Source organism: Sphingobium sp. FW305-3-2-15-F-TSA7, from assembly GCF_058787155.1.
The window spans coordinates 57,672-108,970 of record NZ_JBYSZM010000024.1 but is presented as its reverse complement, the minus strand read 5'-3'; the positions used below and the strand labels follow the sequence as shown (position 1 = coordinate 108,970).

The following is a 51,299-nucleotide window of genomic DNA, read 5'->3' as shown; positions in this document are numbered from 1 at the left end:
ATGCGGGGGTGGAGGATGCGGCGGCTGCGGCGGATAGGGCCCTCAGGCGAAGGCCGCCGCGCTCTTGAGCCGCGTATAAGCGGCGATCACCTCACCCAGCGCCTTTTCGTGGCTGCGATCCCCGCCATTGCGATCCGGGTGGTAACGCCGCACCAGATCGGCATAGCGCTGGCGCAATTCCTTGCGCGTCGCATCGGCGGTCAGGCCGAGCAGCTTGAGATCCTGGCGATTCTCGCCCGATAGCGGTCTGCCGTCGGCGCGCTGCGGCGGCGCCGCGTCGCGGAAACGCGCCGAGATCGCATCGAGCGGATCGGAGAACTCGGCCCAGCGGGGCGGCCGATCGGCGCCACTGGTGGCAAAGGCCCGCGTCTCGCGTTCCCAGCCCGCCAGCGGCCGCTGCGCCGCCGCGATCTCGTCGGCATCCATGCCTTCGAAGAAATTATAGCCGGCATTGAAGGCGCGGACATGGTCGAGACAATACCAGCGCCAGTCGCCCGGACCGTCAAATCCCGGACGCCGCGTACCGGGCGCGCGGAACTCGCCCGGCTCGTCGCACCCGGCATGGGCGCACAGCCGGTCGCTACCTTCCACGCGCCCGTGAAAGCGCGGACGGCGCCTGCCCTCTTCTGCTCGTTCGTCGCTCAAAACCGCTCCCGATCCCGATCAAACACCCTATATAGGAGAGATGCAGACCTCGACAAAAGGCCCCGTGGCCACGGAAATCGAAGCACGGCTGACCACCGTCCTCTTGCCCACACGGCTCGCCGTGATCAACGACAGCGCGCAGCATCGCGGCCATATGGGCGACGATGGCAGCGGCGAATCGCACTTCACCGTGGAGATCGAAAGCGCCGCGTTCGCAGGCCAGACCCGTGTCGCACGCCAGCGCATGGTCGATCACGCGCTCGGCGACCTGATGCACGAAACCGTCCATGCGCTCGCGATCAAGGCAAAGGCGCCGGGGGAATAGGCCGCCAGCATGACCGAGACCCTGACCGCCCGCCCCGCATCGCGCATCCTGCTGGTCGACGGCATGGGCCGCGTGCTCCTCTTCCGCTTCGATGTCGATGACCGGCCGCCCTTCTGGTGCACACCCGGCGGCGCGGTCGATCCCGGCGAAAGCTATTACGACGCCGCGCGGCGCGAGCTGCTCGAAGAAACCGGGATCGATGCAGATCCGGGCGAGGAGATCGCACGCCGGCAGGTCGAATTCGTCACGATCGAGGGGGTCCCCGTTTTCGCCGACGAACGCTATTTCTTCATACGGGTGGACGACGACGCGATCGACACTGCCCGCCATACCGAACTCGAACAGCGCGTGATGACCCGATGGCACTGGTTCACGCCGGATGAGATCGCCAATCATCCCGAACGCATCTATCCCGAGGATCTGATCGAACTCCTCCAGGCCACCACCGGAGCCACCGCATGACCGACGATCTCGTGATCCAGACCATCCTGCCGACCACGCACGACCTTGGCGGATTCAAGGTCCATCGCACCCTGCCCTCCAAGCCGCGCACCATGGTCGGCCCTTTCATCTTCTTCGACCAGATGGGTCCGGCGCATCTGGCGGTCGGCACCGGCATCGACGTGCGCCCGCATCCGCACATCAATCTCGCCACCGTCACCTATCTCTTCGCCGGCGCGATCGACCACCGCGATTCGCTTGGCACCGTCAAGACCATCGAACCCGGCGCGGTGAATCTGATGACCGCAGGCCGCGGCATCGTCCATTCGGAGCGCTCGCCGCAGCAGGAGCGCGATGCCGGACCGGCGCTGTCGGGCATCCAGACCTGGCTCGCGCTGCCCGAAAAGGACGAGGAGATCGCGCCAGCCTTCGAACATGTCGCCAAGGCCCAATTGCCCGTCGTCGAGGACGACTGCGTGCAGGCGCGCATCATCATGGGCAGCCTGTGGGGCAAGGCCGCACCGACCACCACCTATGCCGGGACCATCTATGCCGACATCGTGCTGGGCGCGGGCGGCGCCATCCCGATCGACGCCGACGCGGACGAACGCGCGCTTTACGTCGCGATCGGCGAAGCCAGCCTGGACGGCATGACGCTCGAACCGATGACGCTTTACGTGCTCAGGCCCGGCACCGCGGCGACATTGCGCTCCGAACGGGGCGGTCGCGTGATGCTGTGCGGCGGCGAAGCCTTCACGACGCCGCGCCATGTCTGGTGGAATTTCGTCTCTTCGGATCGCGAGCGGATCAACCAGGCCAAGCATGACTGGAAGGACGGGAATTTCCCCAAGGTCCCCGGCGACGACAAGGAATTCATCCCGATTCCCGAAATTCCCAATACCGTCAGCTATCCGTAACGGATTCGCTTCCGCCGCATCGCCATCCTAAGCTCGCCCTTCAATCGGGAGGATCGCATGGCCGAAATCAGGAGCGAACGTTTCGCATTGCCCATGGGCGTCGAGCTGGATGTGGCGCTGGGGGGCGATCCCGCCAACCCGCCGATCATCTTCCTCCACGGCTTTCCCGAATCGCACCGCACCTGGCGCCACCAGCTGCCCGATCTTGCCGAGGATCATTTCGTCGTCGCGCCCGACCAGCGCGGCTTCGCGCGATCGTCCAAGCCGCCCGAAGTCTCGGACTATGCGCCCGACAAGACCGTCGGCGATCTGATCGCGCTGGCCGACGCGCTCGGCATCGGCCGCTTCACCCTGGTCGGCCATGATTGGGGCGGCGCGATCGCCTGGATGGCGGCACTCACTCGCCCCGACCGGGTCGAGCGGCTGATCATCATCAACGCACCGCACCCCTATGTCTTCCAGAAATCGCTGATCGAGGACGCGGACCAGCGCGCAGCGAGCCAGTATATCCGCGCCTTCCGCAACCCGAATCTGGAGCAGCATCTGGAGGCGATCGGGCTGGAGGCGTTCTTCGACGGCACGTTCGCCAAACATACCGACGCCGCAAAGATCGGCGAGGAAAGAGCCATCTATCTCGACCAATGGGGTCAGCCCGGCGCGATGACCGCAATGCTCAACTGGTATCGCGCCTCGTCGATCGTCGTGCCCGAGATCGGCGAGGACGCCGAAGCGCCTGCTTTCCTGTCACACCCCTTCCCGCCGCTGCAAATGCCCGTGCTCGTCATCTGGGGGCTTGGCGACAAGGCGTTGCTGCCCTGCCAGCTCGAAGGGCTGGATGCGCTGGTTCCCGATCTGAGGATCGTGAAGGTCGATGCGGGGCATTTCGTGCCATGGGAGAATCCCGACGCGGTGACGAAAGCGATAAGGGGGTTTCTAGGCTAAGGCCTTCGCGCCTCCGCCAACCCCTCCACCACCGACCTACGGTCGGCGGTCCCCCTCCCCTTCAGGGAGGATCTTTTAGCCCAGCCACTCCACCCAAAAACCGTGCGCGTGCGCGTGGCCGCAAAGCCGTTTCTCGCCATCTCCCGGCCAGCTCCGCACCGTCAGGTCGTGCCGGTTCATCACCCGATCCGCTTCCAGGCTGACCCAGCCCAGCGGCCGATCCTCCGTCGCCCCCGCGCCCGCCGCACGCATCGCCGCCTCGATCCGCGCCTGGCCATCGGCGGGGATATATTGCCAGACGATCGAGTGCATCAGCACGCGGGTGACACCCATCTCCTGCGGTTCGGCCAGTCGCGCCTCCACCCAGTCGGCAGCATCGCCGCGATCCAACCGAACCGGCCTTTCGCGGATCATATCGATCGCTGCCGATACGCGCGGGAAACGGATGGCGTGGTCGGCCCAGATATAAGCGAGCAACCGACGCTCCGCTTCCAGCGAAGTCGGATCGATCGGCTGGATATCGACGCCGCGCACGCTTTCGATCGAAATCCCGGCCGCGGGCGGCGGGGGGCCGCGCCATTCCGGACGGATGGTGACCGGCGATCCCGCCGGCCCCGCAGCCACCCCGCCGAGATCGAAACGATAGCGGTCGATCAACAGATTAAGCCCCGCGCTCGATCCGATCTCGAGCAGTTCGATACGCGGCCCGAATCGTTCGGCAAGCACAAGCAGCCCCGCCATCAACCCGGCCGAGCGCCCCGGTTCGTTGGTTTGCGGCGGTCCGTTCAGCCAGGTCGCAATTTCAGCGTCATTCGCATCGAGCGCCGTCCGCACGGCACTCGCAATCCGCTCCGGATCCGTCTCGTGCCCTTCGAACAGACCGGCCAGCTCGGCCGCCCGCCCGTCGCGCCAGACCGCATGGAAGCCGCCCGCCGAGCGCAACGGCAAGGCATCGGGAATCGGCGCACCCGGCCATGCCAGGATCCGCCGCCCCGTCTCGGTCCTGTCATCGACCGACATCGCGATCGCCCGGCACAGTCGCGCGGTGATCGGCGCGTCATTGGCGTCGCAATATTCCGCCTGAAACGTAAAGGCCTGCAGATTGATCTCAGCGTCGGCCATACCACTCGATCCATCGGCAATGCGGGTGCGAATCGGCGAGATGCAGCGTCTCGCCGCCGGGCCACAAGGTCAGCCGCAGCTCATAGGCGCTGCGATCCTCGTTGATCTCCAGCCCGAGCCAGCCGAGCGGCGTGTCGTCGGTCGCCGCCGCCCCGGCCACCTCCAGCGCGGCGCGGATGCGCGCCTGTCCGTCCTCGTCGAAATATTGCCATGCGATGGTGTGGTAGAGGATGCGCGCGACGCCCGGCACGCGCGGTTCGGCGAGCAGCAGTTCCGCCCAGTCGGCGGCGTCCCCATGGTCGAGCCGCGGCAGATGCGCCGCTGCGATCGCCAGCGCCGCCTCCACCCGCGCGATCCGCTCCGGCTGGTCGATCCACATATAGGCGATCAGCCGCTCGTGATTGGCCGGATCGGCGACGATGATCGGCGCCCTGTCGACACCCCGCGACGCGAGAATACGCACGGGCACGGCCGGTGGCGGCGGACCGCGCCATTCGGGCGCGAAGCCGAGCGGCGAGGCAAGGTCACCCGCCGCGATGCCGCCCAGATCGAAGCGATAATGAGCGAGATTGAGGTTCAGCCCCGCGCTCGCCCCCAGTTCGAGCAGTTCGAAGGGCAGGCCGAATCGGTCGGCCGCGACCAGCAATCCCGCCATCACCGCCGCGCAGCGTGCGGTCTCGTTGGTCTGGGGCGGCAGATCGAGCCAGGTTTCGAGCCATGCGTCGCGCGCGCCGAACGCGGCGGCGACGGCGGCATGCGCGTCGTCGCTGGCCGCCGCATAATAAGCGCTGAGTTCGGGCACCGCGCCGCTGCGCGCCAGCGCATGCAGGCCGCCGGCGAGCCGCAGCCCCGTCGCGCCGCCGAAACGCGACGAATCGCCGGTAAGGCCGAGGATGCGTCCGCCGGTCGATGTGGACGGATCGGCAAGGTCGGCGGCGGCATCGATGATCGCGGCGGTGCGCGGCGCGCCCATCTCGCGGCACACCTGGGCCTGCGCGCGGAATGTGTCGAGCACCATGGAGTCGGATTGGCTGGCCACGGGCTCAGTTGCCCTATTGTGCCCGCCCAAGTAAAGCGCCGCCCATCATGGCCCAGCCGATCATCATCGCCGTGCCCAAGGGGCGCATCCTGGAAGAAGCCTTGCCACTGCTCGCGCACGCCGGAATCGTGCCGGAAGCGGCCTTTTCCGACGAAAGCAGCCGCGCGCTCAGCTTCTCGACCAACCAGCCGGGCATCTCGCTGATCCGCGTGCGCGCGTTCGACGTCGCGACCTTCGTCGCGCATGGCGCGGCGCAGCTCGGCATCGTCGGATCGGACGTGCTGCTGGAATTCGATTATTCGGAGCTCTACGCCCCCGTCGATCTCGGCATCGGCCATTGCCGCCTGTCGATCGCCGAACCGGCCGACCTCGCAGCGCGGGACGATCCGCGCAGCTGGAGCCATGTCCGCGTCGCGACCAAATATCCGAATCTGACGCGCAAGCATTTCGAGGCGCGCGGCGTCCAGGCCGAATGCGTCAAGCTCAACGGCGCGATGGAGCTTGCCCCGCTGCTCGGCCTGTCGAGCCGCATCGTCGATCTCGTCTCCTCGGGCCGGACGCTCAAGGAGAATGGCCTGGTCGAAGTCGAAGTGATCGCGCAGGTCTCCGCCCGGCTGATCGTCAATCGCGCCGCATTCAAGATGCGCGCGGCCGAGATCGTGCCGCTGGTCGACAGGTTCCGCGAGATTGTCGGAAACCGCGATGCCGCCTGAATCCGGCCCCCAGCGTCTCGACGCATCGGCACCGGATTTCACGACGGTCTTTGCCACATTGGTCGATGCCCGACGCGAGAGCGACGCCGACGTCTCACGCGACGTCGCCGCGATCCTGGCGCGCGTCCGTACCGAGGGCGATGCCGCGCTCCACGCATTGACGCTGAAATTCGACGGGCATGATCTGGATGCGACCGGCTGGGAGGTTCCGCGCAACGAGCGCCGCGCGGCCCTGGACGGCCTGGCCCCCGATCTGCGGACCGCGCTCGAACTCGCGGCCGATCGCATCCGCGCCTATCACCTGAAGCAAAAGCCCGAGGACAGCGACACCATCGATGCTGCCGGCGTCCGGCTGGGCGCGCGCTGGCGCGGCGTCGATGCCGCCGGAATCTATGTTCCCGGCGGTCGCGCCGCCTATCCGTCGTCGGTGCTGATGAATGCGATCCCCGCCCGCGTTGCAGGTGTCGACCGGCTTGCCATGGTGACGCCGACCCCGCGCGGCGAAACCAATCCGCTCGTCCTGGCCGCCGCCGAGATCGCCGGGGTCGACGAGGTCTGGCGCGTCGGCGGCGCGCATGCGGTGGCGGCTTTGGCCTATGGCACGGCGCGGATCGGCGCGGTCGACGTGGTGACGGGGCCCGGCAATGCCTGGGTCGCGGAGGCTAAGCGCCAGCTTTACGGCGTCGTCGGCATCGACATGGTCGCCGGGCCGTCGGAGATTGTCGTGGTCGCCGATGCCGGCAATGATCCGGAATGGATCGCCGCCGACCTGCTCAGCCAGGCCGAGCATGACCCGACCAGCCAATCGATCCTGTTCACCGACGATCGAGATTTCGCCGACGCCGTCGCCGACGCCGTCACGCGCCAGCTGACCATGCTCGCGACCGGCGCGACCGCGACCGCAAGCTGGCTGGCCAATGGCGCGATCGTCCTGGTGCCGACGCTCGCTGCGGCACTCCCGCTCGTCGATCGCCTCGCCCCCGAGCATCTCGAACTCGCCGTCGCCGATCCCGAACCGCTGTTCGCCAGGGTCCGTCACGCCGGCTCGGTCTTTCTTGGGCGGCACACGCCCGAGGCGGTGGGCGATTATGTCGCCGGCCCAAACCATGTGCTGCCGACCGGCCGGCGCGCACGCTTCTCGTCGGGGCTTTCGGTGCTCGATTTCATGAAGCGCACCAGCTTCCTCGCCTGCGACGCCGCGGCCCTGCGGCGGATCGGCCCGGCCGCGGTCGCGCTGGCCGAGGCGGAGGGGCTTCCCGCGCACGCAAAGTCGGTCGGACTCCGGCTCGACTCCTGACCGCACGATTTTTGAGATAGAACCCATTTGATGACCAACGCCACAAACCGTGCCCAGTCCCGTTCCGCCGCCCGCCTTGCCGCGGTGCAGGCGCTCTATCAGCTGGAGATGGAAGCCACGCCGCTGCGCGTGCTGCTCCATGAATTCCACCAGCATCGCCTGGGTGCCACGATCGAGGATGTCGAATATGCCGATGCCGAGATCGATTTCTTCGACGATGTCGTCGCCGGCGTCGATGCACGCCGTGCGGAGATCGATGCGCTGATCGCGAGCAAGCTCGCCAGCGGCTGGTCGCTGGAGCGCCTCGACAAGCCGATGCGCCAGATCCTGCGCGCCGGGACATACGAACTGCTCGCCCGCGCCGATGTCCCCACCGGCAGCGTGATCAGCGAATATCTCGATGTCGCCCACGCATTCTACGACAAGCGCGAGGCGGGTTTCGTCAACGGCCTGCTCGACGCGGTGGCGAAAGCGGTGCGCGGCTGAGCCGCGAGGCCGCCTTCATCGCCGCACTTCGCGGATTGGCGCGCCACCCGGGCGCTCGCGACCTTCTCGACGATGCGGCGGTCCTCGACGGACTGGTCCTGACGCACGACATGATCGCCGAAGGCGTGCATTTCCTGTCCGGGGATCCGGCCGGCGACGTCGCGTGGAAACTGATCGCCGTCAACCTGTCCGACCTCGCCGCCAAGGGCGCGACACCGGCGGGCGTGCTGCTGGGCTATGCGCTGGCGGCCGATCCCGAATGGGAAGCGGCATTTCTGGCAGGCTTGGACGCGGCACTGGCCGCCTATGACGTGCCGTTGCTCGGCGGCGACACCATCTCGCTGCCCGCCGGCGCGCCACGCATGCTCGGCCTCACCGCGATCGGCCGGACCGATGGCCCGGCACCGGCCCGGAGCGGCGCGATGGCGGGCGATGCGCTGTTCGTCACCGGGACGATCGGCGACGCCGGCCTCGGGCTCGCCATGGCGCGCGGGGACAGGACCGTGGACCCGACGCTCCTCGCCGCCTATCGCCGGCCGGTTCCGCGCATTGCCGATGGCCGCGCGCTCGCCCCGATCGTCCATGCGATGATGGACGTCTCCGACGGGCTGCTGCTCGATGCCGCGCGGATGGCGGAGGCGAGCGGGCTCGCAATCGCGATCGATCTCGACGCGGTGCCGCTTTCGAAAGGATTCCGCGCAACGCTCGGGTCCGGGCGGGATGCGCGGCTGACCGCCGCCACCGCGGGCGACGATTATCAGCTGCTCTTCGCGGCCCCCGCGGATATCGCCCTGCCTGTCGCCGCGACGCGCATCGGCGGCTTCGCCTCAGGCGGCGGACTGTCGCTTCGCGACGGCGCCGACAGCGTCGCGTTGCCGGCCCGGCTCGGCTATCTCCACGGATAATCGGCCGCCGACCTGCCACCGGCTTGCAAAAGCGCGAAGCCGCCCCCTATACCCCTGCCCTGCCCCGCAAAATCATAACAGGGGGCGAGTGTTCGCGTGCTTCAATATGCCCGGAACAGGGGAAGGAAACCTGATGACCGTCGTCACCCTTTCCATAGTGTGCGGCCTGATCGCCGTGCTTTATGGCTTCATTACCAGCCGACAGGTGCTCGCCGCATCCGCCGGCAATGAGAAAATGCAGGAAATCGCTGGCGCTATCCAGGAAGGCGCCAAGGCCTATCTCGGCCGGCAATATCGCACCATCGCCATTGTCGGCGTCGTCGTCGCGGTCCTGGTCTTCGTCTTTCTCGGCCTGACTTCCGCCATCGGCTTCCTGATCGGGGCCCTGTTGTCGGGCCTGACCGGTTTTATCGGCATGAACATCTCGGTGCGCGCCAATGTCCGCACCGCGGAGGCCGCCCGCAACAGCCTGCAAAGCGGCCTGACCGTCGCATTCCGCGCGGGCGCGATCACCGGCATGCTCGTGGCGGGCCTCGCGCTCCTCGCGATCTCGGTTTTCTTCTGGTATCTGACCGGTCCCGCAGCACTGCTGCCCAATGACCGGGTGGTGATCGACGCGCTCGTCGCGCTCGCCTTCGGCGCATCGCTGATCTCGATCTTCGCGCGTCTCGGCGGCGGCATCTTCACCAAGGCCGCGGACGTCGGCGCCGATCTGGTCGGCAAGGTCGAAGCCGGCATCCCCGAGGACGATCCACGCAACCCCGCCGTGATCGCCGACAATGTCGGCGACAATGTCGGCGACTGCGCCGGCATGGCCGCCGACCTGTTCGAGACCTATGTTGTGACCGTCGGCGCCACCATGGTGCTGACCGCATTGCTCGTGTCCGGCGTCGACGACATCACGCTGCTGGCGTTGATGAGCCTGCCGCTCGGCGTGGGCGGCGTCTGCGTGCTCACTTCGATCATCGGCACCTATTTCGTTCGCCTGGGCTCGAGCAACTCGATCATGGGTGCGCTCTACAAGGGCTTCCTCGCCACCGCGATCCTCTCGATCCCCGCGATCTTCGCGGTGACGCAATGGACGCTCGGCGATCTCAACGCGCCGATCGGCGGCGATCTCAGCGGCAGCGGCGCGTTCACCGGCATGGACCTGTTCTGGTCGATGATGGTCGGCCTGGCCGTCACCGGCCTGATCGTGTGGATCACCGAATATTATACCGGCACCAATTATCGCCCGGTCCGCTCGATCGCCAAGGCGTCCGAGACCGGCCATGGCACCAACGTCATCCAGGGCCTCGCCGTCAGCCTGGAAGCGACCGCACTGCCGACGCTCGTGATCGTGGTCGGCATCGTCATCGCCTACCAGCTCGCCGGACTGATGGGCATCGCCTTCGCTGCCACCTCGATGCTGGCGCTCGCCGGCATGGTGGTCGCGCTCGACGCTTATGGTCCCGTCACCGACAATGCCGGCGGCATTGCCGAAATGGCAGGGCTGGACGACAGCGTCCGTGAAAAGACCGACGCGCTCGACGCGGTGGGCAATACCACCAAGGCCGTCACCAAGGGCTATGCGATCGGTTCGGCCGGCCTGGCCGCGCTGGTGCTGTTCAGCGCCTACACCACCGACCTCAGGGAATTCTTCCCTGATCTCCAGGTCAATTTCAGCCTCGAGAATCCCTATGTGATCGTCGGCCTGCTGCTCGGCGCACTGCTTCCCTATCTGTTCGGCGCGATGGGCATGACTGCGGTCGGCCGTGCGGCGGGCGACGTGGTGAAGGACGTGCGTGAGCAGTTCGCCAGCAACAAGGGCATCATGGATGGCACCAGCCGCCCGGACTATGCCCGCACCGTGGACCTCGTCACCAAGGCGGCAATCAAGGAGATGATCATCCCCTCGCTGCTGCCGGTGCTCGCACCGATCGTGGTCTATTTCGTGATCACCGCGGCGGCGGGTCAGGCGAATGGCTTCGCGGCTCTCGGCGCGCTGCTGCTCGGCGTGATCGTCTCCGGCCTGTTCGTCGCGCTCTCGATGACCTCGGGCGGCGGCGCATGGGACAATGCCAAGAAATATATCGAGGACGGCCATCATGGCGGCAAGGGCAGCGAGGCCCATAAGGCCGCGGTGACCGGCGATACCGTTGGCGATCCCTATAAGGACACTGCCGGCCCGGCGGTGAACCCGATGATCAAGATCACCAACATCGTCGCTTTGCTGCTGCTCGCGGCACTGGCGCACGGCGCGATGTAATTCATCGCGCATCGACGAACTCTGACCCCGTCCGGAGCGATCCGGGCGGGGTTTTTTATTAGGTTCGGAATGGACCGAACCGCTTGAACGCGCCCCTGTGCTTTCATAACCCGATGCTCGGGAAGCAGATGTTTGGGGGGAGCAGGCTTGAGATATCCGGTTTTGGCGCTGGCGCTGGGCACGGCCTTCGCCAGTGCGTGCGGCGCATTTGCTCAAACGCCGGCGGTCACGGCACCGAGACCGCCCGCTCCATCGGCATCCGAGGTCGATCAGCCGAACGCACCAGTCAGGATTCCGAGCGCCACCTTTGCGAAGCAGCCGACCCTGCGCGGTCCCAAGCTCTCACCCGACGGGCTGAAGCTGCTCGCCAGTACGACCAATAGCGCCGGGCGCGAGGGCGTCGCGATCTTCACGCTTGCAACCGGCGCCTATGCTTCCTTTGCCGAGCCGGAGAAGGGCGAGATAGCCTGGTATCGCTGGGCCGGCCCCAACCGCATCCTGATCAGCATCGCCTCCACCGTTCCCTATTTCGACGACGAAGCACGGCTGACCCGCCTCGTCACCTACGACCTGACCAGTCAGAAGATGAGCTTCCTGGGCCGAAAGAGTCAGGGGCTGGAGGGAGACGACGTACTCTATGTCGATCCGCAGGGTGCCTATCTGCTGATGCAGATGCAAAAGACGATCTACGACTGGCCCTCAGTCTATCGCGTCGAACTGGCCACCGGTGCGATGCAGGAAATCGTCAAGCCGGTGGCAACGATCTGGGAATGGTTCGCGGATTCGGCAGGGACGGTGCGCGCAGGCATGGGTTTCAGCGAGCGGGTCTGGTCGCTGATCTATCGCAAGAGCGCGGATGAGAAATTCCGCAAGGTCGGCAAGGCCCGCTACGACGACGAGGAAGCGAGTATCGACCTGCTGCGCTTCGACCGCGAATCGGACGAGGGCTATATTCTGTCCAACAAGGATACCGGCCGTTTCTCGCTCTATCGCTACAATTACGCGACCCGTACACGCGGGGAACTGGTGTATGGCGATCCCAAATATGATCTGGCCGATGTCGATCTGGACAGGGACGGATCCACTGTCGCGGCGATCCGCTTCGTCGACGATCAGGATCGCGTCGTCTGGTTCGACCCCGAGATGAAGAAGCATCAATCCCAGATCGACGCCGCGCTGAAGGGGCGCCATAGCCGGCTGATCAACCGCAGCCTCGACGGAAAGAGGATGCTGTTCTGGATCGGTTCACCCAGCGATCCCGGCTATTATTATCTGTACGATATCGACGACGGCGTGCTGCGGCGCGTCGCTTATGTGAACAAGGATCTGCCTGCCGGCCAGCTGTCGCAGACGCGGGCCGTCGAATATGCGGCACGCGACGGGCTCGGCATCAGCGCCTATCTGACGCTTCCGCGCGGCAAACCGGAAAAGAACCTGCCGCTGATCATAATGCCTCATGGCGGCCCGTATGATGTGCGTGACAAGCTGGCTTTCGATGCCGAAGTGCAGTTCCTCGCCAATCGCGGCTATGCCGTGTTTCAGCCCAATTTCCGCGGCTCTGGCGGTTATGGCAAGCAATTCTACGAGAAGGGTGAGGGACAGATCGGCCGTGCTATGCAGGACGATCTGGACGACGGCATGGACTGGCTGGCGAAGCAGGGGCTGATCGATCCCAAGCGCGTCTGCATCGTCGGCAGTTCCTATGGTGGCTATGCCGCATTGTGGGGCGCGACACGCAATCCCGAACGATATCGCTGTGCAGCCAGTTTCGCTGGAGTCAGCGATTTCAGCCGCCAGCTCAAATACAGCCTCGCCTACGCCATATCCAAACGCTACCGGAAGAACTGGCGCGACACCGTACGTGGCGGCCCGGGCTTCGATCTCGCCACCATCTCTCCGCTCCAGCAGATTGAGCGACTCCGTATTCCCGTGCTGCTTGCGCACGGCAAGGAGGACAAGACCGTTCCCTACAAGCAATCGAGCCTTTATGCTGAAGCGCTGAAACGCGCGGGCAAGGATGTCGAGTTCCGTACCTATGAAACCGAAGGGCACGGCTTCAACGATCCGGCCAATATGAAAGACTGGCTGGACCGGCTCGAGGCATTTCTGGACAAGCATAATCCGGCCTGAGCCTGATAGCCTCATCACCGCTTGCTCCGGGCGCGCTCCCGCACTATATCGCACGTGCTTTCTCGACATCGGTAACAATGGCGAGGCCGGCAACCGCAAGGTTCCGGCGGCAAAGCCGCATATTCATTTCCGGAGACCCGATGGCCGACATCGACGTATTGACCAGCCTGATCGAGCCCGAAGCGCAAGCGCTGGGCTTTGCACTGGTGCGCGTCAAGCTCTTCGGCGGCGAAGGCGATCGCACGCTGCAAGTGATGGCCGAGCGCCCCGATACGCGCCAGCTCCACATCGACGATTGCGCCGCATTGTCGCGACGCATCTCCGACCGGTTCGATGCGCTGGAGGCCGAGGGTCGCGATCCGATCGACGAAGCCTATCGGCTCGAAGTCAGCTCGCCGGGCATCGACCGGCCGCTGACCCGCCTTCAGGATTTCATCGACTGGGCCGGCCACGAAGCGCGAATCAATCTTGCCGAGCCGCAGGACGGTCGCAAGCAGCTGACCGGAAATCTGATCGGACTCGATGGCGAAACCATCGTCATCGACGTCAACAAGGCGGGCGAGATGCGCACGCCCTTCGCCAATGTCGCAGGTGCGAAGCTGGTCATGACCGATCGGCTGATCGCCGCAACCGCGCCCCTTTCGACGGACGGCGCAGACAGCATTCAAGTGGAAGGACAGGACTAAGCCATGGCCACAGCCATTTCCGCCAACAAGGCTGAGCTGATCGCGATCGCGAATGCGGTCGCCAGCGAGAAGATGATCGACAAGGGCATCGTCATCGAGGCGATGGAAGACGCCATCCAGCGCGCCGCACGTGCGCGCTACGGCGCCGAAAACGACATCCGCGCCAAGCTGGACCCCAATAGCGGCGACCTTCGCCTGTGGCGCGTGGTCGAAGTGGTCGAGGCGGTCGACGATTATTTCAAGCAGGTGAACCTGAAGGAAGCGCAGAAGCTGCAGAAGGACGCGGTCGTCGGCGACTTCATCGTCGATCCGCTGCCCCCGATCGAATTCGGCCGCATCGCCGCGCAGGCCGCGAAGCAGGTGATCTTCCAGAAGGTCCGCGACGCCGAGCGCGAGCGCCAATATGAAGAATTCAAGGACCGCGCGAGCGAGATCATCACCGGCGTCGTCAAGCGCGTCGAATTCGGCCATGTCGTCGTCGATCTCGGCCGCGCCGAAGGCGTCATCCGCCGCGACCAGCAGATCCCGCGCGAAGTGGTCCGCGTCGGCGACCGCGTCCGTTCGCTGATCCTGCGCGTCGTCCGCGAGAATCGCGGGCCGCAGATCTTCCTGTCGCGCGCCCATCCCGACTTCATGAAAAAGCTGTTCGCGCAGGAAGTGCCCGAAATCTACGACGGCATCATCGAGATCAAGGCCGCCGCGCGCGATCCGGGCAGCCGCGCCAAGATCGGCGTGATCAGCCATGATTCGAGCATCGATCCGGTCGGTGCGTGCGTCGGCATGAAGGGCAGCCGCGTCCAGGCGGTCGTCCAGGAAATGCAGGGCGAAAAGATCGACATCATTCCCTGGTCGGAAGACATCGCGACCTTCGTCGTGAACGCGCTTCAGCCCGCCAGCGTCAGCCGCGTCGTCCTCGACGAAGAGGAAGACCGGATCGAGGTGGTCGTGCCTGACGATCAGCTGAGCCTCGCCATCGGCCGCCGCGGCCAGAATGTCCGCCTCGCCAGCCAGCTGACGGCCAAGGCGATCGACATCATGACCGAGGCCGATGCGAGCGAGAAGCGCCAGCGCGAATTCATCGAACGGTCCGAGATGTTCCAGAACGAGCTCGACGTCGACGAGACGCTGGCGCAGCTGCTGGTCGCCGAAGGCTTCGGCGCGCTCGAGGAAGTCGCCTATGTCGAGGCTGAAGAGCTTTCGATGATCGAGGGTTTCGACGAGGAACTGGCCTCCGAACTGCAGAATCGCGCGCAGGAAGCGCTCGATCGCCGCGAGGAAGCCAATCGCGAACTGCGCCGTTCGCTGGGCGTCGAGGATGCCGTGGCCGGCATGCCCTATCTGACCGAAGCGATGCTGGTCACGCTGGGCAAGGCCGGGATCAAGACGCTCGACGATCTCGCCGATCTCGCCACCGACGAGCTGATCCAGAAGAAGCGCAGCGATCCGCGTCGTCGCAACGACGCCAATCGCCCCGAGGACAAGGGCGGCGTGCTCGCCGAATACGGCCTCAGCGAAGAACAGGGCAACGAGATCATCATGGCCGCACGCGCCCACTGGTTCGAGGATGAAGGGGAGGACGCGGTTGCGGATACCTCCCAATGAGACGCTAAGGCGTAATCGAGCGACATCGGTGCGTTCCGGCGCCTCCTGCGACAGGGGGCGCCCGTGAACGACCGCAAGTGCATCCTGTCGGGCGAGAGCGAATCGCGCGAGGGGCTGATCCGGCTCGCGCTCGGACCGGACGACATTGTCGCGCCCGATGTCCGTGCCCGCGCGCCGGGTCGCGGCGCATGGATCGGCGTGGATCGCGCCGCGCTCGACGCGGCCAATGCCAAGGGCAAGCTCAAGGGTGCGCTGGCACGGGCCTTCAAATCGGGCGCGGTCTCCGCGCCCGCCGATCTCGGCGCTCGCATCGCCGAGGCGCTGGAACGTGACGCGCTCAACCGGCTCGGCCTCGAATCGCGCTCCGGCGCGGTGCTGATCGGATCGGAGAAGATCCAGGATGCCGCCCGAAAGGGCCAGGTCCGCCTGCTGCTCCATGCCGCCGACGCAAGTGCCGACGGCACCCGCAAGCTCGACCAGGCATGGCGCGTCGGCAGCGATGCGGAAGGAAGCGACCTCAGGGGCATGACTTTGCCTGTCGGTCGGACTATATTGTCATTGGCGCTGGGCCGCGAGAACGCTGTCCATGTCGCGGTGACAGATCGGGCAGCGGCCGAGCGCGTGAAGAGCGCCATCGACCGTTGGCGGGATTTTATCGGAAGTGGGCCTAGTGCGGAGCCTTGCGCAAATGCGGCGCAGGGTTCATGCGCCACGGGCGCATGACGGGCGGACAAGAGAACGAAGGGTTTGAGATCAGTCGATGAGTGATACGGACAACGACAAGCCGAAACTGGGCATGCGCGCACCGCTGGGGCTGAAGCGCACGGTTGAGACCGGCAAGGTGAAGCAGAGCTTCAGCCATGGCCGCTCGAACACCGTGGTCGTGGAGGTCAAGCGCCGCCGCATCCTGGGCAAGCCCGGCGAGGCCGAAGCCGCACCCGTCGAGCAGGCCGAACCCGTCGCGTCGACGCCGGTGCCGGCGGCGCCCGTCGCCAGCCCACCGCCGCCGCCTCCGGCGCCGCGTCCACAGGACAGCCTGTTGTCGCGCCAGGAGATGCAGGCCAAGCTGCTTCGCGAGGCCGAAGAGGCGCGCATGAACGCGCTCGAGGAAGCGCGCCGTCGCGAGGAACAGCAGAAGCTGGCCGCGATCGAGGAAGAAAAGCGTCGCATCGAGCAGAATCGGAAGGCCGAGGAAGAGGCCGCCAATCCGCCGCCCGCGCCCGAACCGGCACCTGCCCCGGCACCCGCAGTTGCGGCGGCCGCTGCAACTGCGCCTGTGGCGGCGACGGCACCGGCAGCGGCGACAGCCGCTCCGGAGGCAGCAGCTGCGACTGCAACCGCACCCGCCGAAACCCCGCGCCAGGAGGACAACCGTCCCGCGCCGCGCAAGTTCACCCCGGTGCCCAGCCCCAAGCGGCCCGAACCGCCGGCACGTCCCGCGCGTCCGCGCGGTGGCGACGACCGTCGTCAATCGGGCAAGCTGACCGTCACCAAGGCGCTCGACGACAGCGAAGGCGCCCGCGCCCGCAGCCTCGCGGCGCTCAAGCGCGCTCGCGAGAAGGAACGCCGCGCGCATTACGCCGGCAGCGGCCAGCCGCAGATCAAGCAGGTCCGCGACGTCGTCGTGCCCGAAGGCATCACCGTCCAGGAACTGGCCAATCGTATGGCCGAGAAGGGCGCCGACCTGGTGAAGGCGCTATTCAAGATGGGCGTGCCGGTCACCGTCACCCAGACGATCGACCAGGACACCGCCGAACTGCTCGTCACCGAGTTCGGCCACAACATCAAGCGCGTGTCCGATTCGGATATCGAGATCGACAGCGCGGCCGATGTGGACGCCATGGAAACGCTTCTGCCACGTCCGCCGGTGGTCACGATCATGGGCCATGTCGATCACGGCAAGACCTCGCTGCTCGATGCGCTGCGCGGCACCGATGTCGTCGCGGGCGAGGCCGGTGGCATCACCCAGCATATCGGCGCCTATCAGGTTCAGGTGAAATCGGGCGACAAGATCACCTTCCTCGACACGCCGGGCCACGAGGCCTTTACCGACATGCGCGCACGCGGCGCGCATGTGACCGATATCGTCGTGCTCGTCGTCGCGGCCGATGACGGGCTGATGCCGCAGACGATCGAGGCGATCAACCACACCAAGGCGGCCGGCGTGCCGATGATCGTGGCGATCAACAAGATCGACAAGGAAGGCGCCAATCCGCAGCGCGTGCGCGAGCGTCTGCTCGAGCATGAGATCGTGGTCGAGGACATGGGCGGCGAAGTCCAGGATGTCGAAGTCTCGGCGCTGAAGAAGCTCAATCTGGATGCGCTGATCGACAAGATCCTGATCCAGGCCGAATTGCTCGAGCTCAAGGCCAATCCCGATCGCGCCGCCGAAGGCACGGTGATCGAGGCCAAGCTCGACAAGGGTCGCGGCCCCGTCGCCACCGTCCTGGTCGGACGCGGCACGCTGCGCGTCGGCGACGTGTTCGTCGTCGGCCAGCAGAGCGGCAAGGTCCGCGCGATGGTCAATGACAAGGGTCAGCAGATCAAGGAAGCCGGCCCGTCAATGCCCGTCGAAGTGCTCGGCCTCTCGGGCACGCCCGGCGCAGGCGATCCGCTTTCGGTGGTCGAGAACGAAGCGCGCGCGCGCGAAGTTGCCGCCTATCGCGAGCAGCTTGCCACGCAGAAGCGCACCGCGACCGCCCCGGCGTCGCTCGACACGATGTTCTCGTCGCTCCAGGCCAACAAGGCGCTGGAATATGCGGTGGTCGTGAAGGCGGACGTGCAGGGTTCGACCGAAGCGATCGTTGCGGCACTCCACAAGATCTCGACCGACGAGATCAAGGTGCGCGTGCTCCATTCGGGCGTGGGCGCCATCACCGAGTCCGACGTGACCCTGGCCAAGGCCTCGAACGCGCCGATCATCGGCTTCAACGTCCGACCCAATGCCAAGGCTCGCGAGATCGGCGCACGCGACAAGGTCCGCTTCAAATATTTCGACGTGATCTACCACCTCACCGACGACATTCGTTCGGAAATGGCGGGCGAGCTCGGACCGGAAGCGATCGAGACGGTGGTCGGCCGCGCCGAGATCCGCGACGTCTTCTCCGCGGGCAAGCATGGCAAGGCGGCAGGTCTGCTCGTCACCGAGGGCGTGATCCGCAAGGCGCTGAAGGCACGCATCACCCGCGAGGACGTCATCATCTACAATGGCGAAATCGCGTCGCTTCGTCGCTTCAAGGACGATGTGGCCGAAGTCCGCGCCGGACTGGAGTGCGGCGTCACCTTCACGCAGAATTTCACCGACATCCGGGCGGGCGACTATCTCGAAACCTTCGAGGTCGAGATGCGCGACCGGACGCTTTGACGCGAACGTGCAAGCATGGGCCGTCGCCCTGGATAACCCGGGCGACGGTCGATTGGTGATTTGAAGATGCGAAATGAAACGACCGAAACCCGCTCCGTCCGCGTCCTGCGCGTGGGCGAGCAGGTGCGCCATATCTTGAGCGAGATCCTGACGCGCGGCGAGGTGCATGACGATGTGCTGGCGAAGCTGCCGGTCTCCGTCACCGAAGTCCGCATGTCGCCCGACCTGCGCCACGCGACCGTCTTCGTGAAGCCGCTGCTCGGCCGCGACGAGGAAGCGGTGCTGAAGGCGCTCAGGACCAACACTGCCTATTTCCAGCGCGAGGTCGCCCGTCGCGTGAAGATGAAATATGCCGCGAAGCTCAAATTCCTTGCGGATGAGAGCTTCGACGAAGGCACACATATCGACAAGCTGCTGCGCGATCCCAAGGTGGCACGCGATCTCGAGGCCGGCGGCAGTTAAACGACAAATTCTGGTGGGGAATTGAACATGCGGTGCCTGATCTTCGCGCTTGCAACCCTGCTGTCGATCGCACCGGCAAATGCGAAGGATGAAATCCATCGCGCGGTGATCGCAGATCCCGTGGCCGATGCGACCGCGCCGGCAGGCATGTCCGCCTTCGTCATTCCGTCGGGCGACGGCGCGATGAATGCGGTGATGTATACGGCGTCGGGCCGGGCGCCCCACCCAACCCTGCTGCTGCTTCACGGGTTCCCGGGCAACGAGCAGAATCTCGACCTCGCCCAGGCCGCGCGCCGTGCCGGCTGGAACGTGCTGACGCTCCATTATCGCGGCTCCTGGGGCAGCCCGGGCCATTTCTCGTTCGGACGTTCGGCCGAGGACGCGCATGTCGCGCTCGCCTTTCTGCGTGCCCCCGAAACCGTCGCGAAATACCGGATCGATCCCAATTATATCGCGGTCGCCGGCCACAGCATGGGCGGCTTCATGGCTGCCGACGCGGCGGCCGACGATACGGGCGTCGCCGGATTGTTCCTGATCGATCCCTGGGACATCGCCGAAACCGCCGCATCGCTCGGCACGCCGGAGGGTATCGCCGGGTGGAATCGGGGCGCCGCGGGCAACCTGCCGCCCCTTGCCGGCACCAGCGCCGATGCATTGGCCAGGGAGATGATGGAGAATCGCGAGCGGTTCGATCTCGGACAGCGCCTGATCGCCTATGGTGATCGGCCACTGACGATCGTCGGCGCCGAGCGCGGCGGCGCCACCACGGCGCGCAAGGTCGGCGGCGATGCCCAGTCGGTCGCGCGCAGGACGCAGATCCAGGTCTGGCCGACCGATCACAGTTTTTCCGATCACCGCGTGGCGCTGGCCGACCTGCTGGTCCGCTGGCTCAACCAGATCGTACCGCCGATCAACTGACCCCATGGCCAAGCTCTATTTCTATTATGCGTCGATGAACGCGGGCAAATCGACGACCTTGCTGCAGGCGAGCTTCAACTATCGCGAGCGCGGCATGGAGACGATGCTGTTCACCGCCGCGCTCGACGATCGTTATGCCCAGGGCATGATCACCTCGCGGATCGGCCTGGAAGCGGAGGCCGATCTGTTCGATCGCACCACCGATCTCCGCAATGCGATCGAGGCCGAGCATGGCCGACGGCCGCTTTCGTGCGTGCTGGTCGACGAGGCGCAATTCCTGACGCGCGATCAGGTGTTCCAGCTTGCCGGCGTGTGCGACGAGATGGGCATTCCCGTGCTCGCCTATGGCCTGCGCACCGATTTCAAGGCCAATCTGTTCGAGGGTGCCGCGCACCTCCTCGCCATCGCCGACACGCTCGTCGAGCTGAAGGCGGTGTGCGAATGCGGTCGCAAGGCGACGATGAATCTGCGTGTCGACGCGTCCGGACGCGCGGTCCGCGAAGGCGAGCAGACCGAAATCGGCGGCAATGACCGCTATGTCGCGCTGTGCCGCCGCCATTTCATGGAGAAGACGCGATGACCGCCGATCCTGCCGCTCTGTCCGTCACCCTGACCGACGGCGACCTGGTGCTCGAGCCGCTGGCCCAGCGCCATCGCACAGCCCTGCGCGCGGCCTGTGCCGAGGATCTGGCGATCTGGCCGATCTACGGCCTGTCCTACGACCCCGATCATTTCGACGCGAATTTCGACATATTGGCGGCCGGTGGCGCGAAGCTGGGTTTCGCGATCATGCATCAGGGCGTGCTGGCGGGGATGAGCGCTTATCTGGCGATCGAGGGGCCGCGCGCGGTGGTCGAGATCGGCAACAGCTATATTGCGCCGGCATTCCGCGGCACCGGGCTCAACGACCGGTTCAAGCGGCTGATGATCGATCACGCCTTTGCCTGCGGTTTCCGCCGGGTCGAGTTCCGTGTCGATGTCCGCAACGGACGGTCGATGGCCGCCGTCGCGAAGATCGGCGGCGTCAAAGAAGGCGTGCTGCGCCAGGAACGCATCACCTGGACCGGCCATGTCCGCGATACGGCGCTGTTCTCGATCCTCGCCGATGAATGGCCTGCCAGAGCCTGAAAGGTGCACTCAGCATTTGTTCAGCGTCGGCGCGCTATGACGCCGCCATGACAATGTTCAGACTCGCACTCGCCGCGCTTGCCGCAGCGTCGGTCGCCACCGGCGCGCAGGCTGCGCCCCAGAAACCCCGCGCAATCGGCGTGGAGGCGCAGATTCCCTTCGCCGATCATCGCGGCATCCGCGATTTCCAGGCCGATGGCGACGATGCCCTGTGGATCCAGGACCAGCGACGCAACTGGTATCACGCAACGCTGTTCGGCCCATGCTTCGGGCTGCCCTATGCGATCGGCATCGGCTTCGTGACCAAGGGCACCAGCACGCTCGACAGGTTCGGTCAGATCGTCGTCGAGGGCCGCACCTGCCAGATCCAGACCTTCGTCACCTCGAACCCGCCGCCGAAGAAAGCCGACCGCAAGAAGAGAAAGGAAAGCTGAGATGAAAGCCCTGCTCATCGCGCCGCTGTTGCTCGTCGCATTTCCAGCCCAGGCCGAAACCACACCGCCATCGATCGGCGAGGAAGCCTCGATCCCCTTCGCCAATCGCGACGGGATCCAGGACTACAAGGCCGATGCCGATCGCGGCCTTTATATCCGCAGCATCACCGGCGAATGGTATTATGCCCGCACCATGGGCAAATGCGCGCGACTGCAATCCGCCAATGCCGTCGGCTTCGTGACCGCGCCCGGCGGCAAGCTCGATCGGACCGGCGCGCTGATCGCCCAGGGCTGGCGCTGCCAGCTCGACAGCCTGACCCGCTCCGAGGCTCCACCCAAAAAGGCGAAGCGCAACAGCTGACTTTTCCCGCGCCTGCAGCTAGGCGCTGCGGATGCATGGCTGGATCATTCTCGACAAACCTCTCGGGCTGGGGTCGACGCAAGGCGTTTCGGCGGTCAAGCGCGCATTACGCGAAGGCGGCTACCCCAAGCTGAAGGTCGGCCATGGCGGCACGCTCGACCCGCTCGCGACCGGTGTCCTGCCGGTGGCGCTGGGCGAAGCGACCAAGCTTGCCGGGCGGATGCTCGACGCATCCAAGATCTACGATTTCACGATCGGTTTCGGGGTGCAGACCGATACGCTCGATGGCGAAGGCAAGGCCATCGCCGAAAGCGAGGTCATGCCGACGCGCGCAACGGTTGAAGCGATATTGCCGGACTTCACCGGCCCGATCGAGCAGATGCCCCCCGCCTATTCGGCGCTCAAGGTCGACGGCAAGCGCGCTTATGATCTCGCCCGCGCCGGCGAGGATGTGGTGCTCGCCGCCCGACATGTGACCATCCATGCATTGACGCTGGTCGGTAGCCAGCCGAGCGATGGACCGATCGCCGCCGTCACGCTGAGCGCCAGCGTCTCCAAAGGCACCTATATCCGCAGTCTGGCGCGCGACATCGCATTGGCGCTCGGCACCGTCGGCCATGTCACGATGCTGCGCCGCGTGAAAGCCGGCCCGTTCACGCTGGATCACGCGATTTCGCTGGACAATTTGGCCGAAGCCGCTAAGGCCCGCCGACTTGAAGACATAACCTTGCCGCTGACGGCGGGGCTGGACGACATCCCGGCTCTACCCGTCACCCCCGATCAGGCAAGGCTGCTCCGCCAGGGGCAGGTCTTGATCGGGATTGCCGCCCAACACGGCCTCCATCTCGCCACCGAAGCGGAAACGCCGGTCGCGCTGGTCGAGGTTTCCGGACATGAAGTCCGGGTGGTGCGCGGCTTCAACCTGTGAAGCGATGTCGAAGGAAGAAATGACATGACGATTACCGCAGAGCGCAAGGATGCGCTGATCAAGGAACATGGCCGCGTGTCGGGCGATACCGGCAGCCCCGAGGTCCAGGTCGCGATCCTCACCGAGCGCATCACCAACCTGACCGAGCACTTCAAGACGCACGCCAAGGACAATCACTCGCGTCGCGGCCTGCTGATGCTGGTCAACAAGCGCCGCAGCCTTCTCGACTATCTGAAGAAGAAGGATAGCGGACGCTACAGCGAGATCATCGCGAAGCTGGGTCTTCGCAAATAATCGGAACGGCCCCGGTAACGGGGCCGTTCGCATATCCGGCCTGGCGCAATTCGGCGCCCTGGCCTGACCGACGGGCAGACTGAAACGTCCCGTCACAAGCGCGCCAAATCCGGCGCGTACACACGATGCACCGGATCGCATCTGGCGGTCCGGACGTAAGGAAAATCAATGTTCAACATGAAAACAGTCGAAATCGAGTGGGGCGGACAAACCCTCAAGCTCGAAACGGGCCGCGTTGCCCGCCAGGCCAATGGCGCGGTGCTCGCGACCTTGGGTGAAACCGTTGTGCTCTGCGCCGTCACGGCCGCGCGCTCGGTGAAGGACGGACAGGACTTCTTCCCGCTCACCGTCCACTATCAGGAAAAATATTCGGCCGCGGGTCGTATCCCGGGCGGCTTCTTCAAGCGTGAGCGTGGCGCCACCGAGAAGGAAACCCTGGTTTCCCGCCTCATCGACCGCCCGATCCGCCCGCTGTTCCCCGAGGGTTTCTACAACGAAATCAACGTCATCTGCCAGGTTCTGAGCTATGACGGCGAGAATGAGCCCGACATCCTCGCGATGGTCGGTGCCTCCGCCGCGCTGACGCTGTCCGGCGTTCCCTTCATGGGCCCGATCGCGGCTGCCCGCGTCGGCTATGTCGATGGCGAGTACATCCTGAACCCGACCGACGATCAGGTCGCCGCCGGTTCCCTCGACCTCGTCGTCGCCGGCACGCACGATGCCGTGATGATGGTCGAATCCGAAGCCAAGGAGCTTTCGGAAGAAGAGATGCTCGGCGCCGTCATGTTCGCGCATCGCGGCATTCAGCCCGTCATCGCCGCGATCATCAAGCTGGCCGAACAGGCCGCCAAGGATCCCTGGCCGATGGCCGCCCAGGCCGATCTGTCCGCCGCCAAGGACAAGCTGAAGAAGCTGATCGGCAAGGACATCACCGCCGCCTACAAGCTGACCGACAAGTCGGCCCGCTCCGATGCGCTCAATCTGGCCCGCGCCAAGGCGAAGGAGGCTTTCTCCGACGCAACGCCGCAGGATCAGATGGCCGCGCTGAAGCTGGTCAAGAAGCTGGAAGCCGAAATCGTCCGCACCGCCATCCTGAAGGACGGCAAGCGCATCGACGGCCGCACGACCACGCAGATCCGTCCGATCGAGGCCATTGTCGGCTTCCTGCCGCGCACGCACGGCTCGGCGCTGTTCACGCGCGGCGAGACCCAGTCGATCTGCACGACCACGCTCGGCACCAAGGACGCCGAGCAGATGATCGACGGCCTGACCGGCCTGCGCTACGAGAATTTCATGCTCCACTACAACTTCCCGCCCTATTCGGTCGGTGAAGTGGGCCGCTTCGGCGCGCCGGGCCGCCGCGAGGTCGGACACGGCAAGCTGGCATGGCGGGCGCTGCATCCGGTGCTGCCCACCAAGGACGAGTTCCCCTACACGATCCGCGTTCTCAGCGACATCACCGAGTCCAACGGCTCGTCCTCGATGGCGACGGTGTGCGGCGGTTCGCTGTCGATGATGGATGCCGGCGTGCCGCTGAAGCGCCCGGTTTCCGGTATCGCCATGGGCCTGATCCTCGAAGGCAAGAATTTCGCGGTGATCAGCGACATTCTGGGCGACGAGGATCACCTGGGTGACATGGACTTCAAGGTCGCCGGCACGTCCGAGGGCATCACGACGATGCAGATGGACATCAAGATCGCCGGCATCACCGAAGAGATCATGCGTCAGGCGCTGGCGCAGGCGAGTGAGGGCCGCGCCCACATTCTCGGCGAGATGGCCAAGGCGCTCGACCACACCCGCGAGGAACTGTCCGCGCACGCACCGCGCATCGAGACGCTGCAGATCGACAAGTCGAAGATCCGCGAAGTCATCGGCACCGGCGGCAAGGTGATCCGCGAGATCGTCGCCGAGACCGGCGCCAAGGTCGACATCGACGACGAGGGCCTGATCAAGATCAGCTCGTCCGACCTGTCGCAGATCGAAGCCGCCCGGAAATGGATCCTCGGCATCGTCGAAGAGCCCGAAGTCGGCAAGGTCTATGCCGGCAAGGTCGTCAACCTCGTCGATTTCGGCGCGTTCGTGAACTTCATGGGCGGCAAGGACGGTCTCGTCCACGTCTCCGAAATCAAGAATGAGCGCGTCGAAAAGGTCGCCGACGTCCTGTCCGAAGGTCAGGAAGTGAAGGTCAAGGTCCTCGAGATCGATCAGCGCGGCAAGGTCCGCCTGTCGATGCGCGTCGTCGACCAGGAAACCGGCGAAGAGCTGGAGGACACCCGTCCCCCGCGCGAAGCTCGCGACGACCGTGGCCCGCGCGGCGATCGCGGTGATCGTGGCGACCGCGGCCCCCGCCGTGACGGCGACCGCGGACGCGGTGGTCCCGGCGGCCGTGATCGCGGCCCGCGCCGTGACGGCGGCGATCGCGGTCCGCGCCGCGAGCGCAGCGAAGGCGGCAAGGACGAGGGCCCCGAGCCCGAGTTCGCGCCCGCTTTCCTGAAGCGCGACGACGACTGATCGCATCGCGACAGGCACAAAAAGGAAAAGGGGGCTTAACGCCCCCTTTTCTTTGCCTTCGGCAGACCTGCGCGTCGCGCGGATGCCTGCATGGAAATCTCAGATGGAAGGGGCCTGAAACGGGAAAGGGCCGGCACCGCAAGCGGTACCGGCCCTTCGAAGCTGAAACGGGGGACCGTTTCGCCTAGCTTGTCTTCAGCTGAGCCGCATTGACGTCGGCATCGTCGATCGCGTCGGCCGCGGCTTCGCCATTCTCGCGCACCGAATCGGCCTGATTCTCCAGCATATCCTCGGTCGCGTCATTGGTGGCGTTGTCCGCCAGGGCATCGAGCGCGTCCGCCTGATTGTCGGCATTCGCCTCGACATTATCGGCCAGCGCGTCGTCGCCCTTGCCGCCGCATGCGGCCAGAGCCACCAGGCTCGCCAGAGCAACCGATTTGAGAACTGTCTTCATTTCCGACCCCTGTACCATTGGGGCCGCGCAAACGTGCGCGGCGGAACAGGCTCAAATCGCGGGATGCCCAAGAGTTCCGATATTTGCGACGAACCGAAACGGAAAAGTGCAACATATCCGTGGCAGAGTGCCGGCGGAGACTGTCGGAAAAGGTCGGGGGGTTCTGTTGCCCGGCCCCCCCGGGGCCGCTGGATTCCGCTTCTGTTGCCCGGTGCGGACCGAACCGCGTTCAAGCCTTGTAATCTAAGCCGTTAGGCCTTGATTACGCGGCAATCGCGAGCGCCTCGTTGTCATTGGCACTTGTCGTTTTGAACGGTTTTACGGCGCATTCAGGCCGGGCAAAAACATCGTCTTTGAACACACGTCGATCCTGGTTCGGCCCCGTCAAAAGCCCGCCGAAACGGGTTTTTGGTGGAGCCGCCGGGTACTGCCCCCGGGTCCGCTGCATCTATTCCACGACATCATTCATCGCCATCTCCGGACAAGTCCGGCACAATCGATATAGGTGCGGATGCGCGAAATTGAAAGGGCGGGATGCCGCGATCGCGACACCCCGCCTCGATTCATTCCCGAAGATCCGCGCCTATTTGCTGCGCAATGCATCCCGGATTTCGGTGAGCAGTTCGACCTCGGTCGGCCCTGCCGGTGCCTCTTCCGCCTTCTGGTGGAAACGATTCGCGGCCTTGACCAGCATGAAGATGGCGAAAGCGACGATCAGGAAATTGATCACCTGGGTCAGGAAGGCGCCGTAGCCGAACAAGGGCACGCCCGCGGCCTTCAGCGCCGCATAGTCGGTCAGAGAACCGGCATAGCCGTCTGGCACGCTGCCGAGGATGACGAACATCGAGGAAAAATCGATATTGCCGAAGATCGCGCCGATGACCGGCATGATCAGATCTTCGGTCAGCGAAGTGACGATCTTGCCGAACGCTGCGCCGATGATGACCGCCACGGCGAGGTCGAGCACATTGCCGCGCGCGATGAACGCCCTGAATTCCTGGAACATCTGTCACTCCCTGTCTGCCTCGCCGCACAGATTCACCCACTATGGGGCCGAACGCAAGACGATTGCCGCATGCCGCGCCGCACTGTATTGCGTAGGCAGGACAGTCTTGAGGGATTCCCATGACCAATGATCGCCTTCGTTTCGCCCTGCTTGCGCCGCTCGCAGCGGTTTCGCTCGCCGGCTGCGGCATCAACAGCGTGCCCACGGCGCAGGAGAACGCCAAAGCGAAATGGGCCGATGTCCAGGCCGCCTATCAGCGGCGCGCGAACCTGATTCCCAATCTCCAGGCAGTGGTGAAGGGGGCCGCGGCCTCCGAAAAGGAAATCCTGACCGACGTGATCGAGGCGCGTTCCAAGGCGACGTCGATCCAGGTCAGCGCCGACGACCTGACCGATCCCGCCAAGGTCGCGCAGTTCCAGCAGGCGCAGACGCAGTTGAGCGGTTCGCTCAGCCGCCTGCTCGCCAATGTCGAGGCCTATCCCGAGCTCAAGAGCCAGGCCAATTTCACGACTTTCATGAGCCAGATCGAAGGCACCGAGAACCGGATCAACATCGCGATCCGCGACTATAATGGCGCAGTACAGAGCTATAACACCACGATCCGCACCTTCCCCGACATGATCGGCGCGAAGATCATCCACGGCGCCAAGCCGATGGTGCCGTTCGAAGCCAAGGCCGGCGCCGATGAACCGCCCCCGGTCGATTTCAGCAAGGGCTGATCGACACACGATGAACCGCCCGCACATCGTGTTGCCAGTCAGGAAGAAAGCCGCATGATGCGCCTGTCCGTCCTGTTCGCGTTCCTGTTCGTATTGCTGATGCCCGCAGCGCACGCGCAGACCGTTCCACCGGATATTTTCCCGAAGCTGGAAGGCCGGGTGGTCGATCAGGCCGGGCTGCTGTCGCCCGATCAGGTGCAGCAGATCAGCGCGCAATCCGATGCCCTCGAAAAAGCAACCGGGCGACAGTTCGTCGTCGCGACGATCACCGATCTCAAGGGTTTTGAGGTCCGCGACTATGGCTATCAGCTTGGCCGCCACTGGGGGATCGGCACCAAGGAGAATGACGGCGTCATCCTGCTGATTGCACCCAATGAGCGCAAAGTGGCGATCGAGGTCGGCTATGGACTGGAACCGATCCTGACCGACGCGCTGTCGAGCCTGATCATCAACCAGCAGATCCTGCCGCGCTTCAAGGGCGGCGACATGCCGGGCGGAATCATCGCCGGCGCCGATGCGGTCATGACGCAGATCGGCCTGCCACCCGAGGAAGCCGCGGCCCGCCAGCAGCAATTGCTGGCCGCAAACAAACAGACGCGCAGCCAGGGCGGCGGATCCCCGTTGATCCTGCTCTTCTGGCTGATCGTGATCGCAATGACCGTATTGCCGACATTGTACAGCGGCCTGCGGGGTCGCCGCTATCGCGGCGGGCGTGGGCCGGTCGTGATCTGGGGCCCCTCCGGCGGATGGGGGTCATCCTCCAGCAGCGATTCCTGGAGCAGCAGCAGCAGTAGCAGCTCGTCATGGGACAGCGGAGGCGGCGGCTTTTCGGGCGGCGGCGGGTCGTTCGGCGGCGGCGGCGCATCGGGGAGCTGGTGATGGCCAAGGTGAACCGACTGAGCGAAGCCGACCATGCGCTGGTCAGCAATGCCGTATCCGAGGCCGAACGCGGCACCGATGGCGAGATCGTGACCATCGTCACCGACCTGTCGGACAAATATCACGATGCCGGGCTGCATTGGGCGATCGGCGTCATGTTCCTGGCGCTCGCGCTGCTCGCGATCTTTCCCGAGAAGATCATCGCCATCCTCAGCTGGATGGCGAATGGCTGGGAACATGAATTCACGCTCGGTGAAATACTGCCCATCGTCTTCGCGGTGCTTACCGTGAAATTCCTCGCGGTCCGCTACATCCTCGCCTGGATGCCGCTGCGGCTGGCGCTGACCCCGCGCAGGACCAAGGCTCGCCGCGTCCACGCCCGCGCGATCCAATATTTCAAGGTCGGCGCAGAAAGCCGGACCGCCAAGAAGACGGGCGTGCTGATCTACCTGTCCATGGGCGAGCATATGGCGGAGATCGTCGCCGACGAAGCGGTGCACCGCGCGGTGCCGTCGGAGGCCTGGGGCGAAGCGATGGCGGCATTGATCGACGAAGTCCGCGCCGGGCGCCCGGGCCAAGGCATGGCGGCGGCCGTGCGGCAAGTGGGTGCGATCCTCGCCGCCCATTTCCCCAAGGATGCGACCGATCCCAATGAAATCCCGGACAGGCTGATAGAATTGTGAACGAACCGATCGAGACCAGATGGGAAGGCCGCTTCATCGCGGTCAAGACGCAGGGCAAGTGGGAATTCGTCTCTCGCGTCCGCGGCATCGAAGCGGCGGTGATCCTGGCCATCGACGACGGTCATGTCCTGCTGGTCGAGCAATATCGCGTGCCGCTCACCGCCAATTGCCTCGAACTGCCCGCCGGATTGGTTGGCGACGAGACCGAGGGCGAAGCGATCGAGATCGCCGCCGGGCGCGAACTGGAGGAAGAGACCGGCTATCGCGCCGCACGGATCGAAACGGTCGGCCGCTTCGCCTCGTCGCCCGGCATGGTTTCCGAAACCTTCACGCTGGTGCGTGCGCACGGTCTGGAAAAGGTCGGCGACGGCGGCGGCGTCGAGGGCGAGAACATCACCGTCCATCGGGTGGAACTGTCGAAGATCGCCGACTTCATCGCCGGGAAGCGCGCCGAGGGATGCATGATGGATGTGAGGATGCTGACCCTGCTTGGGCCGGGGCTTTTGGGGAGCTGAACCGATCCATCACTCCAGCGAAGCCTGAAAACTCAGGTCGAAACAAGCGTCAATCTCGTGCGACACAGCCAACCGTGTCATCCCCGCGAAAGTGGGGATCCAGCTATTCCGTGAAGCATCAGGAAAAAGAAGAAGAAGCTGGATTCCCGCTTTCGCGGGAATGACACCCGAAGGGCGCTACCAACCGAACCCGTTACCGGAAATTGTCCGCATAAGCCTGAAGCTTGAGAGTCCGCCCCGGCGCAGGAACGACGTGGCAGGCGATGCCCTCGCGATCGGCATAGGCCTTGGCGGCTTCCGCGCTCGGGAAGGTCAGCTTCACCTGTTCGCGCGTGTCGCCCGAACCGGCCCAGCCCATCAGCGGATCGGGCCGCTTGCGCTCGGCGGGCTCGAACTCGAGCACCCAGCTTTGCGTGCGTGCCTTGCCCGACTGCATCGCGTTCTTGGGAAGCTGGTAAATCCGTGCGGCCATCTGTCTGCCCTCTTGTCCTTGCCCAGCCCCATACACAGGGCACGGCGCGGCTTCAACGCCGCGCGTCCGCCTTCTTGGTCCTGAGCGTCGCATTGGCGGCGGCGGGATCCTCGGGCCAGGGATGCCGGGGATAGCGGCCACGCATCTCCTTGGCGACCGCATGCCAGCTTCCCGCCCAGAAACCCGGCAAGTCGCGCGTCGTCTGGATCGGCCGGCCGGCGGGGGACGTGAGGCTGAGCACCAGCGGCACACCCGCGGCCATGGGGTGGGTCGCAAGGCCGAACAGCGCCTGGACCCGGACGGTCACGGTCGGGCCGGCCTCGGCTTCGTAATCGATCGCATGATGGCTGCCGGCCGGAGTCGCGAACTCGGCGGGGGCGAGCGAATCGACACGCTTGCGGCCGTCCCAGCCAAGCAGTGCGTCAAGCGTGCCCGACAGCGCCGCACCGTCGATCTCAGACAGGCGGCGCTTGCCGGCAGCCAGCGATGGCAGCCATTGATCGAGCGTCACCGTCAGCGCTTCATCCGACAGGTCGGGCAATTCGGGCGCGAAGCGGCGGGCAAACCCGGCGCGGCGGCGCAATGACCGGGCATTCTCGCTCCACGGCAGCAGATCGATGCCGTGCAGGCGGACACCCTCGACCAGTGCCGCGGCGATCGCCTGTGGATCGGCCTTGGCGTCCTGCCCCTTGGCGAGCTGGATCGCGCCCAGCCAGCGCCCCTGCAGCGCCCGTACGCCCCCCGTCGCCGGATCGAAGCTCACATGCGCGCCGCTTTCGATGCGATCGCCGAACAGCGCCTCGATCGTCGCGAAATCGATCGCCGCGGCGGACAGGATACGTGCGCCCTGCGCAACGCCCTGGATCTCGGCCACGGCAAGCCAGTCCTCACGCGCGAGCGGCGATGCCGGATCGAGCCGGAAACCGCGACCGCCGACCGAGATCCAGTCGGCACCGTCATTGCCGCGCCGCCTCGACAGCCGATCGGGAAAGGCAAGCGCGACACAGGCACCGATTTCTCCGTCACCTCCGCCCCCATTTGCGCCGCCGCCGACGAGTTTCGCCCATCGTTCGGCCAGTCGCCGCCCCGATTCGGCGCGCTGCCCGCGCTCGTTCCGCCAGCGCCGCAGCCGCAATTCGAGATCCGCATCCTGCCCGCCGAGCCCACGTTCGGACAAAAGCACCGCGATCTGCGCGGCGAGCCGTCCCCAACCGCGTGCACCCGCCTCGACCAGCATATGGGCAAGGCGCGGCGGCATGGGCAGCTTGGCAAGCGCCGCGCCATGGCGCGTCGGGCGACCGTCGCCGTCGATTGCCCCCAGCGTCTCCAGCCGTCTGCGCGCTTCGGAGATCGCGGCATCGGGTGGTGGATCGAGCCAGGCCAGGCTGCGCGGATCGCTCACGCCCCATAGCGCGCAATCGAGCATCAACGGCGACAGGTCGGCTTCCAGTATCTCGGGCGGATCGAACCGTGGCAGTCCGGCGGTCGCAGCCTCCTCCCACAAGCGGATCGCGACGCCCGGCCCCTGTCGCGCGGCGCGGCCGGCGCGCTGCGTCACCGATGCCTGGCTGGCGCGTTCGGTGACGAGCCGGGTCATGCCCGCCGCGCGATCGTAACGCGGGCGACGGGCGAGCCCCGAATCGACGACGACACGAACACCATCGAGCGTCAGGCTGGTCTCGGCGATTCTGGTGGCAAGCACCAGCTTGCGCCGCCCCACCGGCCCGGCCGCGATCGCCACGCGCTGCGCGCCGGGGTCGAGCGTGCCGTGCAGCCGGTGGAGATCGACATCCGCCGGCAATCCGGTCAACCGCTCCGCGGTCCGCTCGATCTCTGCAACCCCGGGCAGGAACGCAAGCACCCCGCCCTGCTCCTCTGCCAGAGCGCGCCGGATCGCAGCCGCCATTTCGTCCTCGATCCGCGCCTCGGCACGGCGGCCAATATGGCGCAGGGTCAAGGGATAGCTGCGCCCCTCGCTCTCGATCACAGGCGCATCGCCGAGCAAGGCCGCGAAACGTGCCCCGTCGAGCGTCGCCGACATGGCAACCAGGCGCAAATCGGGCCGAAGGCCGCCCTGCGCGTCGCGCGCAAGCGCCAGGCCGAAATCGCTGTCGAGGCTGCGTTCGTGAACCTCGTCGAACAGCACGGCCGAGACACCAGGCAATTCGGGATCGGCCTGGATGCGATTGCGGAAAATGCCTTCGGTCAGCACCAGGACGCGTGTCGCCGCCGACTGGCGGCTGTCCATGCGCGTCGCATAGCCGATCGTGCCCCCCACCGATTCGCCGGCAAGCTGCGCCATCCGCTCGGCGGCGGCGCGCGCAGCCAGGCGGCGGGGCGAAAGCAGCAGGATCTGGCCGGTGCACCAGGGTTCGGCGAGCAGAGCCGGCGCCACCGCGGTGGTCTTGCCCGCGCCCGGCGGCGCGACCAGCACCGAATTGGGCGCATCGCGCAAAGCCGCAAGCAGTGCGGGCAGGACGGCGTGGATCGGAAGATCGGTCATGGCGGCGCGGTTCAGAGCGCCTGTGTCGGCCTGGTGGGATCGCCCAATTCCGCATTGAGCGCCGCAGCGGCGGCCGCAAGCCGCGTAATCTGGGCCGGATCGACCTCGGTCTCCTGCGTCATCACCAGATTGCCGAGCTCATATTTGCCGCTCGGCCTGATCCGCGAATCGAGCTGGGTCAGCCGCTTGCCGCGCCAGAAGCCGAGCAGCACGCGATGATCCTCGGCACGGATCAGCATGCACAGGCCGTTCGAAACGAACACCAGATTGCCCCATTTGATGATTTCGTCGAACGCGGCGCCCGCATTCACCGCGGCGCGCAGCATCTCGACGCGCATATGCTGCCAGCCGGTCAGCGCGGAGACATAGGCGTCGGGGCTTGCCGCCGCCGCCGTGCCGCGCATCATCGGCCCGGCCTCAATAGGCCCGCGCGATCGCGAACTCGACCGCCTCGACCAGCGCGGCCTTGGCCTGACTCGCCGGGAAGAGGCCGAGCGCATCGATCGCGCGCTGCCCGTAATGGCGCGCCCGCTGGAGCGTGTCGGCGATCGCACCGGTGCTGTCCAGAAGCGCGGTTGCATGCGCCAGATCGGCATCGCTGATGCGATGGCCGTGCATCGCATCGCGCCAGAATTTCCGATCTTCCTCACCGCCGCGCGCATGCGCGAGGATCACCGGCAAGGTCACCTTGCCGTCGCGGAAATCGTCACCGACACCCTTGCCCATCGTCTCCTCGTCCGAGGAATAGTCGATGGCGTCGTCGACCAGCTGGAACGCGATGCCGAGATTGCGGCCATAGGCGTCGAGCGCCTCTTCCTCAGCTTCGCTGCGCTCGGCGACGACCGCCGCGATCCGGCAGGCGGCAGCGAACAGCGCGGCGGTCTTGGCGCCGATGATCTCGAGATAACGATCCTCGCGCGTCTCCACCTGGCGTTGCGCGGTGAGCTGGTTCACTTCGCCTTCTGCGATCACCGCGGAGGCGTTGGACAGGATGCGCAGCACCTTGAGGCTGCCATCCTCCACCATCAGCTCGAACGACCGGCTGAACAGGAAATCGCCGACCAGTACGCTCGCGGGATTGCCCCAGATCATGTTGGCGGTGCGCCGGCCGCGACGCAGGTCCGATCCGTCGACGACATCGTCATGGAGCAAGGTGGCGGTGTGGATGAACTCGACACAGGCCGCCAGCTTGTGCTGCCGCGTGCCCGCATAATCGAGCATCCGCGCGCAGGCGAGCGTCAGCATCGGGCGCATCCGCTTGCCGCCGCCGGCGATCAGATGACCGGCCAGTTCGGGGATCAGCGGGATATCCGACTGCATCCGCGCCAGGATCACGCTGTTGACCTGATTGAGGTCGCCGGCGACCAGCGCCATCATCGGCTCGAGCGAAGGAACGCGGCCGTTGGGCGCGAGACGGTGGATGGTTGCAGACATGCGGCGCGATGTGGCGCGGAGCGCTGCGATATGCAAGCAATATGGCCTTGCTTTCGCCGACGGCTCCCCCGAAAAGCCGAGCGGACAGGGAGGCCCCATGACCGACGACCGGCTGACGCGCTATCGCGAAAGCATCGACAATATCGACGCAGCACTCGTCTTCATGCTGGCGGAGCGCTTCAAGATCACGCAGGCGGTGGGCGAATACAAGGCGCAGACCGGCCTGCCCCCGGCGGATCCCGGTCGCGAGGAACGCCAGATCACCCGGCTGCGCGCGCTTGCGCAGCAGGCGAATCTCGATCCCGACTTCACCGAGAAGTTCCTGCGCTTCATCATCGACGAAGTGATCCGCCACCATCAGGGCATGCAGGCCGGCTGATCCGCCATGACCGACGCGGTCATCGAAGCGCGGTCGGTCGCCAAACATTATGGTGCGGTGTCCGCGCTTGCCGGTCTCGACCTTCGGATACCCAGAGGCGGGGTCTTCGGCCTGCTCGGCCCCAATGGCGCGGGCAAATCGACATTGCTGCGAATCGCACTCGATCTGGTGCGGCCGAGCGCGGGCGAAATCCTGCTGTTCGGTGCGCCGGTCGATGCAAAAACGCTGCGCCGCGTTGGCGGCTTCATTGAGGCACCACGCTTCCACCCCTATCTGAACGCCATGCAGACGCTTCACAGCGTCGCATTGACGGCGGGCATCGGCGCGCCCGATGCCGAAGCGCTGCTCGAACGCGTGGGACTGGCCGAGGCGGCGCATCGCCGCGTCGACGGCTTCTCCCTGGGCATGAAACAGCGGCTAGGCATCGCCTGCGCACTGATCGGCGGGCCCGAGTTGGTGATCCTGGACGAACCCACCAACGGCATGGATCCGGCGGGTATTCAGGATATCCGGCGGCTGGTCCGCGATATCGCCGATCGCGACGGCGCAACCGTGCTGCTGTCCAGCCATCTGCTCGATGAGGTGCAGCGGATCTGCGACCATGTCGCGATCCTCGACCATGGCCGGCTGGTGACGAGCGGGCCGATCGGCGAATTGCTGGGGTCGGACGAGATATTGAGGATCTCCGCGGTCCCAATGGAGCGGGCGCTCGCCATTGCCGGGCAAGGGGCCCGACAGGACGGCGAGGCGCTGTTGGTTCCGATCGCGCGTTCGGCGGCGCCCGGCCTTATCGCCGCGCTGGTCGAAGCGGGCGTCGCGATCAGCGAAGCACGCTGGGTGCGGAGCGATCTCGAAAGCCTGTTCTTCGAAAGGACCGGCCAGTGATGCTGCACCAGGCCATTTCGGGCGAGGCGTATCGGACCATCCGCAATCCCCGCGCACTTTTCTGGGCCTATGCGATCGTGCCGCTGTTCATCCTGATCTTCGGACTGGGCCTCGAGCTTGCGGTGAGGATCGAGACATCCGCGGTCCCGACCACGATCGAGCCGATCCGGCTCGCAATCCGTTCGCTCGGGGCCGGCGGCAACGCGATCGCGCAGCTTTTCTACGCGATCGGCGCGGCAGCGCTGGTCGCCAATGACTATCGCTGGGAAAGTTGGCGGCTGATCGCCCCGCGCAATGCGCGATCGAACCTGATCCTCGCCAAATATAGCGTCTATCTCATATGCGCGGCGGCAAGCCTGGCCGCGATCGTCGGTGTCGAATTCTTCTCGGCACTGGCCGGCAGCATCGCAAAGGGCGCGCCGGTCGCCTGGGTGGTCACCGATGGGCCGGGCTGGACCGCGCTGGCCGCGACCTGGGCCGCATCGCTGGCCGAACTCGCCGCGCTCGGCGCGATCGCAATGGCGGGCGCGGTGGCGACGCGGTCGCTGCTCGGCGGTGCGATGCCGGCCTTTCTGTTCTCGCTCGGCCAATCGCTGCTGCTCGCATTCGCCCAGCCCCCCGCCGGGATCAATCGCGCGATCCTGCTGCCCGTGCATGCCGGCGATCTCGCGCGCGGCTGGGCGCAGGGCGGCGCATATGTCGATGCGATCGCGGGCGCGGCGATGCTGCTGCTCTGGGCCGCCGTCATGCTGGCCGCATCGATCATCCTGTTCTCACGCCAGGATCTGTCGCGCGAATAGAGCGAATTGCAGTTCTACAGCAGGCTGCGCGAAGTGTGAATCGCGCAGCCTGCTGTAGGTCTTTGCTGTCGTATCGCTTGATGCGGAAAACCGGTCCCCACTTTTCCGCGCGATGCTTTAAATCGGGAATCAGGGGGCGGCGGGCAGCCTCAACCGCACCATCAATCCGCCCAGATCCTCGCTTTCCTCAAGCAGGACCGCGCCGCCATAGATCTCCGCCACGTCGCGCACGATGGCGAGGCCGAGGCCGGTGCCGGGTTTGCCCGTGTCCAGCCGGACGCCGCGATCGAAGATGCGCTGGCGCTCGCCCTCGGGGATGCCCGGGCCGTCATCCTCAACCAGGCATTCGACATAGTCGCCGCTGCGCTGCACGGTGACGAACACGCTGCCGCCACCATATTTGGCGGCATTCTCGATCAGATTGCCGAGCATCTCGTCCAGATCCTGCCGCTCGGCATGAACCGCCAGGTCGCGCGGTCCGTCCATATCGAAGCGGACATGGGCATAGAGCCGCCCTACCGCGCGCTCCACCGCTTCCAGGCTCTGCCACACCACCGCGCGGCTATGGGCGTGGCCACGCCGGCCGACGGCGCGGGCGCGGGCGAGATGGTGATCGACCTGGCGACGCATGGTCGATGCTTCGCGGATCACGGTCTCGGGCAGGTCGGCGGCATGGGCGGTCGCCGCATTCATGATCACGGTCAGCGGGGTCTTGAGCGCGTGGGCCAGATTGCCGGCATGCTCGCGCGCTTCCTCGGCCTGTTTCTCATTGTGCGCCAGCAGGGCGTTCAATTCCTGGATCAGCGGCTGCACCTCGTCGGGCATCGCTTCCTCGACGCGATTCGTCCGTCCCGCACGCATCGCACCGATCGCCTCGCGCAGTTTCTTGAGCGGCCACAGGCCGTAAAATGTCTGCAGCGCGGCCATGACGATCAGGCCGAGGCCGAGCAAGGCGAAGCTGCGCACCAATGTGCGCCGCAATGTCTGGATCTGGTCGTCGAGTCCGTCGCGGCTCTGCGCGATCTGGAAGCGCCAGATCATCGGCGAATCGGGCAACTGGATGTCGCGCTCCATCACGCGCAGCTTCTGATCCGAGAATTCGTTGCTGTCATAGGTGTGGATCGCCGAATCGCGATGCGCCGCGCCCGTGCGCAAGCGCCGGTCCCATAATGAGCGCGAGGGGAAAGGTTCGATGCCCTTGCCGCTGACTTGCCAGTAAAGCCCCGAATTGGGCTCGAGGAAACGCTGATCGGCCAGCGGGCGGCTGAAGCGGACTTCGCCGACCGGCCCGATCTCGGCCGATGCGATCATCGAGTTGAGCACATATTCCATGCCCGCATCGAAATTGCGCGTGATCGCAGTGGTCAGCACGCGATCGAGCGCAAGGCCGCCGCCCACCAGCAACAGCAGGATCCACAGCGCCGCAACGCCGATCATGCGCCGGCTGAGCGAACCCGTGTTGCGCTGCTTCGGCAGCTTGGCGGACGAGGGGGCGGCTTCGGCTTCAGACATCGGCGCCGGCATGAATTGCCGTCAGCATGAGCGCGTGATCACGCCTCCGGATCCTCGAGGCTGTAGCCCAGGCCACGAATCGTGGTGATCACATCGGGGCCCAGTTTCTTGCGGATCCGCGTCACGAACACCTCGATCGTATTCGAATCGCGATCGAAATCCTGATCGTAGATATGCTCGATCAGTTCGGTGCGGCTGACGACCTTGCCCTTGTGGTGGAGCAGATAGCTCAGCAGCTTGTATTCCTGCGCGGTCAGCTTCACCGGCGATCCGGCGAGCGTGACCTTGCCCGACCGCGTATCCAGCCGGACATCGCCCGCCACCAGTTCCGACGAGGCATTGCCCGACGCGCGGCGGATCAGCGCGCGCAGCCGGGCGATCAGTTCTTCCGACTGGAACGGCTTGGCGAGATAATCGTCGGCGCCGGCGTCGAGCCCGGCGACCTTGTCGGACCAGCTGTCGCGCGCGGTCAGCACCAGCACCGGCATCACCTTGCCCTCGCGGCGCCAGCGATCGAGCACGGTCAGGCCGTCGATCTCGGGCAGGCCGAGATCGAGCACCACTGCGTCATAGCTCTCGGTCGAGCCGAGGAAATGGCCGTCTTCGCCATCGGTCGCGAGATCCACCGCATAGCCGGCGCCCTCGAGCGTGCTGCGGAGCTGCTGGCCGAGGCTCGGCTCGTCCTCAACGATCAAAACGCGCATCTTTTCCCCTTTTTGAAACGGGTGTTCACCGCAACCCTACACCGGGGACGCGGACCTTGTCGAAGGCCTAGAGCCTGATCCTGGCAGCCTAACGCCCCGAGCGGCCGACTTCGCGACCGTTACGTGCATCGACCTCGACCCAGAAGACCTTATAGTCGCGCTGGAATTTGAGGCGATAGATCGCCCGCTCCTCGTCGAATTCCGGGCTTGCGCGCAGATATGCCGCACCGCTCGCCTCATAGCGGGGCACCACCATCGCCTCGATGCGATGCAGCGGCATCACCTGCCCCTTGCGGCTCGCATCATAGGCCGAATCCTGATCGCCACGACGCGACTGAGCCTGCGCGGCGACGTGCGGAAGCGCCGTCGAAAGCGCGAGTCCAAGCGATAGAAGAAGACGAGTCATTGCGTTCATGGGCTTGTGGCATAGGGAGAAAGCGTTGAATAGGCCATGAATAGCCGGTTCATCGAACCGCGATTTCACACCTCGATTCCAAGGTTTCCAGAGCATTCCATGTCAGCCCCTGTCCTTGCCTATGAAGATCTTGGCCTGATCCAGGGTTCGGGATGGCTGTTCCGCCATCTCGACCTGTTCGTCGGCCCGCGCGACCGCCTGGCCCTGATCGGGCGCAATGGCGCGGGCAAGACGACCCTGCTCAAGCTGATCGCCGGCGCGATCGATTCGGACGAGGGACGCCGGACGATCGTGCCGGGCACCAAGGTCGTGCTGCTCGAACAGGAACCGGCCATGGCCGGACACAAGACGCTGATGGACTATGCGGTGTCGGGTGACATGCCACCGGAAGCGCATGACGTCGCCGCGATCGCCGACCAGCTCGGCATCGATCTCGGTCGCCCCGCCGACACCGCGTCGGGCGGCGAGCGCCGCCGCGCCGCGATCGCACGCGCGCTGGCCTTCGACCCCGACATATTGCTGCTCGACGAGCCGACCAACCATCTCGACATCGCCGCGATCGACTGGCTGGAGGATTGGCTGGGGCGCTATCGCGGCGCCTTTATCGCGATCTCGCACGATCGGACCTTCCTGACCCGGCTGACCCGGCAGAGCCTGTGGCTCGATCGCGGCACGCTGCGCCGGCACGAGATCGGTTTCGGCGGCTTCGATGCCTGGACCGAGAAAGTCTATGAAGAGGAAGCCCGCAACGCCCAACGGCTCGACGCCAAGCTGAAGCTGGAGGAACATTGGCTCCAGCGCGGCGTCACCGGCCGGCGGCGGCGCAACCAGGGGCGGCTCGCCAAGCTGAAGGAGATGCGGGCCACGCGCGCCGCGATGCTCGGCCCGGCCGGCACTGCCGCCTTGTCGATCGGCACCGACGACGTCCGCACCAAGACGGTGATCGACGCGGTCGGCGTCACCAAGCGCTTCGGCGAGCGCGCAGTGATCAAGGACTTCTCCTTCCGCATCCAGCGCGGCGACCGGATCGGCATCGTCGGCAGCAACGGCGCGGGCAAGACCACCTTGCTCAAATTGCTCACCGGCGAGATCGAACCCGACGAAGGCAGCGTCAAGCTCGCCAAGACACTCGACGGCGTGATCATCGACCAGCAGCGCAGCCTGATGGCGCCCGACAAGACGGTACGCGACGTGCTGGCCGACGGCGGCGACTGGATCGAGGTGCTCGGCGCCAAGAAGCACATCATCGGCTATCTCAAGGAATTCCTGTTCGAGCCTGGCTTGGCCGACGCCAAGGTCGGATCGCTCTCCGGCGGCGAACGCTCGCGCCTGCTGCTCGCGCGCGAGTTCGCGCGGCGCAGCAACCTGCTGGTGCTCGACGAACCGACCAACGATCTCGACCTGGAAACACTCGACCTGCTGCAGGAAGTGATCGCCGATTATGAAGGCACGGTGCTGATCGTCAGCCATGATCGCGACTTTCTCGACCGCACCGTCACAGTGACGCTCGGTCTCGACGGATCGGGCCATGTCGATATCGTCGCTGGCGGTTACGAGGATTGGGAACGCCAGCGCAAGGCGCGGCTTCAGCCTGCGCGGAGCGCGGCGAAGGCAGCGCCCCCACCCCCACCGCCGCCGGCCAGGGCGAAGACCAAGCTCAGCTACAAGGACCAGCGTGACCTGGACTTGCTGCCCGGCCGGATCGAGGAGATCGAAGCCGCGATCGCGCGCGACGAAGCGGCGCTGGCGGATGCCGATCTCTACACGCGCGATCCCAAGCGCTTCGCCGCACTGACCAAGGCGATCGACGATGCGCGCGCGGAACGCGATGCGGCCGAGATGCGCTGGCTGGAACTGGCCGAGATGGCGGAAGCACTGGATTGATCCACTGTGTCATCCCCGCGAAGGCGGGGATCCAGCTTCTTCTTTGTTCTGATATTTCCCGGAAAAGCTGGATTCCTGCTTTCGCGGGAATGACAAGAAAGAATGGAGTATCCAAAACTTGCGCACACGCCTCACCACTCGAAATGACGATTCAAGTTGATGCATTCGAGTTCCACGGATTAGGACAGGTTTAGCGTCCTTTTTACGGAACCCGACCATGGCCCCTTCGAAGACCCGTATCGAAAGCTCCGCAGCGCGTGCCGAACGGGCACGGCGGGTCACCTATCTCGAATGGATCGACGCGCGGCTGCGCTGGCTATCGGCCTGGACGATCCACAATGCCAATCATCTGCGCGACAGCCGCGACGGGCTGAAGGTCGGCGGGCACCAGGCGAGCTGCGCATCGATGTCGACGATCATGTCGACGCTCTATTTCCACGCGCTCGGCCCCAACGACAAGGTCGCGGTGAAGCCGCATGCCGGTCCGCTGCTCCACGCCATCCATTATATGCTGGGCAACCAGAGCCTTGATCAGCTTCAGCGCTTTCGCGGGCTTGGCGGCGCGCAAAGCTATCCCAGCCGCACCAAGGACAGGATTCCCGTCGATTTCTCGACCGGATCGGTGGGCCTCGGCGTCGGCATCACCGCCTTTGCCAGCCTGGTGCAGGATTATCTGATCGCGCATGGCCGCCTCGCCCCCGAAAAGGCGGGCCGCATGATCGCGCTGATGGGCGATGCCGAACTCGACGAAGGCAATATCTACGAATGCCTGATCGAGGGTTACAAGCACGACATCCGCAATTGCTGGTGGATCATCGACTATAATCGTCAGTCGCTCGACGCGACGACAGCGGACCGCATGTTCCGCCGCTTCGACGATATCTTCGAAACCTGCGGCTGGCGCGTCGTCACGCTGAAGCACGGCAAGCTGCAAAAGGCGGCGTTCGCGCGGCCCGGCGGCAAGGCGATCGAGCAATGGATCGATACCTGCCCCAATGCCGAATATGCGGCACTCACCTATCAGGGCGGCGGCGCCTGGCGCGAACGGCTGATGCGCGACATCGGCGCCGATCCCAAGGTGGCGGCGCTGATCGCCAGCTATGATGATGCGGCGCTGTCGCAGCTCATGACCAATCTGGGCGGCCATTGCGCCGAATCGCTGGCCGAGGCGTTCGACCGCGCGCAGGACGACCGGCCGACGGTGTTCATCGCCTATACCGTCAAAGGCTATGGCCTGCCTTTCGCCGGCCACAAGGACAATCATGCCGGGCTGATGAACCCGAATCAGGTCGAGGCGCTGCGCCAGGGCCTGGGCATCGCCGAGGGCGACGAATGGGCGCCCTATGCCGGGCTTGGCGACAATGCCGCCGCCGAACTCAAGGCGTTTGTCGATGCGTCGCCGCTGGGCGCGGCGAACCGGGCGGAGGCCGCGCCCGCGGTTCCCGTGCCCGCGATCCCGGTGCCCGAGGGCGCCGAGCAATCGACGCAGGCGGCGTTCGGACGCATCCTGCTCGACCTGTCCAAATCGGGCCATCCGATCGCCGACCATATCGTCACGACCTCACCCGACGTCACGGTTTCCACCAATCTCGGCGCCTGGGTGAACCAGCGTGGGCTGTTCCGCCGGCAGGAGCTGAAGGATGTCTTCCAGCTCGCGCGTATCCCTTCGGCGCAGAAATGGATCGGCCATGGCGCCGGCCAGCATGTCGAACTGGGCATCGCCGAGCAGAATCTGTTCCTGACGCTCGCCGCGCTCGGCCTGGCCGCGCCGCTGTTCGGCACGCGGCTGCTGCCGATCGGCACGGTCTATGATCCCTTCATCTCGCGCGGCCTCGATGTGCTCAACTATGGCTGTTACCAGGATGCGCGCTTCCTGCTCGTCGCCACCCCGTCGGGCCTGACGCTCGGGCCGGAGGGCGGCGCACACCAGTCGATCAACACGCCGCTGATCGGCATCGGCCAGCCGGGCCTCACCTATTTCGAGCCCGCTTATGCCGACGAGCTCGCCGCGATGATGGAATGGGCGTTCGACCATATGCAGGCCGACGGCGGCGGCTCGGTCTATCTGCGCCTGACCACGCGCACCCTCGATCAGGTGGAGCGCACCGGCACGGGCTGGCGCGACGACGCATTGAATGGCGGATACTGGCTGAAGGAGCCCGGCGAAGGCGCGGCACACGCGATCATCGCGACGGGCGCGATCATGCCGGAGGCGCTTGCCGCCTGGGAACAGCTCAGCGAGGATCTGCCGGGCATCGGCCTGCTCAACGTCACCTCGCCGGACCTGCTGCAGCGCGGCTGGTCCGCGCAGCGTGCCAATCGCTGGACGAAGGGCAAGGCCGGCGCATCGCACGCCGATGCGCTTCTCGGCCGTCTGGCGCGCGACGCATCGCTGGTGACGGTGATCGACGGCAGCCCGACATCGCTCGCCTGGCTCGGCGGCGTACGCGGCCACCGGGTCAGCCCGCTCGGCCTCGACCGGTTCGGCCAGACCGGCGACCTGCCCGATCTGTACCGCACCTATCGCCTCGATGCCGATGCCATCGTCGACGCCATGGCGGAACTGATCCTGGACTAACCCGCTTTTATCGGGACCAATTTCCCGCCCGGGGCGTTTAGCTTCGGGCGGGGCCGTCCGGTCGCGCTTGCCCGTCCGGAGCCGCGATGACCCAACCCCAGATGCTCGCATTCGCAATCCTCGCGGGCATGATGCTGCTCTTCATCTGGGGACGCCTTCGCTATGATCTCGTCGCGATCCTTGCGCTGCTCGCCTCGATCGCGGCGGGCACGGTCCCCGCGAAGCAGGCCTTTTCGGGCTTTAGCGACGATATCGTCATCATCGTCGCGAGCGCGCTTGTCGTCAGCGCCGCGGTCGCCCGGTCGGGGATCATCGAACGGACGCTCATCCGGCTGACCGCCGGCATCACCCGCGTGCGCTGGCAGCTGACCATCCTGGTCTCGTCGGTCACCTTTCTCTCCGCATTGGTCAAGAATATCGGTGCGCTCGCGATCCTGATGCCCTCTGCCTTTCGCCTGGCGAAACGGTCCGACGTGTCGCCGTCGGTCTTCCTGATGCCGATGGCGTTCGGATCGCTGCTCGGCGGCCTGATCACGCTGGTCGGCACATCGCCCAACATCATCGTGTCGCGTGTCCGTGAAGAGATGACCGGCGAGCCGTTCGCGATGTTCGATTATACGCCGGTGGGTCTCGGCCTCGCGCTGGTCGGCATCATATTCCTGCGCTTCGGCTATCGCATGCTGCCGCGCGACCGGCGCGCGGCGCCGACCATGGGCGAAGCGCTCGATATCCAGGATTATACGACCGAGGCGACCATTGTCGAAGGTTCGCCCCTCGCGGGCCGGACCGTGGCTGCATTCAGACATGATCTCGGCGATGTGGAGCTGACCGGCCTGTTACGCGGCGACGGCAAGCGCGAGGCGCCGTCGGGCCGGATCGTGTTGAAGGACGGCGACACGCTGGTGATGAAGGGCGAGCCCGACGCGCTGGAACGCGCGATCGCAGCGAATGGCCTGGCTCTGGCCGGACAGGATCGCGCCCTCGTGACCGAAACCGCCGCGGCGGATGTCGGTGTGATCGAGGCGGTGGTGACCGCCGATTCGGTGCTGATCGGTCGCGCGGCGGAGAAGGTCGCGCTCCATGACCACTATGGCGTCAATCTGCTCGCCATCTCGCGTTCGGGCGACCGGCTGGTGCGCGGGCTCGGCAATACGATGCTGCGCGCCGGCGACGTCATCGTGTTGCAGGGTGCGCTCGACACGCTGCCCGAACAGCTCCGCACGCTCGGCTGCCTGCCGCTCGCCGAGCGGCCGCTGCGCCTGGGGAGTGCGCGGCAACGCTTCCTGCCGATCGCGATCCTCGCGGCGGCAATGGCGCTGACGGCGACGGGCCTCGTCCCGGTCGCGGTCGCATTCTTCGGTGCCGCGGCGCTCGTCATGCTGACCGGCGCACTGCCCGTGCGTGAAGCCTATGCCCATATCGAATGGCCGATCCTCATCATGCTGGGCGCGCTGATCCCGGTCAGCGAAGCCTTGCAGACGACGGGCGGGACCGAGTTGATCGCCAACTGGCTCTCCGCGACCGCCGTCACGCTGCCGCCATGGGGAGCGGTCGCGCTGATCCTGGTCGCGGCGATGGCGGTGACGCCCTTTCTCAACAACGCCGCGACCGTGCTGGTGATGGCCCCGATCGCCGCCACATTCGCACAGGATCTGCAGATGCGCCCCGATGCGTTCCTGATGGCGGTCGCGGTGGGCGCGGGCTGCGATTTCCTCACGCCGATCGGACACCAGTGCAACACGCTGGTGATGGGGCCGGGCGGCTACCGGTTCGGCGATTATGCGCGGCTGGGCGCACCGCTCAGCCTGCTCGTCCTGATCGTCGGCGTGCCGCTGATCCTGGCCTTCTGGCCGGTACGCTGAAAGCGCAAGATCCGGAACGGACCAGCTTGCGGCACCCCCGGCCGAAAGAACGCGATAACGATGTCGCAAGCTTTGATGTCGAACATGGTCCATCCACATGGCGGGAGATGCTCATGACCTCATATTCGCGATATGCCGGCTTCGCGGCGCTGGCGCTGCTCGCCGCGTGCGGCAAACCCGCGGCCGATCTCGACAATCAGGAAGTGGCGGCGACCGCCAATGCGGAAAAATGCCGAACATGACGCCGATGTCCGCGCCGGCGCGCTCGAAGAGCAAGCGGATCTTCTGAACGGCGAAGCGGTCCGGATCGGCGGCGCCCAAGGCAACGCGTTGGAGAACCGCGCCGCAGTGGATGAGAAAACGGCCGATGCGATCGTCAAAAGCGGCGAAGACAAAGCGCGGCAAATCGAGGACAAGAGCGAAGCGGCGCTCCAGAACAGGCAGTAATACCAAGGTGCAGGGATGCTGACGCATCCGCACCTTGGAACGCTCAAGCGCCGCGCGGGCTTCACCAAGCTGCGATGAGTCAGGCTCATCTCAGCTCGGTATAGCCCCGTCAGCGAACGTCGGCGGCACCCGCTTTTGCCGACCGGCGCGGCGACACTTCCGCCAGCACCTGCTCGGCCGTGAGCGCTCCGCCGAACAACCGGCCCTGCGCCTGATCGCATCCCTGCGCCTCGAGCGCGGCGCGCTGCTGCTCGGTGCCCACGCCATCGGCAATGACCTTGAGATCGAGCCCATGGGCAATGCCGATCATCGCCTTGATCATCACCGCCGCCTGACGATCATGCATCATCGCCGCAACGAAGCTGCGGTCGATCTTGACGCCATCGAGTTCCAACCGGCGGAAATTCTTGAGATCGGAATAGCCCGTGCCGAAATGGTCGGCGACGATCGCAATCCCGGCGCGGCGCAACGGCACCAGCAGCCGTTGGGCGTGCTCCGCATCGCGGACCAGTGCGCCTTCGTCGATCTCGAGCGTCAGGCGGTTCGGCGAAAAGCCGGTCTCGCCCAGCACGGTCAATATACGCAGCCCGAAATCCATGTCGGAGACCAATGCGCCGGGCAGGTTGAAACATAATCGAACATGATCGGGCCAGAGCCTGGCGGTCTCGCAGGCCGTGCGCAGCAAATGCTCGACGAGCGGCTGGAGCGCCCCGATCTCTTCGGCGATCGGCAGGAATCGCTCGGGCGCGAGTTGACCCAGGGTCGGATGGCGCCAGAAGGGCAGCACCTCGAACGCGCCAATTCGCCCATCGGTCTGTCCGGCGGGCTGGAAGCGAAGACCGAAAGCGTGGGTGTCCAGCCCTGCGAGCAGCGACCGTTCGAGTTCGTCGCGCTGCTGGAGGTGCGTGTCCATCCCGGCCTCGAAAAAGCGCACCGCCGATTTCGTCTCCGATTTTGCGCGATACAGCGCGACATCGGCCATGCGCAGCAATTCCTCTGCAGTGCCGGCATCCTGCGGTGCCAATGCGATGCCGATCGCCGTGCCGATCCGATGGCGTGTGGTGCCGATCACGATCGGCGCTGTCAGATTCTCGATGATCCGGCGCGCGATGCCCGTCGCACCGTCCGCGCCGGAAACGTTGCGTGCGATGATCGCGAACTCGTCGCCGCCCAGCCGCGCGACCAGATCGCCGTCGCGCACGGCACGCATCAGCCGCGCGCCGACATGGATCAGCACCTGGTCCCCGGTGGGATGGCCATGCAGATCGTTGATCTTCTTGAAACCGTTCAGATCGAGCAGCAGCATCGCATGCGCCTCGGGCGCGGCGGGAATCGTCGTCAGCGCCGATTTCAATGCATCGTCGAATTGGCGGCGATTGGGCAGGCCGGTCAGCGGATCCTGAAGCGCCAGCGTCAGCACCTCCTTTTCCGCGACGATGCGTCGCTCATTCTCGCGCTGATGCTCGCGCGCGCGGCGCCAAGTGTAGAAAAGCGTTGCAAGCATCACGATCGTGGTGAGGACCAGCAATTCGTCGAGTTCGAGCGTCTGTTCGCGTCGTGAGACCACTCCCTGGTTTTCGAAGATGTCGATTTCGAATGCGAACAGGCAGGCAACCGTCAGCAAGAGGACGATGAAGCCCAGATCGAAGATCTTCACGCGATGCCGCACCATGATCGCCACCAACCTGTTCCACATGCCTTGCCAGGCCATCGTCCAGACCCTCGAGTGTCGCGGTTCGCCAAATGTCGTCGCGGCCGATCGCCATGCACATCTTCGGCGAACCTTCCCGGGGACGGCGGCGATCATGATAGGATCGAAGAGTCTAAGATTTGGTATTGTCCGCAATATGCCGGAGGCCGGGCCGGCATTTGCGCCCGGCCTCCGGTCATCGTGCTGCGGCAATCAGAGCCCGAACGTCACCTTGCCCGAGGCATCGATCGTCCAGGCCGGATTCCACGCGATTTCCCAGCAATGATCGTCGGGATCGGTCACATAGCCACGGAAGCCGCCATGCGGTGGCGCATCGCCATCGCGCAGGATCATGCCGCCCGCCTCTGCCAGCCGATTGAGCAGCGGCTGCACGTCTGCGGCCGTCGCGACATTGTGCGCCAGCGCGAAGGCGCCGGGGCGGACAAGGCCGCTGCGCTGCATATCCGCCTCCAGCGATCCTTGTTGCCAGGTACCGAGCATCAGGCCGTTCATCTGGTAGAAGATGATCTCGTCATTCTCGAAGACCGGATTCCACCCGAAACCATCGACATAGAAGCGGCGCGATCGTGCCAGATCGGCAATGCCCAAAGTGATGACGGAAATCTGCTGTTGCATCGTCCACGCTCCTTTTCTCGCCCACGCACCATGCGTGAACGTTCAAGGCCGCGGGACTCGTCGCGTCTGCAACGGACAGACCCGTCCCAGAGTCGATCCGGTTCGGATCGCCTCCAGGTTATCCAGTTTGTCGTGGTTCCCGAGCCGGCAGGTGTTGCCACCTGCCTCGGAACCACTCTGGAACGGGGGCCGGGCTAACCACACCGACCTGCCTTTTTCGACGCGGAGAGCATAGCGTGGCAGCTCCGCGATCGAAACCGGATCGGCTCAATCGCCCAGCGCGCCCGCGACGACCGGCGCCACTTTCCCGACGATCCGATCGATGCCCTGCGGATTGGGGTGGATATGATCGGGCAGCATCAGCGCCGGCGTGCCGACCACCCCGTCGAGGAAGAAGGGATAGAGCGTCGCGCCATAGCGCTTGGCGAGGTCGGGATAGATGCTGTTGAACGAGCCCGCATAGTCCGCCCCCATATTGGGCGCCGCGAGCATGCCGGTGAGCATGATCGCAATGCCGCGCTTCTTCAGTTCCTCGCAGATCCCGGTCAGGTTCGCGCGCGTCTGTTCGGGGTCGATGCCGCGCAACATGTCGTTACCGCCCAGCCCGACGATCACCAGATCGGGCTTGCGCGGCAAGCCGTCGAGCGTGAAGGCCAGCCGGGCGAGCCCGGCGGCGCTGGTATCGCCCGAGACGCCGGCATTGTGGACGGTCGCCGCGATTCCGTCGGCCGCCAGCGCCTTTTGCAGGTCGGCGGGAAAGCTTTCCTGCGGAAGCACGCCGTAACCGGCATAGAGGCTGTCGCCGAAGGCAACGACCAGCTTGCCGCCGTCTTCCGTCGCATTCGACGCCGGTGCCGTTGCATTGGCGTCGGCAGTCACCAAATTGCCTGCGGGCGGTTCGGACGTGCAGGCCACGAGCGAGTGGACGAGCAGCGCTGCGACCGCATAGTGGGGAAACTTCAACGACAAGGGCGCGCGCTCCAGCAATGACGATCGATACCGATGCCACCGATATCGCAATCCGCGCGCGCAATGTCACGCTGACGCTGGGATCGAAGGAAACGCCCGTCGAAATCCTCAAGGGGATCGACCTGGATATTGCGCGCGGGCAGAGCGTCGCGATCCTGGGGCCATCGGGATCGGGCAAATCATCGCTCATGGCGATCCTCTCCGGGCTGGAGCGCGCCAGCGACGGCGAGGTGACGGTGGCAGGCATCGGCTATCGCGCACTCGACGAGGATGCGCTGGCACGGGCGCGGCGCGGTCGCGTCGGCATCGTCCTGCAATCCTTCCATCTGCTGCCGACGATGACGGCGCTGGAGAATGTCGCGGTGCCGCTGGAACTCGCCGGCGCCGCTGACGCCTTTGCGCGCGCGGCCGCCGAACTCGAAGCGGTCGGCCTCGGCCACCGGCTCAGCCATTATCCCGCCCAGCTTTCGGGCGGCGAGCAGCAACGCGTGGCGATTGCGCGCGCCGTCGCGCCGCGGCCGACGATCATCTTCGCCGATGAGCCCACCGGCAATCTCGACGGCCATACCAGCGACGCGATCGTCGACCTGCTGTTCGCGCGGCAAGCGGCGGCGGGCGCGACATTGGTGATCATCACGCACGATCCCGCGCTCGCCACGCGCTGCGATCGCGTGCTGGAGATGCGCGACGGCCTGATCGTGGCGGACCGCGCGGCATGACCCCGCTCGGCTGGGCCGCCTGCTGGCGGATCGCACGGCGCGATCTCCATGCGGGGTTTCGCGGGCTGAGGCTGCTGTTCGTCTGCCTGCTGCTCGGCGTCACCACATTGGCGGCGATCGGCAGTCTGACCGCGTCGATCACCGCCGAACTCGCCGCGCGCGGGCGCGTCATCCTGGGCGGCGACGTCGAGATCGCGATGACCCAGCGCGAGGCGAGCGCTGCGGAAAAGGCCGAATTCGGCAAATTGGGCCGACTCAGCGACACCATCCGCACGCGGGCGATGGCGCGCGGCCCCGGCACGGGCGGCGCGCCATCGGCCGTGCTTACCGAACTCAAGGGTGTCGATACCGTCTATCCGCTCTACGGCACGCTGCGGCTGGCGGATGGCACCGCCTACAAACCGCTCTCGCCCGACGAGATCCTGATCGACCAGGCCCTCTCCGATCGACTGCTCGTCCGCCCCGGCGGGACATTGCGCTATGGCGAGGCCGAATTCCGCATCCACGGGCTGATCGCCGAGGAGCCCGATCGCGTCGGCGAGGGCTTCACGCTCGGCCCAGTCGCGATCGTCTCGCTCGAGGGTCTTCGCCGCACCCAATTGCTCCAGCCCGGCAGCCTGTTCGAAAGCAAATACCGGCTGCGCCTGTCCGCCGGCCGCGATCCCGCCGAAACGGTCGATGCGCTGGAGGCAAGCCATCCTTCCGCCGGCTGGGAATATAAGGATCGCGACCGCGCCGCGCCGGGCGCCAGCCGCTTCTTCGAACGGATGGGCCAGTTCCTGTCGCTCATCGGCCTCGCCGCGCTCGTCATCGCAGGGATCGGGGTCAGCAACGGCGTCGCATCCTATCTGACGCTCAAGCGCAGCGGGATCGCCACGCTCAAGATCCTGGGCGCGACATCGGTGGATATCGCGCGCATCTATCTGATGCAGATCGGCGCGGTCGCGCTGCTCGCGATCGGCTGCGGCCTCGCGCTCGGCGCGATCCTGCCGATCGCAATCGTCACGCTGGCGCAGGATCTGCTGCCCGTCCGGCCCGGTATCGCGGTCTATCCGCTGCCGCTCGCCACCAGCGCCGCCTATGGCGCGCTGATCGCGCTCGCCTTCGCGCTGCCACCGCTCGCCCGCGCGCGGACATTGCCCGCCGCCGCCCTGTTCCGCGCCGCCGTCGACGATGCCGCCCGGATCGATCGCCGCACCCTCGCCTGGGTCGCGCTGCTCGCCGCGCTCGTCGTCGCGCTGGCGACGGGTACCGCG

Annotated in this window: 52 protein-coding genes and 1 other RNA gene (1 of these 53 only partly in view); 37 read left to right on the top strand and 16 right to left on the bottom strand. The window is 65.8% G+C overall.

Going from position 1 to position 51,299, the window contains the following annotated elements; translation table 11 throughout:
- Window positions 1-42 precede the first annotated feature (42 nt).
- Window positions 43-645 (bottom strand): J domain-containing protein, encoded by a 603-nt coding sequence (locus AC3WN8_RS18980; protein ID WP_492671039.1) that lies wholly within the window; start codon window positions 643-645, stop codon window positions 43-45.
- Window positions 646-685: 40 nt separating this feature from the next.
- Between AC3WN8_RS18980 and AC3WN8_RS18975 the strand changes: the two genes are divergently transcribed.
- Genes AC3WN8_RS18975 through AC3WN8_RS18960 form a run of 4 tightly spaced genes read left to right on the top strand, consistent with a single transcriptional unit; the run spans window position 686 to window position 3,270 of the window.
- On the top strand, window positions 686-970 hold the full coding sequence (locus tag AC3WN8_RS18975) for a BolA family protein (RefSeq protein ID WP_492671038.1): 285 nt from the start codon (window positions 686-688) through the stop codon (window positions 968-970).
- Between the two features lie 9 nt (window positions 971-979).
- On the top strand, window positions 980-1,432 hold the full coding sequence (locus AC3WN8_RS18970; RefSeq protein ID WP_492671037.1) for an NUDIX hydrolase: 453 nt from the start codon (window positions 980-982) through the stop codon (window positions 1,430-1,432).
- Complete coding sequence (locus AC3WN8_RS18965; RefSeq protein ID WP_492671036.1) at window positions 1,429-2,328, top strand: pirin family protein; 900 nt, start codon at window positions 1,429-1,431, stop codon at window positions 2,326-2,328. The genes AC3WN8_RS18970 and AC3WN8_RS18965 overlap by 4 nt, the downstream gene beginning before the upstream one ends.
- Before the next feature lie 57 nt (window positions 2,329-2,385).
- Window positions 2,386-3,270 carry an alpha/beta fold hydrolase gene (locus AC3WN8_RS18960; protein ID WP_492671035.1) on the top strand — a complete coding sequence of 295 codons (885 nt, stop codon included), beginning with the start codon at window positions 2,386-2,388 and terminating at the stop codon, window positions 3,268-3,270.
- 75 nt (window positions 3,271-3,345) lie between these two features.
- On the opposite strand, the gene AC3WN8_RS18955 is transcribed toward AC3WN8_RS18960, so the two are convergent.
- Together AC3WN8_RS18955 and AC3WN8_RS18950 are read right to left on the bottom strand one after the other, a co-directional pair.
- Entirely contained in the window at window positions 3,346-4,392 is a 1,047-nt protein-coding gene (locus AC3WN8_RS18955; protein WP_492671034.1) for a DUF2332 domain-containing protein, read from the bottom strand.
- Window positions 4,379-5,431, bottom strand: coding sequence for a DUF2332 domain-containing protein (locus tag AC3WN8_RS18950; RefSeq protein ID WP_492671033.1), 1,053 nt, complete (start codon window positions 5,429-5,431; stop codon window positions 4,379-4,381). The genes AC3WN8_RS18955 and AC3WN8_RS18950 overlap by 14 nt, the downstream gene beginning before the upstream one ends.
- Window positions 5,432-5,478: 47 nt before the next feature.
- Between AC3WN8_RS18950 and hisG the strand changes: the two genes are divergently transcribed.
- The 19 genes from hisG (at window position 5,479) to pnp (ending at window position 25,898) form a co-directional block, all read left to right on the top strand.
- Entirely contained in the window at window positions 5,479-6,144 is a 666-nt protein-coding gene (gene hisG / locus AC3WN8_RS18945; protein ID WP_492671032.1) for an ATP phosphoribosyltransferase, read from the top strand.
- Window positions 6,134-7,441 (top strand): histidinol dehydrogenase, encoded by a 1,308-nt coding sequence (gene hisD / locus AC3WN8_RS18940; protein WP_492671031.1) that lies wholly within the window; start codon window positions 6,134-6,136, stop codon window positions 7,439-7,441. The genes hisG and hisD overlap by 11 nt, the downstream gene beginning before the upstream one ends.
- Window positions 7,442-7,471: 30 nt before the next feature.
- A complete protein-coding gene (gene nusB, locus AC3WN8_RS18935) occupies window positions 7,472-7,927 on the top strand; it encodes a transcription antitermination factor NusB (protein WP_492671030.1) in 456 nt (151 codons plus the stop codon).
- A gap of 35 nt (window positions 7,928-7,962) precedes the next feature.
- Complete coding sequence (gene thiL, locus AC3WN8_RS18930; RefSeq protein ID WP_492671029.1) at window positions 7,963-8,832, top strand: thiamine-phosphate kinase; 870 nt, start codon at window positions 7,963-7,965, stop codon at window positions 8,830-8,832.
- A 133-nt stretch (window positions 8,833-8,965) separates the two neighbouring features.
- Window positions 8,966-11,080, top strand: a complete 2,115-nt coding sequence (locus tag AC3WN8_RS18925) for a sodium-translocating pyrophosphatase (protein ID WP_492671028.1) — start codon at window positions 8,966-8,968, stop codon at window positions 11,078-11,080.
- A gap of 147 nt (window positions 11,081-11,227) precedes the next feature.
- On the top strand, window positions 11,228-13,210 hold the full coding sequence (locus AC3WN8_RS18920; RefSeq protein WP_492671027.1) for a prolyl oligopeptidase family serine peptidase: 1,983 nt from the start codon (window positions 11,228-11,230) through the stop codon (window positions 13,208-13,210).
- Window positions 13,211-13,350: 140 nt separating this feature from the next.
- Window positions 13,351-13,896 (top strand): ribosome maturation protein RimP, encoded by a 546-nt coding sequence (gene rimP, locus AC3WN8_RS18915; protein WP_492671026.1) that lies wholly within the window; start codon window positions 13,351-13,353, stop codon window positions 13,894-13,896.
- Between the two features lie 3 nt (window positions 13,897-13,899).
- Window positions 13,900-15,498 carry a transcription termination factor NusA gene (gene nusA, locus AC3WN8_RS18910; protein ID WP_492671025.1) on the top strand — a complete coding sequence of 533 codons (1,599 nt, stop codon included), beginning with the start codon at window positions 13,900-13,902 and terminating at the stop codon, window positions 15,496-15,498.
- Between the two features lie 24 nt (window positions 15,499-15,522).
- A complete protein-coding gene (locus tag AC3WN8_RS18905; RefSeq protein ID WP_492671040.1) occupies window positions 15,523-16,221 on the top strand; it encodes a DUF448 domain-containing protein in 699 nt (232 codons plus the stop codon).
- 37 nt (window positions 16,222-16,258) lie between these two features.
- Entirely contained in the window at window positions 16,259-18,862 is a 2,604-nt protein-coding gene (infB, locus tag AC3WN8_RS18900) for a translation initiation factor IF-2 (protein WP_492671024.1), read from the top strand.
- 66 nt (window positions 18,863-18,928) lie between these two features.
- A complete protein-coding gene (gene rbfA, locus AC3WN8_RS18895; RefSeq protein WP_492671023.1) occupies window positions 18,929-19,324 on the top strand; it encodes a 30S ribosome-binding factor RbfA in 396 nt (131 codons plus the stop codon).
- 27 nt (window positions 19,325-19,351) lie between these two features.
- Window positions 19,352-20,242, top strand: a complete 891-nt coding sequence (locus tag AC3WN8_RS18890) for an alpha/beta hydrolase (protein WP_492671022.1) — start codon at window positions 19,352-19,354, stop codon at window positions 20,240-20,242.
- Window positions 20,243-20,246: 4 nt separating this feature from the next.
- Window positions 20,247-20,822: a thymidine kinase gene (locus tag AC3WN8_RS18885; RefSeq protein ID WP_492671021.1), complete on the top strand. Its 576-nt coding sequence runs from the start codon at window positions 20,247-20,249 to the stop codon at window positions 20,820-20,822.
- Window positions 20,819-21,370 carry a GNAT family N-acetyltransferase gene (locus tag AC3WN8_RS18880; protein ID WP_492671020.1) on the top strand — a complete coding sequence of 184 codons (552 nt, stop codon included), beginning with the start codon at window positions 20,819-20,821 and terminating at the stop codon, window positions 21,368-21,370. Before AC3WN8_RS18885 ends, AC3WN8_RS18880 begins: the two co-directional genes overlap by 4 nt.
- Before the next feature lie 47 nt (window positions 21,371-21,417).
- Window positions 21,418-21,804 carry a DUF6491 family protein gene (locus tag AC3WN8_RS18875; protein ID WP_492671019.1) on the top strand — a complete coding sequence of 129 codons (387 nt, stop codon included), beginning with the start codon at window positions 21,418-21,420 and terminating at the stop codon, window positions 21,802-21,804.
- A 1-nt stretch (window position 21,805) separates the two neighbouring features.
- Entirely contained in the window at window positions 21,806-22,165 is a 360-nt protein-coding gene (locus AC3WN8_RS18870; protein ID WP_492671018.1) for a DUF6491 family protein, read from the top strand.
- Window positions 22,166-22,196: 31 nt separating this feature from the next.
- On the top strand, window positions 22,197-23,093 hold the full coding sequence (gene truB / locus AC3WN8_RS18865; RefSeq protein WP_492671017.1) for a tRNA pseudouridine(55) synthase TruB: 897 nt from the start codon (window positions 22,197-22,199) through the stop codon (window positions 23,091-23,093).
- A 24-nt stretch (window positions 23,094-23,117) separates the two neighbouring features.
- Entirely contained in the window at window positions 23,118-23,387 is a 270-nt protein-coding gene (gene rpsO, locus AC3WN8_RS18860; protein WP_492671016.1) for a 30S ribosomal protein S15, read from the top strand.
- A gap of 168 nt (window positions 23,388-23,555) precedes the next feature.
- Complete coding sequence (pnp, locus tag AC3WN8_RS18855) at window positions 23,556-25,898, top strand: polyribonucleotide nucleotidyltransferase (RefSeq protein ID WP_492671015.1); 2,343 nt, start codon at window positions 23,556-23,558, stop codon at window positions 25,896-25,898.
- Window positions 25,899-26,082: 184 nt separating this feature from the next.
- On the opposite strand, the gene AC3WN8_RS18850 is transcribed toward pnp, so the two are convergent.
- The 3 genes from AC3WN8_RS18850 to mscL all read right to left on the bottom strand — a co-directional run bounded on the left by AC3WN8_RS18850 (window position 26,083) and on the right by mscL (window position 27,358).
- Window positions 26,083-26,352: a hypothetical protein gene (locus AC3WN8_RS18850; protein WP_492671014.1), complete on the bottom strand. Its 270-nt coding sequence runs from the start codon at window positions 26,350-26,352 to the stop codon at window positions 26,083-26,085.
- A 190-nt stretch (window positions 26,353-26,542) separates the two neighbouring features.
- Window positions 26,543-26,883, bottom strand: a transfer-messenger RNA (tmRNA) gene (ssrA, locus tag AC3WN8_RS18845).
- A gap of 52 nt (window positions 26,884-26,935) precedes the next feature.
- Window positions 26,936-27,358 (bottom strand): large conductance mechanosensitive channel protein MscL, encoded by a 423-nt coding sequence (mscL, locus tag AC3WN8_RS18840; protein ID WP_492671013.1) that lies wholly within the window; start codon window positions 27,356-27,358, stop codon window positions 26,936-26,938.
- Window positions 27,359-27,477: 119 nt separating this feature from the next.
- Between mscL and AC3WN8_RS18835 the strand changes: the two genes are divergently transcribed.
- The 4 genes from AC3WN8_RS18835 to AC3WN8_RS18820 are packed head-to-tail and all read left to right on the top strand — an operon-like array spanning window position 27,478 to window position 30,154.
- Window positions 27,478-28,077, top strand: coding sequence for a LemA family protein (locus AC3WN8_RS18835; protein ID WP_492671012.1), 600 nt, complete (start codon window positions 27,478-27,480; stop codon window positions 28,075-28,077).
- Between the two features lie 54 nt (window positions 28,078-28,131).
- Entirely contained in the window at window positions 28,132-28,956 is an 825-nt protein-coding gene (locus AC3WN8_RS18830; protein ID WP_492671011.1) for a TPM domain-containing protein, read from the top strand.
- Window positions 28,956-29,639 (top strand): TPM domain-containing protein, encoded by a 684-nt coding sequence (locus tag AC3WN8_RS18825; RefSeq protein WP_492671010.1) that lies wholly within the window; start codon window positions 28,956-28,958, stop codon window positions 29,637-29,639. Before AC3WN8_RS18830 ends, AC3WN8_RS18825 begins: the two co-directional genes overlap by 1 nt.
- On the top strand, window positions 29,636-30,154 hold the full coding sequence (locus tag AC3WN8_RS18820) for an NUDIX hydrolase (protein ID WP_492671009.1): 519 nt from the start codon (window positions 29,636-29,638) through the stop codon (window positions 30,152-30,154). Before AC3WN8_RS18825 ends, AC3WN8_RS18820 begins: the two co-directional genes overlap by 4 nt.
- 193 nt (window positions 30,155-30,347) lie before the next feature.
- Here AC3WN8_RS18820 and AC3WN8_RS18815 read toward each other — a convergent pair whose 3' ends face one another.
- Genes AC3WN8_RS18815 through AC3WN8_RS18800 form a run of 4 tightly spaced genes read right to left on the bottom strand, consistent with a single transcriptional unit; the run spans window position 30,348 to window position 34,563 of the window.
- Window positions 30,348-30,626 carry an ETC complex I subunit gene (locus AC3WN8_RS18815; RefSeq protein WP_492671008.1) on the bottom strand — a complete coding sequence of 93 codons (279 nt, stop codon included), beginning with the start codon at window positions 30,624-30,626 and terminating at the stop codon, window positions 30,348-30,350.
- Between the two features lie 52 nt (window positions 30,627-30,678).
- Window positions 30,679-33,129, bottom strand: coding sequence for an ATP-dependent helicase HrpB (gene hrpB / locus AC3WN8_RS18810; protein ID WP_492671007.1), 2,451 nt, complete (start codon window positions 33,127-33,129; stop codon window positions 30,679-30,681).
- A gap of 11 nt (window positions 33,130-33,140) precedes the next feature.
- Window positions 33,141-33,536, bottom strand: a complete 396-nt coding sequence (locus AC3WN8_RS18805) for a DUF1801 domain-containing protein (RefSeq protein ID WP_492671006.1) — start codon at window positions 33,534-33,536, stop codon at window positions 33,141-33,143.
- Window positions 33,537-33,546: 10 nt separating this feature from the next.
- Entirely contained in the window at window positions 33,547-34,563 is a 1,017-nt protein-coding gene (locus AC3WN8_RS18800; RefSeq protein WP_492671005.1) for a polyprenyl synthetase family protein, read from the bottom strand.
- 97 nt (window positions 34,564-34,660) lie between these two features.
- On the opposite strand from AC3WN8_RS18800, the gene AC3WN8_RS18795 reads away from it, so the two are divergent.
- From AC3WN8_RS18795 to AC3WN8_RS18785, 3 genes are read left to right on the top strand one after another with little or no spacing between them, the layout of a single operon-like run.
- Window positions 34,661-34,942 (top strand): chorismate mutase, encoded by a 282-nt coding sequence (locus tag AC3WN8_RS18795; protein ID WP_492671004.1) that lies wholly within the window; start codon window positions 34,661-34,663, stop codon window positions 34,940-34,942.
- Between the two features lie 6 nt (window positions 34,943-34,948).
- A complete protein-coding gene (locus AC3WN8_RS18790) occupies window positions 34,949-35,827 on the top strand; it encodes an ABC transporter ATP-binding protein (protein WP_492671003.1) in 879 nt (292 codons plus the stop codon).
- The gene (locus AC3WN8_RS18785; protein WP_492671002.1) at window positions 35,824-36,627 is read left to right on the top strand and encodes a hypothetical protein; all 804 of its coding nucleotides are present in this window, start codon (window positions 35,824-35,826) and stop codon (window positions 36,625-36,627) included. Before AC3WN8_RS18790 ends, AC3WN8_RS18785 begins: the two co-directional genes overlap by 4 nt.
- A 129-nt stretch (window positions 36,628-36,756) precedes the next feature.
- Here the strand turns inward: AC3WN8_RS18785 and AC3WN8_RS18780 are convergent, their stop codons facing one another.
- From AC3WN8_RS18780 to AC3WN8_RS18770, 3 genes are all read right to left on the bottom strand, one after another.
- Entirely contained in the window at window positions 36,757-38,139 is a 1,383-nt protein-coding gene (locus AC3WN8_RS18780; RefSeq protein ID WP_492671001.1) for a sensor histidine kinase, read from the bottom strand.
- A 38-nt stretch (window positions 38,140-38,177) separates the two neighbouring features.
- Window positions 38,178-38,843 (bottom strand): response regulator transcription factor, encoded by a 666-nt coding sequence (locus tag AC3WN8_RS18775; RefSeq protein ID WP_492671000.1) that lies wholly within the window; start codon window positions 38,841-38,843, stop codon window positions 38,178-38,180.
- Window positions 38,844-38,931: 88 nt separating this feature from the next.
- A complete protein-coding gene (locus AC3WN8_RS18770; RefSeq protein WP_492670999.1) occupies window positions 38,932-39,249 on the bottom strand; it encodes a hypothetical protein in 318 nt (105 codons plus the stop codon).
- 108 nt (window positions 39,250-39,357) lie between these two features.
- On the opposite strand from AC3WN8_RS18770, the gene AC3WN8_RS18765 reads away from it, so the two are divergent.
- From AC3WN8_RS18765 to AC3WN8_RS18745, 5 genes are all read left to right on the top strand, one after another.
- The gene (locus AC3WN8_RS18765; RefSeq protein WP_492670998.1) at window positions 39,358-41,142 is read left to right on the top strand and encodes an ABC-F family ATP-binding cassette domain-containing protein; all 1,785 of its coding nucleotides are present in this window, start codon (window positions 39,358-39,360) and stop codon (window positions 41,140-41,142) included.
- 217 nt (window positions 41,143-41,359) lie between these two features.
- The gene (locus AC3WN8_RS18760; protein ID WP_492670997.1) at window positions 41,360-43,720 is read left to right on the top strand and encodes a thiamine pyrophosphate-binding protein; all 2,361 of its coding nucleotides are present in this window, start codon (window positions 41,360-41,362) and stop codon (window positions 43,718-43,720) included.
- Window positions 43,721-43,806: 86 nt separating this feature from the next.
- Window positions 43,807-45,582 carry an SLC13 family permease gene (locus tag AC3WN8_RS18755; RefSeq protein WP_492670996.1) on the top strand — a complete coding sequence of 592 codons (1,776 nt, stop codon included), beginning with the start codon at window positions 43,807-43,809 and terminating at the stop codon, window positions 45,580-45,582.
- Window positions 45,583-45,695: 113 nt separating this feature from the next.
- A complete protein-coding gene (locus AC3WN8_RS18750) occupies window positions 45,696-45,824 on the top strand; it encodes a hypothetical protein (RefSeq protein WP_492670995.1) in 129 nt (42 codons plus the stop codon).
- Entirely contained in the window at window positions 45,802-46,029 is a 228-nt protein-coding gene (locus AC3WN8_RS18745; protein WP_492670994.1) for a hypothetical protein, read from the top strand. Before AC3WN8_RS18750 ends, AC3WN8_RS18745 begins: the two co-directional genes overlap by 23 nt.
- A 109-nt stretch (window positions 46,030-46,138) precedes the next feature.
- Here the strand turns inward: AC3WN8_RS18745 and AC3WN8_RS18740 are convergent, their stop codons facing one another.
- The 3 genes from AC3WN8_RS18740 to AC3WN8_RS18730 form a co-directional block, all read right to left on the bottom strand.
- Entirely contained in the window at window positions 46,139-47,740 is a 1,602-nt protein-coding gene (locus tag AC3WN8_RS18740; RefSeq protein WP_492670993.1) for a putative bifunctional diguanylate cyclase/phosphodiesterase, read from the bottom strand.
- A 192-nt stretch (window positions 47,741-47,932) separates the two neighbouring features.
- Window positions 47,933-48,355, bottom strand: a complete 423-nt coding sequence (locus AC3WN8_RS18735; protein ID WP_492670992.1) for a VOC family protein — start codon at window positions 48,353-48,355, stop codon at window positions 47,933-47,935.
- A gap of 267 nt (window positions 48,356-48,622) precedes the next feature.
- Window positions 48,623-49,324 carry an arylesterase gene (locus tag AC3WN8_RS18730; RefSeq protein ID WP_492670991.1) on the bottom strand — a complete coding sequence of 234 codons (702 nt, stop codon included), beginning with the start codon at window positions 49,322-49,324 and terminating at the stop codon, window positions 48,623-48,625.
- Between the two features lie 17 nt (window positions 49,325-49,341).
- Between AC3WN8_RS18730 and AC3WN8_RS18725 the strand changes: the two genes are divergently transcribed.
- Window positions 49,342-50,043: an ABC transporter ATP-binding protein gene (locus AC3WN8_RS18725; protein ID WP_492670990.1), complete on the top strand. Its 702-nt coding sequence runs from the start codon at window positions 49,342-49,344 to the stop codon at window positions 50,041-50,043.
- Window positions 50,040-51,299 carry the start of an ABC transporter permease gene (locus tag AC3WN8_RS18720; RefSeq protein ID WP_492670989.1) on the top strand. 1,260 nt of this gene lie beyond the right edge of the window, so only the first 1,260 of its 2,520 coding nucleotides appear in the window; its start codon is at window positions 50,040-50,042; the stop codon falls past the right edge of the window. The genes AC3WN8_RS18725 and AC3WN8_RS18720 overlap by 4 nt, the downstream gene beginning before the upstream one ends.

What these genes read in the sequence shown, in the direction of transcription:
- AC3WN8_RS18805 (WP_492671006.1), bottom strand. Translation starts at nt 33,536, where the DNA reads ATGATGCGCGGCACGGCGGCGGCGGCAAGCCCCGACGCCTATGTCTCC.
- AC3WN8_RS18725 (WP_492670990.1), top strand. Translation starts at nt 49,342, where the DNA reads ATGACGATCGATACCGATGCCACCGATATCGCAATCCGCGCGCGCAAT.
- rpsO (WP_492671016.1), top strand. Translation starts at nt 23,118, where the DNA reads ATGACGATTACCGCAGAGCGCAAGGATGCGCTGATCAAGGAACATGGC.
- AC3WN8_RS18800 (WP_492671005.1), bottom strand. Translation starts at nt 34,563, where the DNA reads ATGTCTGCAACCATCCACCGTCTCGCGCCCAACGGCCGCGTTCCTTCG.
- nusB (WP_492671030.1), top strand. Translation starts at nt 7,472, where the DNA reads ATGACCAACGCCACAAACCGTGCCCAGTCCCGTTCCGCCGCCCGCCTT.
- hisD (WP_492671031.1), top strand. Translation starts at nt 6,134, where the DNA reads ATGCCGCCTGAATCCGGCCCCCAGCGTCTCGACGCATCGGCACCGGAT.
- mscL (WP_492671013.1), bottom strand. Translation starts at nt 27,358, where the DNA reads ATGTTCCAGGAATTCAGGGCGTTCATCGCGCGCGGCAATGTGCTCGAC.
- nusA (WP_492671025.1), top strand. Translation starts at nt 13,900, where the DNA reads ATGGCCACAGCCATTTCCGCCAACAAGGCTGAGCTGATCGCGATCGCG.
- AC3WN8_RS18955 (WP_492671034.1), bottom strand. Translation starts at nt 4,392, where the DNA reads ATGGCCGACGCTGAGATCAATCTGCAGGCCTTTACGTTTCAGGCGGAA.
- AC3WN8_RS18775 (WP_492671000.1), bottom strand. Translation starts at nt 38,843, where the DNA reads ATGCGCGTTTTGATCGTTGAGGACGAGCCGAGCCTCGGCCAGCAGCTC.
- AC3WN8_RS18830 (WP_492671011.1), top strand. Translation starts at nt 28,132, where the DNA reads ATGATGCGCCTGTCCGTCCTGTTCGCGTTCCTGTTCGTATTGCTGATG.
- AC3WN8_RS18825 (WP_492671010.1), top strand. Translation starts at nt 28,956, where the DNA reads ATGGCCAAGGTGAACCGACTGAGCGAAGCCGACCATGCGCTGGTCAGC.
- infB (WP_492671024.1), top strand. Translation starts at nt 16,259, where the DNA reads ATGAGTGATACGGACAACGACAAGCCGAAACTGGGCATGCGCGCACCG.
- AC3WN8_RS18970 (WP_492671037.1), top strand. Translation starts at nt 980, where the DNA reads ATGACCGAGACCCTGACCGCCCGCCCCGCATCGCGCATCCTGCTGGTC.
- rbfA (WP_492671023.1), top strand. Translation starts at nt 18,929, where the DNA reads ATGCGAAATGAAACGACCGAAACCCGCTCCGTCCGCGTCCTGCGCGTG.
- AC3WN8_RS18925 (WP_492671028.1), top strand. Translation starts at nt 8,966, where the DNA reads ATGACCGTCGTCACCCTTTCCATAGTGTGCGGCCTGATCGCCGTGCTT.
- AC3WN8_RS18965 (WP_492671036.1), top strand. Translation starts at nt 1,429, where the DNA reads ATGACCGACGATCTCGTGATCCAGACCATCCTGCCGACCACGCACGAC.
- AC3WN8_RS18790 (WP_492671003.1), top strand. Translation starts at nt 34,949, where the DNA reads ATGACCGACGCGGTCATCGAAGCGCGGTCGGTCGCCAAACATTATGGT.
- AC3WN8_RS18885 (WP_492671021.1), top strand. Translation starts at nt 20,247, where the DNA reads ATGGCCAAGCTCTATTTCTATTATGCGTCGATGAACGCGGGCAAATCG.
- AC3WN8_RS18795 (WP_492671004.1), top strand. Translation starts at nt 34,661, where the DNA reads ATGACCGACGACCGGCTGACGCGCTATCGCGAAAGCATCGACAATATC.
- AC3WN8_RS18765 (WP_492670998.1), top strand. Translation starts at nt 39,358, where the DNA reads ATGTCAGCCCCTGTCCTTGCCTATGAAGATCTTGGCCTGATCCAGGGT.
- AC3WN8_RS18760 (WP_492670997.1), top strand. Translation starts at nt 41,360, where the DNA reads ATGGCCCCTTCGAAGACCCGTATCGAAAGCTCCGCAGCGCGTGCCGAA.
- AC3WN8_RS18755 (WP_492670996.1), top strand. Translation starts at nt 43,807, where the DNA reads ATGACCCAACCCCAGATGCTCGCATTCGCAATCCTCGCGGGCATGATG.
- AC3WN8_RS18770 (WP_492670999.1), bottom strand. Translation starts at nt 39,249, where the DNA reads ATGACTCGTCTTCTTCTATCGCTTGGACTCGCGCTTTCGACGGCGCTT.
- rimP (WP_492671026.1), top strand. Translation starts at nt 13,351, where the DNA reads ATGGCCGACATCGACGTATTGACCAGCCTGATCGAGCCCGAAGCGCAA.
- hrpB (WP_492671007.1), bottom strand. Translation starts at nt 33,129, where the DNA reads ATGACCGATCTTCCGATCCACGCCGTCCTGCCCGCACTGCTTGCGGCT.
- pnp (WP_492671015.1), top strand. Translation starts at nt 23,556, where the DNA reads ATGTTCAACATGAAAACAGTCGAAATCGAGTGGGGCGGACAAACCCTC.
- AC3WN8_RS18835 (WP_492671012.1), top strand. Translation starts at nt 27,478, where the DNA reads ATGACCAATGATCGCCTTCGTTTCGCCCTGCTTGCGCCGCTCGCAGCG.
- AC3WN8_RS18735 (WP_492670992.1), bottom strand. Translation starts at nt 48,355, where the DNA reads ATGCAACAGCAGATTTCCGTCATCACTTTGGGCATTGCCGATCTGGCA.
- AC3WN8_RS18815 (WP_492671008.1), bottom strand. Translation starts at nt 30,626, where the DNA reads ATGGCCGCACGGATTTACCAGCTTCCCAAGAACGCGATGCAGTCGGGC.
- AC3WN8_RS18780 (WP_492671001.1), bottom strand. Translation starts at nt 38,139, where the DNA reads ATGTCTGAAGCCGAAGCCGCCCCCTCGTCCGCCAAGCTGCCGAAGCAG.
- AC3WN8_RS18745 (WP_492670994.1), top strand. Translation starts at nt 45,802, where the DNA reads ATGCGGAAAAATGCCGAACATGACGCCGATGTCCGCGCCGGCGCGCTC.
- AC3WN8_RS18975 (WP_492671038.1), top strand. Translation starts at nt 686, where the DNA reads ATGCAGACCTCGACAAAAGGCCCCGTGGCCACGGAAATCGAAGCACGG.
- AC3WN8_RS18740 (WP_492670993.1), bottom strand. Translation starts at nt 47,740, where the DNA reads ATGGCCTGGCAAGGCATGTGGAACAGGTTGGTGGCGATCATGGTGCGG.
- AC3WN8_RS18890 (WP_492671022.1), top strand. Translation starts at nt 19,352, where the DNA reads ATGCGGTGCCTGATCTTCGCGCTTGCAACCCTGCTGTCGATCGCACCG.
- AC3WN8_RS18870 (WP_492671018.1), top strand. Translation starts at nt 21,806, where the DNA reads ATGAAAGCCCTGCTCATCGCGCCGCTGTTGCTCGTCGCATTTCCAGCC.
- AC3WN8_RS18750 (WP_492670995.1), top strand. Translation starts at nt 45,696, where the DNA reads ATGACCTCATATTCGCGATATGCCGGCTTCGCGGCGCTGGCGCTGCTC.
- AC3WN8_RS18875 (WP_492671019.1), top strand. Translation starts at nt 21,418, where the DNA reads ATGACAATGTTCAGACTCGCACTCGCCGCGCTTGCCGCAGCGTCGGTC.
- AC3WN8_RS18850 (WP_492671014.1), bottom strand. Translation starts at nt 26,352, where the DNA reads ATGAAGACAGTTCTCAAATCGGTTGCTCTGGCGAGCCTGGTGGCTCTG.
- truB (WP_492671017.1), top strand. Translation starts at nt 22,197, where the DNA reads ATGCATGGCTGGATCATTCTCGACAAACCTCTCGGGCTGGGGTCGACG.
- AC3WN8_RS18880 (WP_492671020.1), top strand. Translation starts at nt 20,819, where the DNA reads ATGACCGCCGATCCTGCCGCTCTGTCCGTCACCCTGACCGACGGCGAC.
- hisG (WP_492671032.1), top strand. Translation starts at nt 5,479, where the DNA reads ATGGCCCAGCCGATCATCATCGCCGTGCCCAAGGGGCGCATCCTGGAA.
- AC3WN8_RS18960 (WP_492671035.1), top strand. Translation starts at nt 2,386, where the DNA reads ATGGCCGAAATCAGGAGCGAACGTTTCGCATTGCCCATGGGCGTCGAG.